Below are 57,671 nucleotides of genomic sequence, written 5' to 3'. Positions count from 1 at the left end.
ATTGCACAAAGTTAGAATCTAAATTCCAAAGTTGGGCATATTTTAAGATTATTTCTTTTAAAGCAAATGCATTATCTTCAATTAATTCACAAGGAATAATTCTCAATCCTTTATCTTTTGCTCCATTGAAATGTTTGAATCGTTCGTGTAATAAGACCGCTACTTTCGCAGGAAAGTTCTTATGCGGACCAGCGTAATTATTCTCAGATTCGTCGTAAGCAATTCCTGTTTCTGTTGTATTGGAAAAGATAAATTCCAATTCTTCTTCTTTTGCCAACGCCAGGAATTCATCGTAATCTGTATAAGGATTAATTGATTTTTGAATCGCCGAGATCACCTGTTTTGTGTCAATGATCTCTCCTTTTTTAATTCCTCTTGAGAAAAGCGTGTATACATTATCCTGCTCTTCCAATTTGTGAACCGAACCGCCCGGAGTCGGCTGTACGTTTACGATTCCTGCATTAAATCCTGCTTCTTTATTTAATTTATCAATCACATAATCTGTGAATCCTCTCATGAAATTTCCGCCACCAAACTGTACAATTTTAATGGGAAGTTTTTCCTGAGAATCAATTAATTCACGATTTAATTTCTGTTTTGTCTGATTTTCCATCTTTTTAACTCGATGATTTTATTTTTTTTAGCGCAAAGGGCGCAAAGATTTTTTGCAATTATTGCTGTTGATTTTTAAGTTCAGTTTTAATTTTTCCTATTTTTAAACCATTAAGATTTATTAAGTGATTAAGATTGGTTAAGAGAAATAAATTTCTTGAGCTGTCTTGTTAATTTGCTTGTAAATCTTAAGCATTCTTAACAACTTAACCTTAATGCTTCAAATTATTTACTTATCACTTTATATTTTGGAACCAGTGCTTTCATTACGGTCCATGCAATTAAATAGGCCACTGCACAGATTGAAAAAATGATCATATAACCTTTATCAATCCCGTCTGAAATTAGGGCTCCTGATTTTTCTAATTGTTCAAAAAAACCTTCCGGCAAACGTTGGTTGATATATTGCGGATATTTTTCCAATAAAGGAATTCCGTCAACGGTCGTCCATGCTTTATGAGCATGATCAAACAATACACCAGAAGATTTATTGATTAAAAATGATCCGATTCCCCCTGCCATTCCGCCAATTCCTGTGATGGTTGCAATCGCTTTTTTAGGAAACATATCGCCAACCGTCGAGAAAATATTTGCCGACCAGGCCTGGTGTGCTGCTCCTGCAATTCCGATAATCAATACCGGAATCCAATAGGTAACCGATCCTAAAGGCTGTGCTAAAAGTGCCAGTAAAGGGAAAAATGCAAAAATCAACATGGCTTTCATTCTTCCTGTATAGGCGTTCATTCCTTTTTTTTCAACGAAATATTTTGGAAGCCATCCGCCGATAATCGACAATAAAGTAATCATATAAAGGACGAATAATGGTAATGCACTTTGCGTGGAATCCATTTTGTAAACTGAGCTTAAATAAGCCGGTGTCCAGAATAAAAAGAACCACCAAATCCCGTCTGTCATGAATTTTCCGAACGCAAAAGCCCAGGTTTGTCTGTAGCTGAAACATTCTCTGAAAGTAAATTTCTTCTCCGGAATACTTGCATCTTCATTGGGCAGATCATCCTGATCCTGTTGAATATACGTTAATTCATGTTCGTTAACTTTATGATGCTCATGAGGTTTTTTATAGTAGAAAACCCAAAGTCCCATCCATACAAATCCCAATGCTCCGATGATAATAAATGCCCATTCCCAGCCCATTGATTTTGCAATAAAAGGAATGGTAATCGGTGCTGCCAAAGCTCCAACCGTGGCTCCTGCATTAAAAATACTTGTTGCTAAAGCCCGGTCTTTTTTTGGGAAATATTCTGCCGTCGTTTTAATCGCTGCCGGGAAATTTCCTGCTTCACCGACCGCCAAAACGAAACGCGCGAAAATAAATAATGTGACACTCGTACTGATGATTGAGCCAACATTATCAACCCGACTGATGATTTCTTTAGATTCTACAAAACCTACCAGCCAGTTTCCCGTTAAAACACCTGCAGTTGCAATTCCGCAAAAAGCATGTAATACCGCACCAACAGACCAAATGGCGATCGCCCAAAGAAAACCTTTTTTAGTATCCATCCAATCCACAAATTTCCCTGCGAAAAGCATACTTACCGCATAAAAAATAGAAAATAATGCCGTGATATTTCCGTAATCGTTATTGTTCCAGTGAAATTCGGGGGCGATGAAATCTTTCCAAGTCAATGACAACACCTGACGATCCATATAATTGATGGTCGTGGCAATGAACAGCAAAAAGCATATCGTCCATCTGAATGTACTCGGTTTAAGAGGCTTAACTGAGCTCATATTAATTTTTTAGAATTAGTTATTTTTTGTTGAATATTTTAAATAATGATGCTTGTTTTTAACGCAAAGAACACAAAGATTTTGGTTTTAAAACCTGATATATATTTTAAGTTCGCAAAGGCTGAACTACGTTCGTAAACCTTCAGTTTATACTCAGCTAAGATCACAAAGTGTTTCCAGCTTTTTTAATCATTATTATTATTTTAAAGACTGAATAATTTCCAATACTTTTTTAGTTTCATTTTCTATTGTTGTATAGTCTTTAGCAAGCATTAATTCTTTACTTACCAATTTGCTTCCCATTCCCACGGCAGAAACACCGGCTTTAAACCAACTCGCAATACTTTCTTTTGTCGTATCAACACCACCAGTCGGCATAAATTTCAGGTTCGGAAAAACATCTTTGACCGCACTCATAAATCCGGTTCCTAAAACGTTCCCGGGAAATAATTTAATGAAAGTTACTCCTGCGCTTTCGGCTTCGATAATTTCTGTCGGAGTCATACAACCCGGACTGTACAACAAATCTTTTGGAATTAAAAACTCTGCAACTTCTGCCACAAAACCGGGACTGATAAAGAAATCTGCACCTGCTTTATCATATTCTTCAGCTTGCTGTACATTCTTTATTGTTCCTATTCCCAACAGCATTTCCGGCATTTCTGCGTTACGGATTTCTACCATTTTTGTAAAATTATTCAACGCTGCTTCGCCTCGGCTTGTGTATTCTACAGCGCGGATTCCGGCTTTGTAAAGTGATCTCAGTATTTCTAAAGTTACCGTTTCATCAGCATTATAGTACAGAGGTAAAACTCCCTGATTGATGATGGTATTTGTAACTAATTGAATTTTTGTCATTTTAGTTAATTATTTGTTTAAAAATAACCTTTGATGGAATTAAATCCATCCTTTAGTATGCTGTACCTTCAAGACTTTTATCTTCATTTTTAACGCAAAGGGCGCAAAGGTTTTCTTTTTAAAACTTGCTGCATATTTTAAGTTCACAAAGGCGTTTGACTACGCCGAATCTTCGATTTCACTCAAGCCAAGTCCACAATGTTCCAGTTTAGCTATAAGCAAGTTGCTAAAAGCCATCTATCTTTTTATTCTTCCTCCTGAATTTCCGTTCATTACTTCCAGAATATCTTCTGCACTACAGTAATTGATGTCACCTACAATGGTATGTTTTATGGCACAGGCTGCATTGGCAAATTTCAATGCTTTTTCGTCATCGAAATTAATTAAGCCATAAATCAAACCTGCTGCAAAAGCATCACCCGTTCCGATTCTGTCGACTACAGGATTTACTTCCAAAAGCCCGGTTTCAAAATAATGGTCTTCAATCAAAGCTCTTCCCTGCGTTTGCTGAGAACTTGCCGTAACGCCGATTCTTATTTTGTCGAAAATCTTATGAATAGAAGGAATCTGCTGCTTTAATTCTTTGCAGGCTTCGATGAAACCTTCTTTATCTGATGAAAACTGAGCTTCCAGAATTTCATTAATTTCATTTACTCCACCGATGAAAATTGTTGAATATGAAACCAGTTCCTTTAAAACTTCGTTCCCGTTTTTACCGTATTTCCAAAGGTTTGAGCGGTAAGCAGGATCGGTTGTAATTTCGATTCCCATTTCACGGGCTGTTTGTAATCCTTCTTTTAAACTTTTATAAGCCGGTTCTGAAATTCCCGGACTGATTCCTGTCCAATGGAAATATTTGCAGCCTTCAAGAGCTTTCTTCCAATCGATTTGTTCAGATTTGATATTAGCGAAGGAGCCGTTCAGTCTGTTATAAGCAATTCTGCTTGCGCGAACGGACGAACCAACTTCTAAAAAATATAAGCCTAAAGGATGTTCATTTTTGTTGATGAAAGTCGTATCGATCCCGAAACTTTTGATAAAAGAAACCGCAGATTCACCCACAAAATCATCAGAAACACTGCTGATATGTTTCACGTCACAACCCAGTGTTGCCAATGAAGAAGCTACATTAAGCTCTGTTCCGCCGAAAAAAAATTCCATTTCGTGGCTTTGCTTCATGGTTCTGTTCCCAGGTGGCGACAATCGCATGATGACTTCTCCGAATGTGACTATTTTGTTACTCATTGTTTTAATTAATGATCATTTAAGTTTTAAAAGATCTGCTTTTATTTAACGCAAAGTGCGCAAAGTTTTTTTTACTACTAACTGTTTTTAAGTTCGCAAAGGCGTTTGAATTACAGATATTATTTTTTTAACCATTAAGATTTATTTAAGGAGTTTAGAAAAGTTAAGGTTGGCTTTGCCTTAAGATATTTAAATCAATTTGATTTTTCTTAATTCAACTTAATCTTTTAAATTTCCTTAATGGTTTAAAATTTTATTTTTATCTATCGCAGATCTAGCAAATTTTGCAGATGATTATGTTAAAAAGATCCGTGTAATCAGCTAAGTCTGCTTGAGTTTTATTTAATTTGAAATTTAAAAATCAAAATAATTTTTAGCATTATGGTAACAAATATTTGAAATTGTATCCCCAATCAACTCAATATCATCAGGTAATTCACCATTTTTCATTTCTTCACCGAAAAGATTACACAATACTCTTCTGAAATATTCGTGTCTCGGATAAGAAAGGAAACTTCTGGAATCCGTTAACATTCCGACGAAACAGCTGATTAATCCCATGTTTGAAAGAGCATTCATCTGCTTGATCATTCCGTCTTTTTGGTCAAGGAACCACCATCCTGAACCGAACTGTACTTTTCCTTTGATGCTGCCATCATTGAAATTCCCGATCATTGTCGCGAAAATCTCATTATCGGCAGGATTTAAGTTATATAAAATGGTTTTTGTTAACTTATCTTTTCCGTCCAGTGTATTTAAGAATTTGGACAGAGTTTCAGCCTGAACAAAGTCACCGATAGAATCCCAACCCGTGTCCGGACCAAGAATTCTGTGCATTCTTTCGTTATTATTTCTCAACGCTCCCAGGTGGAACTGCTGAACCCAGCCAAATTTGTGATAGGTTTCGCCCAAGAATAATAAAACGGCTGTTTTGAATTGGTTAACCTGCTTTTCAGCAATCACTTTCCCTGAAATTTTATCATTGAAAATAGCATTAACCTCCGCTTCTGTAGCATCTTCAAAGGAAATATTGTTCAATCCGTGATCACAGAGTCTGCATCCGTTTTCGTGGAAATATTCAATTCTTTTCAATAAAGCATCACACAATGTCTGGTAAGAATTAATTTCAATTCCGGCCGATTCGCCCAGTTTTGAAATATAATCTGCAAAGTTGTGATTTTCAATTAAAATTGCTTTATCAGGACGGAAAGCGGTGCTTACTTTAATGCTGAAATCACTTTTTGCCAAATCCTGATGATAATTCAAAATATCTGTAGGATCTTCTGTTGTGCACAGAGATTCTACATTCATCATTTTCAATAAACCTCTTGTCGATTTTTCAGGCGTCTGAAGCTGAGCGGTGATGTTTTCGTAAATTTCTGATGCGTTGCTTTCATTTAACAATTCATCGATTCCGAAATATCTTTTTAATTCCAAATGTGTCCAGTGATACAAAGGATTTCTCAATGTATAAGGGACGGTTTTTGCCCAAGCTTCAAATTTTTCTTTGTCTGAAGAATCTCCCGTGATGAATTTTTCGTTCACGCCCATTGTACGCATCGCTCTCCATTTGTAATGATCGCCTGCAATCCAAACCTTTGAGATATTTTCGAAAACGGTGTCTTCAGCAATATCTTTGGGAATCAAATGATTATGATAATCAATAATGGGTTGTTTTTCCGCGTATCTGAAGTATAATTCTTCAGCGTATTTATTTTGTAGTAAAAAATTATCTGTAATAAAAGGTTTCATTCTAATCTAATTCTGTTGTTATTCATTAGCAGGTTTTCCGATAGTCGCTAAAATTCCCCCGTCAACGTAAATAATCTGTCCGTTGATAAATCTGCTTGCATCCGAAGCCAGGAAAATAGCTGTTCCGGCAAGATCTTCGGGATTTCCCCATCTTCCTTCCGGAGTTCTGCTGATGATAAAATCGTTGAAAGGATGTCCATCCACTCGAATCGGTTCTGTTTGAGAAGTTGCAAAATATCCTGGACCGATTCCGTTCACCTGAATATTATGTTTTGCCCATTCTGTTGCCAGATTTTTGGTAAGCATTTTCAGACCGCCTTTTGCAGAAGCATACGCTACTACATTGTCACGCCCCAGCTCACTCATCATTGAGCAGATATTGATGATCTTTCCGGATCTTCTTTTGATCATATGTTTGCCGATTAATTTCGACATGATAAAAGGTCCTGTAAGATCTACATCGATTACTTTTCTAAAGTCTTCAACTTCCATTTCAATCGCCGGAACACGTTTGATGATTCCTGCGTTGTTGACAAGGATGTCTATTTTTCCATGAGTGGCTTCCATTAAAGCTACTTTCTGAGCGGCTTCCAGTTCGTCCGTCACGTCAAAAAGATAACCGGTTGCTTTGTATCCTTTTCCGTGGTAATAGCTTAAAGCCTCTTCTAATTTTGACGGTGTCGTGCTTGTAATCGCCAGTTCAGCACCTGCGGCGGCAAGGCCTTCTGCCATTGCCATTCCTAATCCGTGAGTACCGCCTGTAACAACGGCTACTTTACCGGATAAATCAAATAAATTCATTAGAAAAATTACTTTAGTTCGTTAGTTTTGATTCCGTCCATATCTCCGTAATCCATATTTTCTCCGGCCATACCCCAGATAAAAGTATAATTGGAAGTCCCGACTCCTGAGTGAATTGACCATTCCGGAGACAGCACGGCTTCACGGTTTTGTATAAAAATATGACGTGTTTCCTGAGGCTGCCCTAAAAAATGGCTGATCGTCTGCCCTTCTTCCAGATCAAAATAGAAATAAGCTTCCATTCTTCTGGTGTGGGTATGCGAAGGCATGGTATTCCAAACACTTCCGGGATGAAGTTCCGTCATTCCCATTTGTAATTGACACGTTTCAAGCACAGAATTGACAATCAGTTTGTTGATCGTACGCTTGTTGGCATATTTTTCTTCTCCTAATTCTACGATTTCGGCTTCGTTTTTCGTAATCTTTTTTGTCGGATACGTGTGATGTGCCGGAGCTGAATTGATGTAAAAATAAGGCTGTGCGTCACCCAATTTTTCAAAAATTACTTCTTTTGCTCCTTTACCGATATATAAAGCCTCTTTGTTGGCAAGCTCATATACTTCACCATCTACCGTTACCTTCCCTGCACCGCCGACGTTGATGATTCCCAATTCTCTCCTGTCAAGGAAATTCTCGGCTTTCAAATCGTCTGTAGGTTCCAGTTTTAAAGCTTTTGCTGAAGGCATAATACCCCCTACAATAAGCCTGTCGTACATAGAATAGACTAATTTTATCTTATCTTCATTAAATAAATCATTGATTAGAAACTCCCTCCTAAGATCTTCAGTGGTATACTTTTTTGCATCTTCAGGATGATGGGCGTAACGAAATTCTGACTGTGTCATACTGCTTGATTTTTATACTTTTTCTTTTGCGGTTTTATCAAAACCTGTTAAACATTGCGTAATCGATTGCATAAAATTACACTAAAATTTGTAGAAATACTTGTCGTTAAATATATAATTATTCTTTAATTAGTTAACAAAAAATTAATTTAAATTAATAAATAACTGATTTACAGACAAATATTTTTTAAAATAATGTATAAAAGATGAAATTATTTAAAGGAATATGAAGATAGCTTTAACCAAAATCAATGCTTAAATCACGGTTGAATATAAAATCATGCCAAATAAAATCAAAGAAATAAAGATACTGATTTGATAATAATATATTAAAACTGCTATATATATTGTACATAATAAGAATAATTAGTATCAAGTATAAAATTTTATTAAAATTTGAACTCTAAAAAGATGACAAAAGTCAGGAAAATTGTAAAAAGATTAATCCTCAGTATCATTTTTGGGAAATTTTCAAGAGCAAAAACGGATAAATTTTAAGCAAATTTTAAGTTTTAAATTAATAAATAATAAAGGAAACTGATTTTTCTATAAAACTATTTGTGGTAGTATTTAAATTAACAAATTATTAATTTACAGTATCTTATATAAATAACTGCACCAAGCATTTTACAACTTCCACCATCCTAAGAACATCAAATTAATGAAAAAATAATATTTTTTTCTTTGCGTATTGAAAAATAATATTAGTTTAGAAGCCAAGAATATTTATTCTGAAAATTTACGCAATCGATTGCACTCTAAAGTGCGTAAACTTTTCAGAAAAATAGGTACCACTAAAAAATCAGTAGAATACTTACAAATCCACAAAACAAAAACGATTGAAAAAAACTTTCAACCAAAAAATTAAAATTATAAGGATACAAAAATGGATAAAAGAGTACAATCAATAAAGTGGTTATATCTTTCCTTCTTTTTACTACCTGTCCTGGCCATGGCTCAAGAAAAGGAGACGCAAAAGGATAAAGGAACCAATATCGAAGAGGTGGTATTGGTAGGTTATACTAAGGTTTCTAAAAAGGATGTTACCAATGCTGTTTCTTCTGTAAAAGCAGAAGCCATAAAAGATATGCCTTCCAATAATGCCGCAGAAGCAATCCAGGGAAGGATGGCCGGAGTTCAGGTTTCGTTAAGTGAAGGCTCCCCCGGAGCGGACGTAGATATTGTCATCAGAGGAGGTAACTCAATTACCGGGAGTAATGCCCCTCTTTATATCGTAGACGGTGTTCAGATGGATAATGCACTATCCATTTTATCACCCAAGGAGATCGAATCTATTGAAGTTTTAAAGGATGCTTCATCTACCAGTATCTACGGTGCCAGAGGAGCTAATGGTGTAGTTCTTATTTCTACAAAAGGAGGCCGTAAAAAGGCTAAAACATCCATTAATTATAATGGATTTTTAGGAGTAAGATCAATACAGAATACAATTGATGTTTTAGATCCGTATCAATATGTGCTGTATCAGTACGAGCTATATAACAAAGGTGGTATACAGACAGATATTGATGCTTTTAAAACAAGATATGGAACTTACAAAGATTTAGGGAAATATAGAGATATCAAGAAAAGAGACTGGCAGGATGAAGTGTTCGGCAGAGAAGCATTCAACTTTACCCACAATCTTTCTCTTACGGGAGGAACTGAGAAATCATCTTTCTCATTATCTTTAAATAATGTACAGGAAGACGGAATTATGATTGGTTCCGGATTTAAAAGAAATATGGCTAATTTCAAATATGACTATGATATTTCAAAAAAATTAAGCCTTACTTTAAATGCCAGATACAGCAGACAAACCATTTTTGGGGCCGGGACATCCTCTACAGGCTCACAGGGAACCAACCGGTTAAGAAATGCCGTAAGGTATCAGCCATTTGAAGGAGGTTCAACAGTGAATGTTGATGAGTTTGATCCTCTATTTGCAGATCAGACCAACCTTGTAAATCCTGTTTTACTGGCCAATAGTGAAGTTAAGGAAAACGGCAGAAATGACCTGATGCTTAACGGAACTTTAGAATATAAAATTAATAAAGATTTCACGTTCAGAAGTGTTATAGGATATGTACAGCGAGATGAATTTGTCAATCAGTTTTCGGGTACGGTAACCAGCCTTGCAAGGCAGAATAATGATCAGCCCGTGGTATTCCTGAGCAAAACACAGACAAGAAGAATTACCAATACCAATACATTAAATTTCAGAAAGACATTCGGAAGGCATAAATTAGACTTATTGGCCGGACAGGAAATCGTAAAAACTGATGGAGAAACATTAGCTATGAATATCAAATGGTTTCCAAAATCAATAAGCGCAGAGGAAGCATTTGCCAATATTCAGTCGGCATCACCACCCAACGGGCTGATGCAGGACGCTCCAAAAGCTGGAAGAGTTCCGGACAGATTAGCATCTTTCTTTGGAAGAGCCAACTATATTTTCAATAACAAATACATCCTTACCGCTTCCATGAGAGCAGATGGATCCAGTGTATTCGGTCCGGGAAACAGATGGGGATATTTTCCTGCAGCTTCTGCAGCATGGAAAATTACTGAAGAAAATTTCTTAAAAGACAGCAAAACCGTCAGTGAATTAAAACTTCGTGTAGGATACGGTTTATCCGGAAACAACAGGATTGGATCTTTTTTATATGATACATTCTTCATTACATCATCAGATTACGGATATGCCTTCGGAACCAACGTAACCCCAGGAGCTACGACAGGTAACATCATGGCTAATAAAAACGTGAAATGGGAAACTGCAACTTCCAAAAATGCAGGTTTGGACTTCGGGTTATTTAATGGAAGAATATATGGTACTCTTGATGTTTATCAGACGGATACGAAAGATCTTTTGCTTTTGGCAAAAATTCCCCAGACTACAGGTTCTGAATATCAATATCAAAACTCCGGAAGCACTACCAATAAAGGTATTGAATTCTCTGTAGGGGGTACTGTCATTAATAAAGAAAACTTCACATGGAAAATTGACGCCAATATTTCGTCCAATAAAAATACAATCAAAAGCTTGGGAAATAACGCTTCTGCAAGTGCTAATTTTTACTACTATCCTTCCGGTTGGCAGAATAACCTGAATGATTTCTTGGTACAGGTTGGCAAGCCGGTAGGTACCTATTGGGGATATGTAACGGCAGGTAGATATGAAATAAGTGAATTCGATTACAATTCTACAACACAAGTATATACATTAAAAGCAGGTGTTCCCAATGCTTCTGCTGCGGCAAACGGAGCTAAACCTATACAGCCGGGAGATCTTAAGCTTCAGGACCTTAACAATGATGGCATTATTGATAATCAGGATATGACAGATCTGGGTAATGCCCAACCTAAATTCTATGGCGGATTCAACCAGACTTTCCGTTACAAAAACTGGGATATGAGCTTAATGTTTAATTTCTCTGTAGGAAATAAAGTTTATAATGCCAATAAAATAGAATATTCTACGCAATATCTTTACAAAGACAATAATATGCTGGCAGAAGTTGCCGACAGATGGAGATGGTTCGATGATGCGGGTATAAAAGTGAATGATCCCACTGCATTGGCTGCACTGAATGCCAATACAACCATGTGGACTCCTCCTGCAGGCGCCTACTTCCTGCACTCTTATGCAATTGAAGACGGATCTTTCCTAAGACTAAACAACGTAACTCTCGGGTATTCCCTTGGAAAAGATTTCACTAAGCAGCTGGGTCTTTCGAATTTCAGATTGTATTTTACAATGAACAATGTATTTACCATCACCGGATATTCCGGGTACGATCCTGAAGCAAACACGAGAAGAAATCCGTTAACACCTGGTGTTGATTATGCAGCTTATCCACGTAGCAGATTTATATTATCGGGAGTTGATATCACTTTTTAAACCTAATATTATGAATAAAAATAAATTTTTAACAATTCTATTTTCCGTTGCAGGATTACTGTCCGCAGCTTCATGTGAAGATTATCTGGAAGTAGAAAGTTTATCCAATACCGCAGAAAAACAGCAATTTGATTCTGTTTCAGATACATTCTCAGCATTAGTTGGTGTGTACAACAGTACGATGGGTGATAACACCTATGGCCAGAGAATGAACCTTATTTTAGCGCAATCCGGTGATGATTTAAGAACTTCAGGTGATTATAATGCCAATGACAGAAGAGGGGTAAGCTGCTTCGGGGCTATTCCCACAAATACTGAGCTTTTAAGACCTTTTTTAGATACATATGCCGGTATTGAAAGAGCTAATCTAGTTATTAAAAATATTCCGCTTTCTCCTGTATATCAAACAGGTTCAGAGGCTGATAAAAAATTAATGGACAGATATCTGGGTGAAGCTTTAACGTTAAGAGCTCACTTTTATCATGACCTTATAAAAAACTGGGGAGATGTACCATTTCATGAAGTTCCATCTGCTGATCTTCCTAATCTGTATCTGGCAAAAACAGACAGGGATATAATTTATGATAAAATTCTTGATGATCTATTAAAAGCAGAAAATTTTGTTCCCTGGAAATCAGAAGGAAATACCACCTCGCAAAGAATTTCAAAAGCAGCCGTAAAAGGTTTGAGAGCAAGAATAGCTTTGGCAAGAGCAGGATATTCGTTGAGAAGAAACCCACAACAAATGATGCAGGGGTCCAATCCGCAAAAATATTATCAGATTGCATATGATGAGTGTAAAGATATCATCAACTCCGGGCAGCACCAGCTTAACCCAAGTTATGAAGGAATGTTCAGATCTTTGCATACCAACAGTCAGGATGCGACAAATGAGATAATATATGCTATAGGAGCATTCGGAGGAAACTCAAGAACAGACAGTAAAATTGGTTACTACAACGGTGTACGACACGATGATACAGATTGGAAATCTTCAGGAGGAATCAATGCAATCCCCGTTTATTTCTATGAATTTACAAAATATGATGTAAGAAGAGACGTTAATATCGCCATCTTCAGAGTAAATACTACAAAACAGCAGGAGCTTCAGACAGCAATCAACTGGAATGACGGTAAGTTCAGAAAGTCGTGGACGTCTATTACTGGTACCTCTCAAAATTTGGGGATTGACTGGCCGTTATTAAGATATTCTGATATTTTATTAATGTTTGCAGAAGCAGATAACGAACTTCACAGCGGGCCGTCACAAGATGCAATCAGTGCTGTTTTAGCTGTCAGACAGAGAGCTTATGCCGGTAATTTGGGTCAGGTGGGAACAATCCCAACGACTAAAAACGAATTCTTCAATTTTATTGTTAAAGAAAGACAGTTGGAATTTGGTGGAGAAGGACTTAGAAAATATGACCTGATCCGTTGGAATTTGTTAGAAACTAAGATTAACGAAACGAGACAGAAACTTACACAGTTTATGACCGGTACAGGAGCTTATGCCCATGTTCCTGAGTATATTTTCTATAAAAAAGTAGCTTACACGCCTACAAAAACAGCCCAGCAGAATGTATTGGATATCGACTTTTATACAGCCAATGGGGTTACAAAGGATGATGTTTTCTATAGCCCTAATCAAAGTGTGGCAACACCTTCCGGATACACAAAAGTAAACTGGAGGCTGGCCATGACACAGCCGTATATCAGTGGCGATCCTGTGAAAAGCTATGCCTATTATTTTCAGCCAAACAGAAAAGAATTGCTTCCAATAGCATTAGATGTGATTAATTCCAATTACAATCTTACACAAGATTACGGATATTAGATAAAAGTTTCAAATTCATATCAAAGAAATACAGGCTTCCTCCCACAAAGAGAAGTCTGTATTTTAACTCAAAATTTATTTAATGAAAACTTCTACTTTTATTAAAAATTTTAAAATATTTTCAATTTTTTCGATTGTATTGTTAAGTCTTCTTTCTTTTAAAACCAAAGATAAAATAATCGTGGTTTCAAAAGACGGAAAAGGCAGCTTTACCACAGTACAACAGGCCATCGATGCCGTTGAAAATGGTTCTGTAACAAGAACAAAAATTTTGATTAAAGCCGGAGTTTACAAAGAAAAAATCACCGTTCCCGAAACAAAAGGAGCCATTTTTATAGAAGGAGAAAATCCTGAAAATACAATCATTACTTACGATGATTTTGCATCAAAAAAGAACCCGGAAGGAAAAGATATCGGCACAACAGGTTCTTCAACGATTTTTATTTATTCAAATGACTTTACAGCAAAAAATATTACGTTTGAAAACAGTTCAGGAAAAGTAGGACAAGCCGTTGCCGTGTTAACTTCAGGCGACAGAATTGTCTTTGAAAACTGCAGATTCTTAGGAAATCAGGATACTTTATATTTAAAAGGTGTTCAGGATTTACAGGATAAGACAAAACCTTCAAGAAATTACTTTAAAAACTGCTATATCGAAGGTACAACCGATTATATTTTCGGAGCCGGAACCGCTGTTTTTGAAAACTGCACGGTCTATTCTAAAGAAAGCGCAAGCTACATCACAGCCGCCTCTACCCCACAGGAAAGCGAATTTGGCTTTGTCTTTATCAATTCAAAAATCATTGGAAATGCGAAAGAAAATTCAGTCTATTTAGGAAGACCCTGGAGGCCTTTTGCAAAGACAGTGTACATCGATTGCGAAATGAATTCAAATATAAAACCCGAAGGATGGCACAATTGGAGCAAACCGGATGCTGAAAAGACAACTTTTTATGGGGAATTTAATTCAAAAGGAACAGGCGCTAATACTGTAAAAAGAGTGTCATGGTCGCATCAATTAAATAAAGAAGAAAGTAAAAAGTATACCACACAAAATATCCTTAAAGGAAGCGACAACTGGAATCTGAAAAAGAGTTTAAAATAATTTAAATCAAAACAGCAAAAACGCTAAAGAATTTTCAATCATGAAGAAACACTTCACAAAAATAATGACGATAGGAATTTTATGCGGAAGTTTGACTTTTGTTGAAGCTCAAAACGGTTTAAGTTTTCCCGGTGCTGAAGGCTTCGGAAGATTTACAACAGGCGGTCGTGGCGGAAAGGTTTATTTCGTGACAAAATTAGGCGATGACGGTTCCGAAGGTACTTTAAGATATGCTTTAAATCAGAAAGGACCGAGATATATTATTTTTAAAACCGGTGGAACGATTTACTTAGAATCACCGTTAAGGATAAAAGAAGGCAACGTCACCATTGCCGGACAAACCGCTCCCGGAGACGGAATAACGGTTGCCAATTACGAAACTTTTGTTGCAGCAGACAACGTAATCATCCGCTACATGAGGTTCAGAATGGGGGATCAGAAAAAATATCAGGGCGATGCTTTGGGCGCAAGATTTATCAAAAATCTGATGGTCGATCATTGTTCGATGAGCTGGTCTACGGACGAAACGGTTTCCATTTATGCGAACGAAAATACCACGCTTCAATGGTGTATAATTGCAGAAAGTCTGAGAAATTCAGCCCATCAGAAAGGAGCTCACGGATATGGCGGAATCGCGGGCGGAAAATTTGCCTCTTTTCATCATAATATCTACGTACACCACGACAGCAGAAATCCGAGATTGGGAGAATATGCAGGAAGTAAATTTGCATTGACCGACCTTACGGATTTCAGAAATAATATCATCTATAACTGGGGGCATAATAATGTTTACGGAGGCGAAGCAATGAACGTAAATATCGTTAATAATTACTACAAGCCCGGCCCCGCAACCACTACAAAACAACGGATTGTTGCCATCGATAAAAATGAAAAACCAGAAGCTGAAGTGTACAACATCTGGGGGAAATATTACATCAACGGAAATGTCATGGAAGGAAATCCGGAAGTTACAAAAGACAACTGGACCGAGGGTGTTTTCAATCAAATGAAATCTTCTTATCATTTGACGGATAAAGATAAAAACTCTATAAAAATCAATCAGCCCCATGATATTCAGAGCAATGTCAAAACCCATTCTGCGAAAGAAGCATATGAGAAAATTTTACAGATCGGGGGAGCAAGTTTAGTGAGAGATACTATTGATCTCCATGTATTGAAAGATGTCAAAAACGGAAGTTTTACCTATAAAGGAACAAAAGGAAGTACCAACGGAATCATTGATTCACAAAATGATGTTGGTGGATTTCCAGATTTAAAAACAGGCAAACCTCTACCCGATTCAGATAGCGACGGAATGCCCGATGAATGGGAAATTAAGCATCAATTAAATCCAAAAATTGGCAATGCCAACGGAAGAGATTTAGATGAAAACTACGACAATATTGAAGTTTATTTTAATGATCTTGTTACCATAATAACTGAAAAACAAAACTAATAACCATGAAATTCTCGATTACATTCAATGAAAAATCAAATAGCAAAATTTAGATAAGAACTGGATATTTTATATAAAATCAACTTTAAAGTTAAAAAAATGAATTTCATTAATCAAAACATAAAATTATTGGCATTTGCAGCTTTAGGTTCAGGAATGTTTTTGGCCTGCGCGCAAACAAAACCTGCAACCACTTCAAAATCAGCAACAGAAACTTCAAAATCCGGAAAAATTGTTCCTGCCAATCTGAAATGGTCTGAAAGAATGATGCTTTCCGAAATGCACCGTTTCCCGGAATCCTGGATGCTTGATTTCAGCAAAAGTCCCAAATGGACTTATCCATCAGCGATTGTATTGGATGCCGCTGAACAACTGTACGCAAAAACCGGTAAAAAAGAATACTACGATTACATCAGCGACTTCGGAGAAAAACTAATCAAAGAAAACGGTACAATCCTTACTTACGACATGGAGAAGTACAATATCGACCTTCTGAATAGTGGCAATGTTCTTCTCTATCTTTACGAAAAAGAGAAAAAAGAAAAATACCTGAAAGCTCTTCAAACTCTTCGTTTACAAATTGACGGGCAGCCAAGAACTAAAGAAGGGTCTTTCTGGCATAAAAAAATATATCCGTACCAGGTGTGGCTGGATGGCCTCTACATGGGAATGCCGTTCTACACGCATTACACCAAAGATTTTGTAAAAGGTGCAGAAGCTACAAAAGCGTATGATGATATTGTATTTCAGTTTGATTCGGTTCAAAAAAATCTTTTAGACAAAAAAACGGGCTTGTTGTATCATGCCTGGGATGAAAGCAAAGAACAGGCCTGGGCAAATAAAGAAACCGGACTTTCCCCGAATTTCTGGGGAAGGGCGATGGGTTGGTATGGAATGGCTATGGTGGATGTTTTGGATTATTTACCTAAAGATCATCCGGGAAGGGCAAGAATAATTTCTTACATAAAATCTTACACCGATGCCATCATCAAAGTTCAGGACAAGAAAAGCGGACTTTGGTACCAGGTATTGGACAAGCCATTAGAAAAAGGGAATTACGAAGAAGCAACTGCTTCAGCAATGTTTGTTTACACAATGATAAAGTCTGTAAACAAAGGATATTTACCAACATCTTATAAAACTGCTGCTAAAAAAGGATACGACGGAATCATTAAAAATCTAATTACCGTTGATGAAAACGGAGTTGTAAACTTAAATAAATGCTGTGCCGTTGCAGGTTTAGGCGGAAAACCTTACAGAGACGGTTCGTATGAATATTATGTGAATGAAGAAATTCGTTCCAACGACGCCAAAGGAACAGGACCTTTCATTTTGGCAAGTTTAGAATTTGAAAAATAAAGGATAAAATACTCACCTTTTGCTAAGTAGAACGCCTTTGCGAACTTAAAATCAACAGCATTATTTGCAAAAAAATCTTTGCGCTCTTTGCGTTAAAAATTTACTAAAACGAAATAAATGAATCTGATTTAATGAAGACAAAAAATATTTTAAATATACTTTCACTCACAGTTTTTTCTATTGCATCAAATTATTTGAATGCACAGGAAAAGAATTATGTTTCCGAAGTATGGACAGCCGATCAGGGAAAAAATTACAGAAATCCTATTTTGCATGCAGATTATTCTGATCCGGATGCCATTCGTGTCGGTGAAGATTATTATATGACCGCTTCAAGTTTCAATGAGGCTCCGGGATTACCTATTCTCCATTCAAAAGATATGGTTAATTGGAAATTAGTAAATTATGCATTCCCGGATGTTCTTCCACACGAACATTTTTCAACTCCCAAAAGAGGCGACGGAGTCTGGGCGCCGAGTATCCGATTCCACAAAGGTGAGTTTTATATTTATTGGGGCGATCCCGATTTCGGAATTTATATGGTGAAAACTAAAGATCCGCTGGGAACCTGGGAAAAGCCTGTTTTGGTGATGGAAGGAAAAGGCTTAATTGATTCATGCCCGTTTTGGGATGATGGCGGAAATGCATATTTAGTTCACGGTTGGGCAGGAAGCCGCGCAGGAGTGAAAAGTTTGCTTTCAGTGAATAAAATGAATCCGGAAGGCACCAAAGTTTTGGATAAAGGCGTTCACATTTTTGACGGCCACGATGCACATCCAACCGTTGAGGGCCCAAAATTTTATAAAAGAAACGGCTATTACTACATTTTTGCTCCTGCAGGCGGAGTGGCAACAGGATGGCAATTGGTGTTGAGATCAAAAAATATTTACGGGCCTTACGAAGAGAAAGTAGTACTTGAGCAAGGTGCTACAAAAATCAACGGACCACACCAGGGAGCTTGGGTTGACACGCCTTCCGGTGAAGATTGGTTTTACCATTTCCAGGATGTTGATGCCTATGGAAGAATCGTTCATCTTCAGCCAATGAAATGGGAAAAAGACTGGCCAATCATCGGAATCGATCTTAATAAAAACGGAATCGGTGAACCGGTTCTAAGCTATAAAAAGCCAAATGTCGGACAATCCTACCCTATTATAACTCCACCTGAAACGGATGAATTTGATGGCGAAAAATTAGGAATACAATGGCAATGGAGCGCGAACGAGAATATCGTTTGGTCTTCAAAACTGCCAGGGCAGAAATTTTTAAGATTATTCTCGATGAAAGCTCCTGAAGGGGAAAAAAATCTGTGGAACATTCCTAATTTATTAACTCAAAAATTCCCTGCTCCGAATTTTACAGCTTCCACAAAAATCAAATTAATTCCCGAAGATGCCAAAGAAGGAAAAACAGCAGGACTTTTGGTGATGGGATTAGATCATGAATCCATCGTAATTACCAACAAACCGGACGGATTTTATTTACAGTTAAGAAGAGCCGAAAAAGCTGATAAAGGGGGTGAAGAAAAGGTTTTATTTGATACAAAATTAAAAGGCAACGAAGCTTATTTAAAAGTAAATGTGAACGAACCGAATGGTTTATGCCAATTCAGCTACAGTGAAAACGGGGAAAATTTCATCAAGGTTGGCGATGTATTTCAGGCAAAACCCGGGAAATGGATCGGTGCTAAAGTCGGCTTATACAGCATAAGCACAGCAAAAGCATCCCGTGGCGGATATGCAGATTTTGATTGGTTTAGAATTACTAAAAATTAAATTTTAAAGTTCTTGCAGATTGAGCAAATTACGCAGATGATTATGGATAATGTTTCACTTTAATAAAGAAAAAATCAGCGCTATCTGCCTAATCTGCGAGAGTATAAATAAATATCAGATTTGAAATAAATCCATGAACAAAAAAGTCTTTACCATAGTTTCATTTTTATTCGTTGTTTTGCTGTTGTCTGCATGTCAATCTCAGAACAATGCTCAAAAGGCAACGGCAAAACACAATAAAAAAGTCACGCATATCTATCTTATCGGTGACTCTACAATGGCAGATTACACAGGAAATTATGAGCCCGGAAAAGATTATATGAAAGTCCGTTATCCCATTACAGGTTGGGGACAGGTTTTTCAGCCGTTTTTTGTAAAAGACAGTTTGGCTTCTTTAAAACCTGCAATTACAACAGATTCTGTTGCCATTATCGACAGAGCACATGGCGGAAGAAGTACGCGAACTTTTTTTCAGGAAGGAAGATGGAGATATGTATATGAACATTTACGGCCAAATGATTATGTTTTCATGCAGTTTGGTCATAATGACGGCTCTGAGAAACATACAGAACGATATGTAAATATTGAAGGATATAAAGAATTTTTACGATTATTTGTAACGCAGACAAGACAAAAAGGTGGAAATCCAATTATTCTGACACCTGTTGCCAGAAATTACCCATGGAAAGACGGAAAACTAGAAAATATTCACGGAGAATATTGGCAGGCTCCGATTGATATTGCCAAAGAAATGAATGTTCCGTATATCGATTTAAATAAATTGTCAATGGATTATTTCACGAAAAAAGGACAGGATTTTACTACCAATCACTATTTCATGAATCTTCCTGAAAATATGTATGAAGCCTATCCGAAAGGTCAAAAAGATAACACTCATTTCCAGCCGGAAGGAGCGAAAGTCGTAGCATCCATTGTTTATCAGGAATTTAAAAAATTAATTAAAACTCAACAAAAATAAAATGAAGAAGTCACTTAAAGTTATTGGTTTAGTAGCAGCTATGATGTTTTCAGGCCACATACACGCTCAAAATCTGGATATTTATAAAAATATTGAGTTTAAAATGCCTCAGGTTGCAGAAACTTCTTTTCCTGCAAATACAGTTTCTATCAAACAGTTTGGCGGAGTTGCAGGTGGAAATGTAAAAAATACAGAAGCTTTCAAAAAAGCAATCGAAGACCTCAGCAAAAAAGGCGGCGGAAAATTGGTTGTTCCCCGCGGAATGTGGTTAACAGGGCCAATCGAGTTGAAAAGCAACATCAATCTTCACGTAGAAGAGGGTGCATTTATCATATTCAGCAAAGACAAAAACGATTATCCTTTGGTTGATGTAAGTTTTGAAGGATTAAATACAATCCGTTGTCAATCACCTATTTCCGCAAGAAATGCAACCAATATTGCGATCACGGGAAAAGGGGTAATCGACGGAAGCGGTGATGCCTGGAGAGCCATTAAAAAAGGAAAAGTATCTGAAACTGAATGGAAAGAGATTCTAAAATCCGGTGGGATTTTGTCTTCAGACAGTAAAACCTGGTATCCTTCGGAAAGCTATAAAAAAGGATTTGAAAGCAGTTCGAATTTCAACGTTCCTGATAAAATTTCTAGGGAAGAGCTAAAATCGGTTAAAGATTTTCTTCGTCCCGTAATGGTAAGTTTGGTGGGTTGTGACAAGGTTTTGTTAGACGGTCCGACTTTTCAGAATTCTCCCGCCTGGAATCTTCACCCGTTGATGTGTTCTAATGTCATTTTAAGAAATCTTACCGTTAGAAATCCTTGGTTTTCTCAAAACGGTGACGGTGTAGATTTAGAATCCTGTAAAAATGTTTTGATCTACGATAACACGTTTGACGTTGGTGACGACGCGATCTGCATTAAATCAGGAAAAAATGAAGATGGAAGAAAGAGAAATATGCCGACAGAAAATGTGATCATTAAAAACAATGTTGTTTATCATGGTCACGGAGGTTTCGTCGTAGGAAGTGAAATGTCCGGTGGAGCGAGAAATATTCACGTTTCCGACTGTACTTTTATCGGAACAGACATTGGTTTACGTTTCAAAACTACCCGTGGAAGAGGTGGAATCGTAGAAAATATTTACATCAAAAACATCGATATGATTAATATTCCAACTCAGGTAATTGGCTTTAATATGTTCTATGAAGGCGCTTCACCGGTTTTGGAAGACGGACAGAAAAAAGAAGGTAATAAAGCACCGGAAAAGGCGTATCGCGTAACAGAGGAAACCCCGATTTTCAGAAATATTTTCTTTAAAAACATCAATGCTGTTAATTCTTACGAAGCGATCACTTTGTTCGGTTTAGCAGAAATGAACCTTAAAAATATTGTGATTGAAGACTCTCAGTTTGATACGAAAAAGGCTTTAACAATCGTAGATGCAGACGGAATTCAATTAAAAAATGTTACATTGAAATATTCTGAAGGAACCGGAGCAACGGTTTACAACAGCAAAAACATCAACCTTTCAACGGTAAAATTTGAATCTAAAAACAAACCGTTTGTTAAGGTTTTAGGAAATAAATCGGGACCCATATTGTTACCTAAGGAAGTGGCAGATGATAAAGATGCATTTTCTCTTGCAACGGAAGTAGCGAAAAATTCAGTTAAATAATGTATCAATTGTTTAAACCATTAAGATAAATTAAGTGGTTAAGAATATTAAGTTGCCTTGCTTTAAAGATAAAAATCGGAATGATTTTATTAATTAAGCTTACATACTTAAATAATCTTAATGGTTCAAAATTTAAAAACTTGACAGCATGATTTTTAACAAAAAGCATACTTATATTTCTATTTTTTTAATGGGAGGAACAATAGCATTCGGCCAGATTCAACGGCCGAATGCAACTCCTTACACCAACGAAGCAACTTACGAGAAATTAAAGAAAAAACACACTTTTATTACTCCGATTAATCAGCCGGTTCCGCAAAATATCAAAATTGATAAAGATGTAGAATATGCAAACATCAACGGGATTTCTCTGAAAGCAGACGTCTATTATCCTCTTGACAAATCCAAAAAGCACCCCGGAATAGCAATGGTTCATGGCGGTGGCTGGATTTCAGGAAGCAAGGAAAATGAAAAATTCATGGCCATGGAATTGGCTTCAAAAGGTTATGTCGCCATCGCAATTGGTTATCGGTTGGCTGATGTTGCAAAATATCCTGCCGGAGTTGAAGATATTGAAGAAGCTATTAATTGGTTAAAGAAAAACAGAAAAAAATATTCTTTAGATCAAAATAAAATGGTGGTTTTAGGAGAATCTGCGGGTGCTCAGATCGCCACTTTGGTTGGCGTAAAGTCAAAGAATAAAATAAAGGCAATCATCAATATTGACGGAATTGTTTCGTTTATTCATCCCGAAGCTGAAGAAAGTACTTACGCTTCCTATTGGTTGGATGGTGACAGAAATGTCAATTTAAAAAACTGGACAGAAGCTTCCCCTTTGGAATATGTGGATAAAAATACGCCTCCTACCCTTTTCATTAACAGTTCTCAGCCCCGTTTCCATGCAGGTCGGGACGATATGATGAAGAAATTGAAGAGCTATAATATTCCGGCTGAGTTTCATGAAATTAAGGATTCTCCGCATTCATTTTGGAGTGCAGAACCCTGGTTTACAGAAACATTGAATTATACTATTGATTTTTTAAATAAAGTTTTGAAGTAATTTAATTATGATTTAACGCAAATTTAATTTAATGCAATGAATATTTTAAGGAGCAAGAAAGCGACAAGTCGCTGATGAAGCTTATGGCTAAAACGACCGCTTAATTAAAATCAATTTATTGATTTCATCTTAGCTCACTAAAAATAAATATAAAGAAAAACAAAACTTTGCGTTAAAAAATAATAAATCAGTTTATGAAAAAAATATTCTTAATTCTATTTATTTCGATTGCTAATTTTCTCTTAGCAGAAAATGATCCGTACGTTAGAATTACCGTTGCCAAAGACGGAAGTGGAGATTTTACATCGATTCAAAAAGCGATTAATTCTATAAGAGATTTAGGACCTGCGGAAGCTTTGGTTTTTATTAAAGCCGGAACCTATAACGAGAAAATCACAATCCCTTCTTCAAAACATAAAATCACATTAGAAGGCGAAAATAAAGACAATACAATTATCACCAACAATGATTTTTCAGGAAAAACTGATCCGTTTAATGAAAAAATGACAACATTCAATTCTTACACTTTACTGGTAATGGGTGATGATATAAAAATTAGCAATATAACCATTCAAAATAGTTCGTGCAACGAAGGACAGGCAGTTTCTCTTCATGTGGAGGGTGACCGTTTTGTGATTAAAAATTCGAATATTCTGGGTTGTCAGGACACGATTTATTCCGCAACAAATCATAGCAGACAATATTTTGAAAATTGTTATATTGAAGGAACAACCGATTTTATTTTCGGTCAGGCAACCGTTGTTTTTAAGAATTGTACGATTAAAAGTTTAGCCGATTCTTACATCACCGCAGCCGCAACGGAAGCCGACACACAATACGGTTTTGTCTTTTTCGACTGTACATTAATCGCCAAAGAAGGCGTCACAAAAGTTTATCTGGGAAGACCTTGGAGACCATATGCAAAAACAGTTTTCATCAATACAGAAATGGGAAAACACATTCTTCCGGAAGGCTGGAATCCGTGGAAAGGCGATAAAATGTTTCCTGATAAAGAAAAAACCGCTTATTATGCAGAATTCGGAAGTAAAGGTGAAGGCGGAAATACTTCAAAACGTGTAAGCTGGTCGCATCAATTGACGAAAAAAGATTTGAAAAATTATACTTTACAAAAGATATTTGATGATTGGAATCCTAATAAATAAAATACTGAGCGGAGTCGAAGCATCTTAAAAGATTAATATCAATAAAACTTAATTTTAAAATGAAAAAAATTCTTTTAGTAACATCCTTTTTTTTATCAATATTTACATTCGCACAAAAACCAACATTATTCTTAATGGGCGATTCTACCATGGCCAATAAGGACAATCCCGGTAAAAATCCTGAATACGGTTGGGGACAGGTTTTACCACAATTTTTAACAACAGGAATTGAAGTTCAGAATCATGCGATGAACGGAAGAAGCTCAAAAAGTTTCAGAACAGAAGGGAGATGGGATAAAGTGGAGAAACAGCTTAAAAAGGGAGATTTTGTGGTTATTCAATTTGGTCATAATGATCAGAAAATCAAGGATTCTACAAAATTCACCAATCCTTATACTCAATACAGAGCCAATTTGGAAAGATACGTCAATGAAACCAGAGCAAAAGGCGCTACTCCTATTCTGATGACTTCTATTGTGAGAAGAAATTTCACTGAAAACGGTGTTTTGGTTGATACACATAAAGAATATCCTTTAGTGGTAAGAATGGTTGCTAATGATCTGAAGGTTCCGTTTGTTGATATGCAATTGCTAACAGAACAGATGGAAATTTCTTACGGTCCGGAAAATTCTAAAAAACTCCACCTTCATTTTACAGAGGGTGAAAACCCATATTATCCAAAAGGAAAAGCGGATGATACACATTTATCGAAATTAGGCGCAGAAACCGTTGCAAAACTGGCTTTGAAAGATTTGAAGAGCTTGAAAATTGGATTGGAGAAGTATGTTAAATAATAATTCCCCGCAGATTACACGGATTTTCACAGATTTAAGATCTACGCAATCTGTGAAATCTGCGGGAGAAAAAAACACTTTTTTTCTCTGATAAAGAAAGAATTCCATTTATTAAATGAAATAAAAGAACAGAAAATATGAAATTTAAAAAAGAACCATTCTTCGACGGTAATTCCGAGTGGGAAGATTTAGGAGGCGGAGTTTCCCGACAGTTTGTTGGGTACAATTCTCAGGTGATGATGGTGATCGTGAAGTTTGAAAAAGATGCCATCGGAGCTTTACATCAGCATTTTCATTCGCAAATCACTTATGTTGCTTCAGGGCAATTTGAAGTAAGTGTTGATGGAGAAGTGAAAACTTTACAGAAAGGTGACGGTTTTTTTGCGCAGCCCAATATTTTTCATGGGGTAAAATGTTTGGAAGAAGGACAACTGATTGATGCTTTTACGCCGTTTAGAGAGGATTTTCTTAAAGATTAATTTTTACTATTAAACTTACTCTTCAAACCTAACAGGTTTTAAAAACCTGTTAGGTTTAGCAAGATAAAATACATTACAGCAATTAAAGAAATTAACAAGTCATGAAGAAATCTCTTTTCATCTTAATAATTTTCCTTTTCGCTCAGTTATCCGCACAGGAAAAAATTAATATTTGGCCAAAAAACCAAATGCCAAATTCTAAAGGATTATCATTAAAAAATGAAGAAAAAGACGGCAGAATTGTACAGATAAAAGAAACCGAGCTTTTCGCGTTTTTACCTCCCAAAGAAGATAGAAAACAGATGACTGTCATCATCATTCCCGGTGGCGGATACTACAAACTCACCTATGATCTGAATGGTTTCCAAATTGCAAAATGGTTTAATACACTGGGAATTTCTGCTTTCGTTTTGAATTACAGGTTACCGATTTCTCCCGATGTCAGGCAAAGAGAACTTGCTCCGCTGCAGGATATTCAGGCGGCTATAAAATATCTTAGAAAAAATGCTGAACACTATGGTATTTCGCCAGATCAGGTTGGAGTTATAGGAACTTCTGCAGGTGGACATTTGGCGGCAATGGCAAGCAATATTTCTACAGATTATACAGAATTAAAAGGCGATTGGGAGAATATTCCTACTATTCCGAATTTTGCGATTCTACTTTCTCCTGTTATCGACTTAGGCGAATTTGCACATTTGGGAAGTCGCAACAGTTTGCTTGGTGAAAATGCCTCTCCGGAAAAAATCAGTGAATATTCTATGCAAAATCGCGTGACAGAAAAAACGCTGCCTACCCTGTTGATTCATGCACAAAATGATAAAACAGTTCCTGTGATGAACAGCATCCTGTATTATCAGGCAATGATAAAAAATAAAGTGAAAGGCGCGTTGTTCATTTTTCCTGAAGGTGAACATAAAATCGGAATAATGAATAAAACTGAACTGACTGATAACTGGAAAAAATTATGTTCAGACTGGCTTAAAACGATAGGTAATTGGTAATGAGTAATTAATTCACCTAACAAAATAAAAAATGCTAAAAATCATTCAACATAAAATATCTTTGCTGGCTTTTGGAACTTTTATTTCTATTTCTGTTCAGGCACAGCAGAATTTAAAGTTAACCTATAGCAAACCTGCAGAAAACTGGAACGAAGCACTTCCCATCGGAAACGGAAAATTGGGAGCAATGGTTTTTGGTGGTGTTTCACAGGAACATCTTCAGCTTAATGAAGAGACGATCTGGGCAGGAGAACCCGGAAATAACGTTCCGAAAAACACGTTTGACAGTATTCAAAAAATAAGGAAACTATTGAATGAGGGTCAATTTGAAAAAGCACAAAATCTATCCAACAAAACCTATCCGAGAAGTGCTCCAAAAGATCTGAATTACGGAATGCCTTATCAGACGATGGGCGATTTGTTTCTGGATTTCAAAGGTCATGAAAAATTTCAACATTACAACCGGACTTTAGATATTGAAAAAGCTTTAAGCACAGTTTCTTATGAAGTGAATGGCGTGACTTTTAAGCGTGAAATTTTCACTTCTTTTGCTGATAATGTGGTTGTGATCAAATTATCTTCCAGTAAAGAAGGAGGCTTGAATTTCTCAATTAACGCTTCTACTCCACATTTGAAAAAATCAATTTTCACAGAAAAAAATCAACTAATAATTAACGGAACGAGCGGTTCAGCTGACAATAAAACTGGCAGGATTAATTTAAAAACGGTGGCTTTTCCTGTTTTAAAAGGTGGAAAATTGACGTCAACTGAAAACCAATTGCATGTTTCCGGAGCAGATGAAGTGGTCATTTATGTTTCAATCGCTACGAATTTTAAAAAATACAATGATCTTTCAGGAAATCCGGATCAGCGAGTTTCAGGATACTTAAAATCAGCTTTAAGCAAAAAATATGATGCTGAATTAAAAGCTCACATTCAAAAATATCAGAAATATTTTAATCGGGTAAGCCTAAATTTAGGAACAACAGATCAGGCAAAAAAAACAACGGATGTCAGAATTAAAGAATTTGCCCATTCAAAAGATCCTGATCTGGTGGCTTTATATTTCCAGTTTGGCCGCTATCTTTTGATTTCATCTTCACAACCGGGAACTCAGCCCGCCAATCTACAGGGAATCTGGAATTATCAACTCAATCCCGCTTGGGACAGCAAATACACGGTTAATATCAATACAGAAATGAATTATTGGCCTGCTGAAAATACGAATTTAAGTGAAATGCACGAACCGTTGTTTGACATGATTCAGGATTTGTCGGTGACCGGACAGGAATCTGCCAAAGAAATGTATCACGCCAGAGGCTGGAATATGCATCACAACACCGATTTGTGGAGAATCACAGGCATTGTGGACGGTGGTTTCTATGGAATGTGGCCAATGGGTGGAGCCTGGCTCACACAGCATCTTTGGAATCACTATTTATACACCGGAGACAAAGAATTCTTAAAAAAATATTATCCTGCTTTAAAAGGTTCCGCTTTGTTTTATCTGGATGTTTTGCAACAGGATCCTTCCAAAAAATATCTGGTCGTTTCGCCTTCCATGTCGCCGGAAAATACCTATGTGAAAAGTGTCGGAATTACTGCGGGAACAACAATGGATAATCAGTTGGTGTTTGATGTTTTTAATAATTTTATAAATGCTTCAAAAGTTCTTAATGAAGATAAGAATCTATTGGATGAAGTAAAAGTCGCCTTACATAAACTTCCGCCCATGCAGATCGGGCAACACGCCCAGTTGCAGGAATGGCTGAAAGATATGGACCGAACTGATGATAAACACAGGCATATCTCACATTTGTACGGCTTGTTTCCTTCAGGTCAGATTTCACCTTTCAGAAATCCAGATTTGACGGAAGCTGCCAAAAATTCAATGATTTATCGTGGCGATAAATCTACAGGTTGGTCGATGGGCTGGAAAGTGAACTGGTGGGCAAGATTATTGGATGGAAATAGAGCTTTTAAACTCATTTCAGACCAATTATCTCCTGTTTCTATGGACACAAAAGATCAGTCAGGAGGAACCTATCCGAATCTTCTGGATGCACATCCGCCGTTTCAGATCGATGGAAATTTTGGCTGTACTTCGGGAATTGCAGAGATGTTGATTCAAAGTTATGACGGCTATCTTTATATTTTGCCGGCACTGCCTGATGCTCTTCCAAACGGCTCTGTTAAAGGTTTAAAAGCAAGAGGTGGATTTGAAGTGGATATGGATTGGAAAAATTCTAAGCTGACGAAATTAGTTATAAAATCTACTTTAGGAGGAAATGCGAGAATTAGAATTGCGGCTTCGAGAACCTCAGCCACCGGTTTGTTGGTGACTTCGAGAGCCTCAGCAACCAAAGCTCAACTGAAACCTGCAACGGGAGAAAACCCGAATGAATACTATCAGGTCAATAGCATTAAAAATCCTCTCATTTCTAATCAAGCTGAATTGAAAGGCTTTCCAATTCCTGAAACTCAGGTTTTTGATTTTGACACCAAAAAAGGCGAAACCTATATATTTGAAGTGCAATAGTATTCAATACATAATCAAAAATATATTTCCCGCAATCTCAAATCTGCACAGGTCGTTTACTGTGAATTTTGAGATTGCGGGAATTTTGTTTCTAAAAACAACATAATTAATAATTTTAAATAAATAATAAAATGCAACCGATTTAACAAATTAAATTAACAATATTATAATTATATAAATAATAATATGTTAACATATAAAACATTTAAATATTAAATATATAATTTTATTATCTAATCAAATACCAACAAATTACTATGAAAACAAGATTTAAGATCGCCGTTCTGACGGCAGCTCTATGTTCGGCTTTTACCCTGATGGGCTGCGGACAGGAAGACATCAAAACAGATCTGACGGAAAACCCAAACGATCTTGCCCTGAAAAGCACTCTTATGACGAACGCAGTGGTTCCTTTGGCTGATTGTTTTGCTCCGGGATGGGCTTCTCAAAACGGCGGAACAACCGGTGGCGGAACCGCAGCTGAAACTACGGTTACCACCTACGCTCAATTAAAATCCGCTATCGAAAATACTGCCGTAAAAGTCATCAAAGTAACCGGAACAATCACGATTACTGCCCGTTTATCATTTCAGGATCAAACCGGAAAAACAATCTACGGAACGAGCGGAGCCAAATTGGTTTCAACGAATCAGACAAAAGACGGTTCGGGAATTATCAATATTAAAAGATGTAATAATATAGTCATCCGAAATCTGATTTTTGAAGGCCCTGGCGCGTATGATACAGACGGTTGGGATAACGCTATTTTAGACGACTGCCGAAATGTATGGATTGATCACTGTGAGTTTAGAGACGGTGTTGACGGAAATTTTGACATTAAAAACAAATCAGATTTCATCACGGTTTCTTACACGAAATTTCACTATTTAAAGCCTCCGACAGCAGGTGGTTCAGGTGGAACTGCTGATCACAGATTTTCAAACCTTATCGGTTCAAGTGACACTTCAACAGCAGATGCCGGAAAACTGAATGTCACATTCGTTCGCTGCTGGTGGGCACCGGGCTGCAGGGAGCGTATGCCTAGAGTGAGATTTGGAAAAATCCATATCGTTAACAGCTATTTCAACAGTTCTGTGAGCAATAAATGTATTGCTGCAGGCGTTCAGGCAAATATCCGTGTAGACGGAAACGTGTTTGAAAATGTAAAAGAGCCCATCAATTTAATGACCGGATATACGGCCGTAACCGTTACTTCAAACAATACGTTTACGAATGTTACCGGAAATACGGCAGGAAGCGGAACAGCTTTTACTCCACCTTATGCAATTCCAACGTTGTCTTTATCTTCCGTAAAATCCGATGTGACGGCAAAAGCTGGAGCAACTTTAAGCGGAAATATCTGCAACTCTTTATAGGAATTTAAATACTAATTGCTGAAAACAAGAAAGACTGAGGAATTCTCAGTCTTTTTTTATTGTGAGGAAACGTAGATTGCAGGAATGGTGGTTTCAAGAACCTCAACCACCAAAGAAACGAGGGTCTTTTTTATCAAAGATTTTTAAAATACTGTTGAAAAAACCTATAATGTTTGATGCTGGCTTCGAGTTCCTCAGCCACCATCCAATTTACAACAATTTACAGTGTAACTTTATTTTTCTCAGCCCACTTTGGAAACTCTTTATTGATCAGTTTATCCGCAAAATCACCAAACCAGCTGTAGCCGTTTCTTCTTTCCTCAGAAACTTCGTTATAATCATATTTTACACTTCCATCGCGGTCGCCGAAAAGAGGTTTATTTGTATTTATATCATAAAATCTTGCCCAGATCACTGAATTTTTGTCTTCAGCCAATGTGCGGACTGCTTTTCCATTTACTTTTGAAACATTGTAACTGTAGCCTTCGATTTTATTCTGTTTAAACCAGTTGACAGCAGATTTTATTGACTTTTCAATTTCGGGAGTAAGAGGTTGCTGCATCAAAAATCTTACGATTCCCACGGATTCTGCGGTGGCCAGAGAAATAGGCTCGAAAGCCCTTGCCTTGTCGGGTTGAAGGGTGACTTCATTGTATTGGTCGCCCCAAATTGCTGGAATTCCTTTTTGTAAAACCTGGGTTTTTAAGATACAGTCGATTCCTTTTTGAACAGCTATTTTTGATTTTTCTTTTAATTTTAAATCAACTGCATCAAAATCATTTTTTCCTTCCGCCACATTATATAAAACCGTTAAAGCGTTGATCATTGCATGATCATTGTAAGTGATTTGCTTTCTGTAAATCGCCGAATTGGGATAATACTGGGGGAAACCACCGTTTTTGTACTGCATTGAAAGAAGGTATTGAATTCCCTTTTCGGCAGACTTTAAATATTCCTGATTTTTTGTCGTTTTGTAAGATTTTATTAAGGTATTAATTTCTTTTGAAGTCGCATTGTTATCAATCGTTGCATGATCGTCCCCGGTTGCCTTTATTTTTCTTAATAAATTTTTATCAATGGGCGTGTTATAATTCACTACTGATTTATCACTGAGCTGTTTGCCCCAACCGCCAACTGGAAGTTGGTATACCAGCATTTTTTCGGCCAAAGTATCTTTGACCTGAGCAGAAAAAACAACTGTTGTTAGGGAAAAGACAAATATGGAAATTTTTAATTTCATTATTTAATTTTAATAATTAACGGGTTGGCAATAATCTGAGATTGTTTTTGCAATACAGTTTCCCAGTCTTTTTGTGTTTGAATCTGTCCGCTTTTCTGCCATGCAAATCCGGCATAATAAGTGAGCTTATTTTGAGGTTTTGTCACAATTAACAGGTTGCTCTGATCCGGGACCTCGGATTTAAAGGCTAGAGATTTTTCAACAATTTCAGGATCTACCACTACTCCTTCCCCTACAAAAGCGTCGTCAATGTTTTCCCAGTGGAGATAATATCCGTTTTTGTCGTTCAGTTTTGTTTCGCCCTCGTTTTTATGGAGAGTTATCCCGATTGTGTAGTTTGGAACTGGCTTTTCAGTCTGAAAATTCGACTCAAATTTTGAAAAATTGGAACCCAGATCAAGTGAAATACGTTTTGTTTCTTTCACCCCAAAGTCACTCCATGGATTGTAGGTTAACTCAAAAACTGTTCTTAGAGGACCTTCCGCAATGGTTTTGGAGCTAACAAAATTTTGTGACACCTGAAGTTTTTCATTTACCCAAATCCCAATTCCACCCGTTCCGCGACTATCGCCAACGTGGTAAGGGTCGTAGCCCTCACCTCTTGTGTCTTTGTGGTAGTACAAAGGATCGGTCAGGTATCCTTTATACCATTTATTGATCACGGGTTTGTCGGTTCTTTTCAACCAGATATCAATTCCGCTGGAAAGTGTGCTCCCTTTTACTCTTTCCAGGGCTTCTTTCTGACCTTTCGGGCCATAAACACGAAATGCTATTTTATCATTTTCCCAGGCATAGTCGTCTGCTCTTTCGGGAACCAATCTTGAATAAGTTGAAATTTTGGTTTCGGGAAGCGGAGTTTTTGCATCCGCCATAATGATATAGTTATTTATTTTTTGGGCTTCAATATGGGCCTGAAAAAGCAGTTCATCGCTTTTCCCGTCTCCGTTATAATCGATCCATTGAACAGGCAGAAGAGTATTATTGCCGTCTTTTATTCTGAGATCAGTTTCCTTATTTACACTTAAAAAGGTGGTTAACTGAGAAATGGGTATCGAAACAACTTCATTTCTTGAAAAATTCAATGTGTTTTTTACCTGAATAGAATTTTGTGCCTTCAGAAAAGAGCCTGCGCAAACGATTGCACAAATGAATCCGAAAATTAAAAATTTTGTTCTTAGCATAATTATTCAATTGAGTTGTAAAAATCAAAAATAATGATAACTTTCTTATGAACGTAAAAAAAATAATAATTTTAAATCTAAAAGTTAGAAAAATATTTGAAATAACCTGAGTTCGGGATAAGAAATACCTGAAAAACAATTGTTTTTTATCGCAAAGAAAAACAAAGTAGATTCTCTGGCATGTTAATAAGGAAAACAAGGGCATTCATTCAGCAAAGTAAGACCAATAAATACTCCTGTATTGCTTACCAATAAGTGAAACAGCTTTTGTTTATCTTAAAGAAATTAAATGAATGCTTTTTAAAGCTTTGTTTATCTTTGCGTTTAGTCTAATCTTTATCCCGAGTTTAGGGTAAAATAATGTTAAAAAAAGAAGTCTTTCAAATGGTTTGAAAGACTTCTTTTTAAATATGAATGAAATTAAAACTGATAATAAGTTTTATTGAACAATAATTTTAAAATTACTATTCAGATTTTCTCCTGAAACATTGAGGATATAATTTCCTGCGGCATTTTTCCCTGCAATATTTAATTTAAATAATCCGCTTTCATCAGCATTAATTTTTTCTCTGAGAACAATTTTTCCTGTCAGATCAAGTATTGTTGCCGTCAGGCTGGATTTTTTATAATCAGGAAGCTTAATGGAAATCTGGTCTTTTACAGGATTTGGATATACCGTTCCCACATTTTTGCTGATACTAAATTCATCATTGCTCAATACTGCCTGATTGTACAAAGCATATACTTCCGCTGGAGACAAAGCATAATTGTACATTTTAAGCTCGTCGAATGCGCCTTTATAGGGAGCCGGAGCATTAGTGGCTGATAAAAATTCAAGCTCACCAATATTCCCAATAATAAGATCACTTGCTTCCCCGATTCCTGTAACGGCCGTTTCGTCTCCTTCATTGCTTAAAGTACCGTTGGTGTAGATTCGCATTTTATGCACAGCAATATCTCTCTGAATCACAACATGTACCCAGTTATTGGTGAAATAATTGGCAACAGGTGATGTGATTTCTTTTTTCGTAACGTCATCATCTATAGCATATCGCAGCTGACCTCCTTTGATCTCAACATTAAAGCGTTTACCGGTAGCTCCTGTTGCCGTATTTTTAGTGAAAGATCCTTTACACAATACATAAAGACTTGTGGCTGAAGAGGATGGTATCATGCCTGTTGGCGCTTTCATCCAAAAAGAAACGGTAAAAGAATGATTATCAAACGAGATCTGGTTCTGATGAGGAATACTTGCTATATACATTGTATTCGGTGCAGTTGCCAGATCAAGGGCATTGTTTTCTTTTCCGGGTACTCTTACACTGGCGTTATCATAAGCTGTATCCAATATTCCATGATTGGCAAAAGACGTTATATCTGTAATTTGCTGACCTGATAAAGGAGCTTCTGCAAACGGCCAGCTTCCGACAAGAGCCGGTGTCAATGCACGAAAACTCCATACATCTCCTGCGGTAATACCAAGAGCGTTAGAGGCATCAATTCTCCAGTAATAATTGGTTGCAGGATTTAAATTAGAGAGCTGATACGATGGTGTAGCAGAATAAGGAACGGTGGCAATATTGCTTAAATTTAGAGGATCTGTTCCAAAATGAACGGTATATGTTGTTGTGTTTGAACTGCCATTCCATTTTAAGAGCAGGTTTCCACCGTTCAAGCCAACGTTATTATTGCCGGTTGCCGGAATTGGGTTAATTGCTTTTGTGGGAGCTGATGGAATTGGCGGTGTGGTTACTGACGTATTTGATGTATAAACTGAAGATTCTGAAGCATTTGTAGCTTTAATTCTATAATAATACTGAGTATTAGGCGTTAAACCAACTTCATTATAACTTACTGCATTCGCCCCCAATGTTGCCACAACTGTAAAATTGGTCCCATCGGCAGAACGCTCTACAACATAATTAGTTTCATTCGTAGCATTATCGCTCCAATTAACGGTTAAAGAACTTGAAGGTGAAGTTCCTGTCGTTGTGGCTGCGTTGGTGAAATTCACATTTGTTGGCGGAATAATGAAATCCGGAGGAGTTGTATTGGGTAAACTGTTAATATAAACCTCAATATTCAGATACGGGGCATGTGTTGGGCTTACTGCCAAAGCATCGAAGATATTTGGATTCAGTCCATTGGCTGTTTCCCATGCATCCGGCATTCCGTCATTGTCCGTATCCAAAGGAGCCGGAGCACCATAAACGTGCCCTGCCCCACCATTGGTAAATCCAAATTGAGTTGTTAAATCCGTTTGTACATAAACATAAGTAGCTGTTGTGCCTTTCGACATTAAATCTGAAATCATTAAACCATCTACCTGATCACGTCTCGGATAAGATGCTCCTACACTTGTCACAATTTTATCATATGCTTCCTGAGCGCTTAGCGCAGGATTTTTCATCGGATAATCATACGGGCTGGCCATTATTGCTGCCGGATCTCCTACAGGGTATCCCGTTAAGTTTTGAGGGACTGCTGCTCCATCCAATACTCCATTTTTATTGTTGTCAAAATAATTCCCCGAACCGTATAAATTGAAATTGGCATTTCCTACGCTGAAAGGTGTGGCAACCGTACTGCTTGTATTTGGGCCTCCGATAAAATAATTGTTGATGATATTGGCAAAAGAACTTCCCGCCGAATCTCCTCCCATGATGTATGCCTCCCCGGATTGGGTGTGATTGTAGGTGTTTCCATAATTACCCCAATTGTAAACTACATTATTGACAAACTCGTTGATTCCTTTTATTTTATTATTACGGGTTTTATTACAGATATATAAATTTCCGATTAAACTGATCTTACCGCCAGGCGGAGGTTGCATTAATCCTCCTGCAGAATGATTATGACGGTGCATTCCCTGTCCTATAATAGAATTCTGAATCGTTATATTATCAGGACTCGTACCGTTATTATCCCAGTTAACTGAAAATACTTCGTCTGTACCCCATGTAAAAGTCATATGATCCAAGATGATATTTGCTCCATTGGCGATTCCTGATGCATCCTGATTTTGGGATGTTCCGCCATAACGGATGCGAAGATATCGGGCAATCGTATTATTGGCTCCAGTAAATGATACTCTCGGCCCTAAAAATAAGATCCCTTCTCCGGGAGCAGTTTGCCCGGCAATTGTGGTATTAGCTGCCACAGCGACAACCGACTGTAAATTAACAATACCTCCCACTTTAAATATAACAAACCTGCCTGGCTGGCTCACGGCATCACGGAAGGAACCCGGACCGCTGTCATTTAAATTGGTAACCAGATAAATCTGAGGGTTTGCAGCACCTCTTGCTCCTGTAGTATATCTGCCAAAACCGGTAGCTTCCGGAAATGCTAATGTCTGAGCACTGAAATCAATAGTGGATAATGCTAATCCACAAAACAGTAAAGATTTAAGAGTGGGCTTAAATGGTAAAGATTTATTTCTCATAAATATTAATTTTGTGTTAACTAATCTATTCACAAAACCAATAATGAGTATCCTGCTCCGTCCTGTCGGACTCTATATCAATTAATTACAAGAAAATCCAGTTTAAAAAATTGGAATCACAGTATTACCTGCGGCAGACCTACAAAGGGTAAACCTACCACAGCGTGTGTAGAATTACACCTTACCTTATTCATTTTCCATGCCCAAATGTATAAAACCAGAATATTGTAAACGAACCCGTTATTTTTACAAGAAAATAACTAAATTAGTTTCTGTTTCATTTGAGATTATGAGCTTAAAAATAAAATAATGTTATTATGAGAGCTAATATTATATTAATAATTTTAATGTGCAGCTTGCTGGGCTGTAAATCTCCTGAAGCCGGTAAATTCAGGGAAGAAATTGTTAAAAATGAGCGCATCGCGTTTAATATTGTTTTGAGCAAAGACAGCTATGACGAACAAAAACTGGAAAGTCTGATAAAAAATGATTTTAAAGGCGCTCTGGTGGCAGTGGATAAACAGTCAAAACAATTTGACAGCCTAATTCAACATATTAAAGGCCTGCCGGCAGAAAATATTGCAGAGGGACCCCAACTGAAAGAAGCAGCTATTAATTACTATACAGCCCTAAAAGATCTTCACTATTTTGACAGGAAGGAAATCGAACAACAAGAAGTTATTTTTCTCGGTAAGGACAAGTATTCCAGCACTTCCAGTAACAGACTCATTGAGCTTGCTCGTCAAAAAAAGCGGCTATATGAAAAGGTTTATCAGCAGGAAGACTTGCTAAAAAAGGCATTTACAAAATTTGATTTAGCCAACCGCTAAAAGGCTAAGTTTCTATTTCGCATTAGAGTATTCAGACTGATCTTCCTTTAAATTTTTAACAACTATTTAATACTAGCGACACCTTCCCCTCAAAAACTTATATCTCTTCTGCCTTGTTGTAATCGTGAATCCCTTTTCGATGCCTAAGTGAGGTAACACAGCTGATCCAGATGGTAGACAGTAAAAGAGATAAACAGGTAATACCTAATCCTGCCTTATAAAGGTTGAATCCGACCATTCCTGTTTTGTAAGCGATCGATAGTGCCAGAATTCCAAATTCCCCTGTCTGGGAAAGCAGGGCGCCTCCATAAAAGCTGTTTTCCCACTTGAAGTTCAGGATACGGAAGAATATAGATGACATTATACTATTGCTTAGCAATACCACTAAACTACCGATGACAATGAGTTTATAATTGGATAAAAGATAATTAATGTCCAGCCGTAAGCCTATGGATACAAAAAAGAGTGAAATGAAGAAGACTTTGAACGGAAGCAGCGAATGTTCGAACCAGTGGAATGCCCGCATTTTTCCGACGAGAACCCCTGCAATGAAACTGCCCAGTGCTGCACTCAGCCCAACAGTCTCTGCAACAAGACCAAAGCCAAGACAGATGAAAAGCCCCGAAAAGACCTGGAGGTCATGGTCGTTTTCAAGGAATGTGCTTGAAAATCTGATTTTCCTCAGATTCCTGATTTTTCTGAATATCAAAAAAATTGCAATACATATGATTAACGGAAGCACAAAGTTTAAAATGCTGAACTTTTCACCGTTCCAGAATTTCAGAACTGTCAGGACAGGAGCCAGAAGAAGATCCTGCAATAGTAGAATATTGAGTATAATAATTCCGAATGCGGTATGGAGTGTTCCGTGCCGCCTCATAAATTCCACCACAACTGCCGTGCTGTTGAACATAAAAAGGATGGCGATGAGCAGAACACTTTTAAAATCAAGTCCAAGTATCTCTCCTAGGAAATAGGCAAACAGAAAACTCAAAATTATTTTGATGCTCTGTGCCAGTACAGGCTTGATGATAAGGCTCTTTTTATTTGGAATATTGATTTCCATTCCGATAAAGAACATCAGCAATAATATTCCTATCTCACCAATCACCTCTATTTCTTCTGGCTCATCAAAAAGCCTGAGGGCATAAGGCCCCAATAATACACCTGCAATAATATACGCAATAAGATAGGGCTGATTAAACTTTTTCAGCAAAAACATCAGTCCTAAAATTGTCATACACAAAACACTTACTGTCCAAAGCATATCGCTATAACTGTTAGATTCAAGTATTACAAAACCTTATTATTAAAACTGGACTCCCCATTTTTCACCTGTAATATCAGGCTGCCGGGTCTGGAAAAAAAACAAAAAAAATACCAATTGAAATGCTGTGAAATTTTTTCCGAATTACTGTCAAAATTACAAGTTTAATGTACATAAAACACTATTTTTACGTTCTTAAAAATTAATCATCAACATGGAATTCAATCCCAACAACCCTGTTATACAGCTATGTATGCAAGGTATGCATATGGAAGAAAGTGCCAACCTGGAAGAAGCCGGCAAATTATTTCTTCAGGCCTGGAAAAAGGCAACAAACGACTTTGAAAAGTTCATTGCCGCCTGGTACGTTGCCAGGTACCAAGTAAAGGTTCCTGATCAATTAAGCTGGTATGAAACTGCATTGGAATTTGCCTTAAAAGCTGATAATGAATCGGTGAAAGGAGCTTTTGTTGCTCTTTATTCAAGCATGGCTAAATGCTATGAAAATCTTGGCGACATTGATCATGCAAAAAAATATCATCAATTGGCATTAATATCTGTAAACCAGCCTTCAGATAATGGTCCCTTTTACCATGGGACACGAGCGGATCTAAACCTAGGCGATCTGTTGACAGGCGGACGTACTTCCAATTATCAGTCGGAGCTCGTGATGAATCATATTTACTTTACAGCACTGGTTAACGGTGCAGGGCTGGCTGCAGCTTTAGCCAGAGGCGATGGTGCAGAACGCATTTACATCGTTGAACCCAGCGGCAGTTTTGAGGATGACCCCAATGTCACCAATAAAAAGTTTCCCGGCAACCCGACTCGTTCTTATCGCACCACGGAACCGTTGAAAATCATTGGGGAAGTAACAGACTGGCAAAAACAAACGCCTGAGCAATTACAACAATGGCGGGAAAAATTAGCCAATAATAAAGGGGAAATCATTAATTAAATGATTGGGAAGAGATCCTGTCAATATTTATGATAATCTGTTTAAAGTCCGGGTACAAAGTTTTATTAAATGTTATGAATTTTCTTCGGTAGCCTTTCGGCACCACCGACGATTCTTCCCTGAAGTCCATTAATATTACATTTTTTAAAAAAATTAGCCTCGAAGATTCAAATCGAAATTAAGTAAAGAATGGCGGAGGAATCCAATAATAATCAGTGAAGATCAATGTTTCCAAGTAATTAAAGTATGATTCCAGGATTAGTAAGCGCTGATTTTTGAAAAAAGTCAAAGCCTTCCTCTAAGGGAAAGCTTTTTAAGATTGGAATCAGTAAAAATATTGAAAGGCTGCATTTTAAATTATGCAGAACAGCATAACCCGGTTCTTGAATCACATATTCCAATAAACGGAGACCCGTCAACAGTACTGGTGCATACACATCTTACTTCACATCCTGTAAAAGGTAAAATAGTGTTGGCTGCTCCTCTTACATTCTTTAAATCTTGTCTTGAAATCTTTTTTAAATTTTTCATGATATTATATGGTTTAGTTATTTGTTCCTTTGCCATACAAAAATGAATTCCTTTCTATTCAAAACAAAGCTCCGATTCATAAGTGTTGATGTTTTTTTAATAAGTGTAATTTTTATAAGCTCATAATTAAGTGTTGTAAAAGATAATTCTCCTTTTTCTCTTGTATTTCAGAATGAAGAAATATTGTACTAATTCAATTAAGTTGGACCATAAAATCAAACTGTCAGCAGAAATTCTGCTGACAGTTTTTTTGAAAGTAAAAAATGTAAAATTAATATCCTTCGTTCTGAACCAGATATCCGGGAACACTTGATGCTCCGTCAATTGTCGATTGCGGAATCGGGAAGAGTCTTTTTCGTACATCAGCATTTGTTTTAGATGTATAGGTATCTTCATAATGACCAAACCGGATCATATCTGTTCTTCTGGAATATTCCCAGTAAAACTCAAAACCTCTTTCTCTGTATAAAAGATCCAGATTCATTGTTGTCAGTGCAGGAGGAGTAACGTTTGGCCTGGCTGTTCTAGATGCTCTAACGAGATTAACATCCGATAAAGCTGCTCCTGCATTTCCTTTTCTTAACTGGGCTTCTGCTCTCATTAGATAAATATCCGCTAAGCGTAAAAGAACAATGTCTGCATTTCCCCTGTTTCTTCCTGTATCTGAAGTTCTGCTGAACTGGTATTTTGAAACTCGATATCCATCGGTGTAATCTTTATTGTTTGGATTTTCTAAATCGATATCCAGCGTGTGATTTACGTAGCTTACAAATCCATTTCTCTGCTCTATGATAGGATAAATTTTATATTGTCCGTTCAGGGTTTGGAAAGGTTGTCCATTTGATGCGTTTCGCAATCCCCATTGAACTCCTCTCTGAATTCCTCTGTTAATTTCATAAGTAGCACCATTCACAAGGAAATAATGATTCGCATCATTTGCAGGAGTCACTCCGGTTAGATTCTGTAAATTTGTCGGAACAGTAAAGTTCTCTTTATAAAATCTGGCATCTGCCTGAGCCGGATCAGTGCTTCCGTAAGCCTGAACCCATGTCTTATAAAAATCAGAAGTTATCGCAGGCCCATCTGTTCCGTTGGCTTTAGGGAATGCAGCTAAAGGATATTGACTTCCTGACAAAGACCAATAACCTAATCTGTTGTGTGATGTGTTAAGGTCTTGACGTTGGTCAATCGCAAAAATTAATTCTTTGTTTGAATGGTTATTGTCGTCAAATATGGCAAAATATTCTGCGGATAAACTAAATAATCCGCTATTGATAACTTTGTTAGTATATTCAATTACCTTATCCATATCTCCCGCTGCAAAAGAAGGCGTTCCGTAAGGGTTTCTGTAAACCGCTGCATTAAGGTAAAGCTGTGCTAAAAATCCGTTTACCGCTGCTTGGGAAACTCTTCCAGGGCCTTTTGTGTTGTCAAGGTCATTGACAACAGCTAAAAATTCACTTTCAATATAAGAAACAGCTTCCTGTTTTCTTAAAATTTCAGAGTTTTGTCCGGTGTTATCTTTTTTGAATGCAATTCCCCAATAATCAAGTATTAACATATTGTAATAAGCTCTCAAAGCACGCATTTCGGCAACAGCTTTAGCTGCATTGGGATTTGTTGCAGCAATGGGTTGTAGCTTTTCGATGGCTGTTACAGTTCTTGAAAGCATTAATCTCATTGCATCCCAGGTTTGTTGTACAACGACGTTTGTAGTGGTAGTGGTGTGTTGGTGAAGTTCGATGTATTTTCCGCCATCATACCAGTCGTTTCCACTTCCTCTTGGAGGAAGAATGGCCTGGTCTGAACTGATCAGCTGAAGCCCATAATTTTTGGTATGGGTAAATGCATCTGAAAGCGGACCGTAAGCCGGAGCGATGAAAGATTCAACAGGGGTTGTTGTTTGTGCATCAAGTGATTCATCGATAACCAATTCTTCAAGATCTGTACATCCTACAAGTGCCAAAACACTTAAACTAAAAATAGAGGTTAAAAATTTATTTTTCATTTTTTTCTTTTAAATAATTAATTAAAATGCTACGTTTACACCAAATACAAAGCTTCTGGCTTTAGGATAAGTAACGTAATCAATTCCGAAAGACTGAATCCCACCCTGAGATAAACCGGTATTGATTTCAGGATCGAAACCTGAATATTTTGTAATCACGAATAAATTTTGAGCTGTTACTGAGAATCTGATGTTTCTGATATGCTCACCAATTCCCAGGATTTTCGGATTGAGATTATAACCTAAAGTCGCATTATTCAATCTGAAAAAATCTCCTTTTTCAAGGTATCTTGTTGAAATTACATTCGTATTGTTTACACTTTCATTAGGAAATTGCGTGGCGGCATCTGTTGTATTATGAGACAATCCCAGTCTACCTCTCGAAAATAACGTAGAAGCAGTATTGTTATAAATCATATTGCCTGCAACTCCGTTGAAATTTAATCCTAAATCGAAGTTTTTGTAAGCTGCTTTCAGATAAAGATTATAAGTGAAATCTGGTAATGCACTTCCTGCAGCAACTCTGTCGTTGTCTGTGATAATTCCATCTCCGTTTACGTCTCTGAAGATATTGGTGCCGTTTTCGCTTAATCCTACAAATTCCCTTACATAGAAAGTTCCGATTGGTTCATTATTAATGTATCCATTAATAACTGCATTGGTTGTTCCCGGTCCCTGGGCCTCTCCTGTGGAAATTACTTTGTATGGAGAATTTTTTACTTCATTTTTAATAAGAGAAGCATTTCCTCCAATGCTGTATGTAAATGCTTTATTCGGATTGCTGTTGTAGTTTAATGAAATTTCCCAGCCAGTATTGTTGATCTGCATATTGGGGATATTCTTCCACATTGTTGGAGCTGGTTCTATAGGATCCACAGTATTTATTACCGAAATAATGTTATCAGAAATTTTTCTAAAGAAATCGACAGTACCCGTTAATCTATTATTTAAAATTCCAAAATCTAATCCAATATTGGTTTGTGTCGTTACCTCCCATTGTAGATCCGGGTTGTCAGCTCTTACCAGATATACTCCTATAGGATAATTTCCACTGTCATTTAAAGGATAAGTGGCTTGTGCAGTTCCGCTGGCATCGGCCTGGTAGCTTTTTTTTGTTACCTTACCCGGGATTTCTTGATTTCCCGTTTTACCCCAGCTTGCTCTTAATTTTAGATTGTTGATTGGCTCTACATCCGAAAGAAATGTTTCCTTGCTGATGTTCCATCCTGCTGCGACTGACGGAAATATTCCGTATTTATTATTCGCTCCGAACTTAGAAGATCCATCAGCTCTTAAAGTTGCCGTTAAAAGATATTTATCCTGAAAATCATAATTCACCCTTCCAAACCAAGACTGTAATTCATTTTTATTAGCAATAACAGACGTTGTTTGATTCGTTGCCCCTGCGGCAGGAATCTGATATTGCGGCTCGATTCCGTTGATTGGAAAGTTCTGATAATACCATCCTCTCGATGTTAACATTAACTTTTGATAAGAATGTCCTGCCATTACATTAAAATCGTGACTGTTGATTTTAAATTTATACGTTAACGTATTTTCTAAAAGGGTATTGTTATTTGAATAATTGCTTAGATTTAAAGTTCCGATCTCCAGAGGAATAGCATGCGGAATATTCTGGATAACTCTTTCCGCTGTAGAATAATCAACCCCTAGATTCAGCTTATAAGTCAATCCTTTAATAATTTCTACAGAAGGAGAAATGTTGGCTAAAATTCTGTTATTTGTTGTAAAATCCTTGTAAATCTCGCGACGAATTAATGGGTTAAAAGCCCCATTATTAAAGACGGTAGTTGGTGCCCCATCTGTATATGAAGGATACGTCGGATTCCATGTAAGCATATTGGAAACGACATCTGTTGAATTCGGTCTGTTATTTTCGGTTCTTGTCCCGTTTAGATTGAAATGTATATTTACTCTTCCGTTAAACGCTTTTTGTGAAACATTGATACGACCGGAGTATCTTTTTAGATTACTGTTGTGAAGAATTCCTTCCTGATCTTCATATCCTAAAGCAGCATAATAATTTGAAGTATCTGTGGCTCCTGCTGCTGAAAAATTTACATTTTTAGAAACAGCTGTCCTTGTCAATTCATCCTGCCAATCGGTATTTCCTCCCATATCATCCAATTTTCCTCCGGCCGCAGTTACCTGTCTTCTGAATTCGTCTGCCCCGAAAACATTCATTTTGTTGGCAAGATTGGAAATCGTAAGATTAGAAGAAAGATTCATCTGGGTTCTACCCTTTTTACCTTTTTTAGTAGTGATGATAATCACTCCATTTGCTCCTCTTGCTCCATAGATTGCAGCTGCGGAAGCATCTTTCAAAATATCCAGTGATTCAATATCATCGGGATTAATGAAGTTCATCGGGTTATTAGCTGTTCCGGTGTTGCTGTTATCGATTACAAACCCGTCGATAACGTAAAGTGGGGTCGTTCCTGAACGTAAACTTCCCACTCCTCTGATGATAATATTTTGGTTAGCTCCCGGTTCACCACTTACATTCGCAACATTTACTCCGGCAACTTTTCCCTGCAACAATTGACCGACATTAGCAACCATTCCTTTATTAAAATCTTCGCTTTTTACAGAACCTACAGCTCCGGTTACATCTGATTTTTTTTGGCTTCCGTATCCTATCATCACCACTTCTTCAATCTCAGAAATTTTACTTTTAAGTGTTACAGGATAATTCGTACGGTTGTCTACAGTTATTCTCTGTGTATGATTATCTAAAGAAAACTCTAAAATATTTCCTTTTTCTGCATTGATGATAAAATTACCTAAGGAGTCTGTGATTGCTGTAGTCTGATTTTGAATATTGACCACTCTCACATGGTGCACCGGGTTACTCTTTTCATCCTGTACAGTTCCGGAAATCTGTTGTTGCGCATATGTAAAACTAACACAACTCATCAGAACTGTCGGTACCAAGTAAATACGTTTCATTCTTTTTTTATGCAAAATTAGCTTCCCAAAAGACCAAAATATATTAATCAGCCTTTAACAAATGAACATTAAAAAGTTAAGATAATATGTAATTTATTATCGAAAATTAAATTTACATAAACTTTTATAACAGCCTCGTTTTTAAGGATCTAAAAACCAAAATAATAGCCGTTAACATTGTACTGTCAGATTTAACTCTATTTTTTCAAATATACTTTGTATGTAATTTTGTACACTGATTTTACATTAATTATAATTATAAAAAATTCAGTCATTATGAAATTTACATACACAATTAATAAAGCAAAAAAAACACTGCTATTATTTTTTCTTTTTTCTACATTATTAATTGAAGCGCAAACACAAAAACCTTTAAATATCATTTTTATGATTGGTGATGGAATGGGCGTTTCACAGGTTACATCTGCATTCTATTTTGGAAGTTCAGAACCTAATTTTCAAAAATTTGAAATTGTAGGTCTGTCTGAAACATCTTCAACCAGCGATTGGGTTACAGATTCCGCTGCCGGAGCTACCGCTTTATCAACAGGTGAAAAAACGTACAAACGTGCGATTGGCGTAAATAAAGATTCGATAGCACTTCCAACGATATTGGAACAGCTGCAGAAAAAAAATTATCAGACAGGATTAGTAAGTCTTACCAGCATTACTCATGCAACACCTGCTTCTTACTACGCTCATGTAAAAGACAGAGATCTCCACGAAGATATTGCGCTTGACCTTGTAAAAGCAAATGTCAATTTTTTAGCAGGCGGCGGTTTAAAATTTTTCAATAAAAGAAAAGATGGAAAAAATCTTTTAAATGAATTTAAAAAGCTCAATTATAATATAGACACTCTGAAACTTTCAAAACCCATTCAAAATAAAAACAATTTTTATCTTTTGGCCCAGGACGAACTCCCGAATAAAATTCAGGGAAGAGGAGATTTTCTCCCTGAAGCTACACAAACCGCTTTAGATTACTTATCTAAAAACAAAAAACCTTTCTTTTTAATGGTGGAAGGTTCATTTATCGATTGGGGTGGTCATGCAAAAGATGGTGAAATGATGGTAAAAGAAGTGTTAGACTTCGATAAAACTATCGGTGTGGTGATGGAGTTCATCAAAGACAACCCGAATACATTGTTAGTAGTCACAGCAGATCACGAAACAGGTGGTGCAAGCATCGGAAAATTCATGGAAAAAGATTCAACAGGAAAAGAGAAGAACATCAAAGACAAAGTGCAGGTGAATTTTATTGACAATCAACACACTGCAGCTTTAGTTCCTGTTTTTGCAATGGGAAAAAACCAGGAGCTTTTCTCTGGCGTATACCCTAATAACACAATCTATCACAAGCTTGCTGAAGCTTTGAAAAAAAACGGAACCACTATTAAATAATTTGAATTTTACTGAAATCTTATGTGCTTACATTTAAAAAAAATAACAGGTTTTGTAACTCTTTTTTTTGCTGCAACTGTTTTCGGTCAAACTACAAAAGTACACTCTCATAATGATTATGAACAGAATATCCCATTTTGGTATGCTTTAGGTTCTGATGCAAATTCTATTGAAGTGGATGTTTTTCTTGAAAACAACGAACTTTTTGTAGCCCACCACAAAAAAGACATTACCAATGAACGAACATTTGAAAGTTTATATCTGAATCCTATTGATAAGGCATTAAGAATGAATATGATCAAACAGGAATCTCTACAGATTTTGATTGATATTAAAACAGATGCTAAAACCACTTTAAACCAGATTGTCAAATCGATTCAGAAATATCCGACCATTACAGCTCAAAAAAAAGTATATTTTGTTATTTCAGGGAATCAGCCAAAACCGGAAGAATATACTTCTTATCCCGAATTTATTTTATTTGATTATCAAAAACTGGATAATTTAACAGCAGATCAATGGAATAAAGTTGCTTTGCTTAGCTTAAGCTTTCCGCAATATTCTCAATGGAACGGTAAAGGAGGCTTAACGGAAGAAGATGTACCGAAAGTAACCGCAGTCATCAAAAAAGCAAAATCATTTGGAAAACCATTCAGGTTCTGGGCGATTCCCGACGGGAAAACTTCCTGGGAATTTTTCGCAAACAACGGTGTTGATTTTATTAATACCGATCATCCGAAAGAATGTGTGGAATATGTAAGTTCTTTGGAGAAAAGAACTTTTAGGAATAATCTGTTTTCAGAAGTTTATCAGCCTACATTTTCCTATCTGAACAAAAATATTCCTGTGAAAAATGTTATTTTATTGATCGGTGACGGAAATGGTCTTTCACAAATTTCTTCATCCGTTTTAGCCAATAAAGGACAGTTAACCTTAACGCAGTTGAAAAATATAGGTTTAATTAAGACTAATTCGACTGATAATTTTACCACAGATTCTGCAGCAGGAGCAACTGCTTTTGCAACAGGAAAAAAAACAAAAAACAGATTTATCGGAGTAGATTCTGAGGGGCAAAAAACGGCAAACCTCACTGAAATTCTATCAGAAAAAGGGTTCAGCACCGGAATTATTACGACTGACGAAATTGTGGGAGCAACACCTTCTGCGTTTTATGCTCATCAAAAAGACCGTAGTATGGAAAAGGAAATTGCCGAAGATTTGCCAAAATCAAAACTTAACTTTTTTGCAGCGGGCGGAAAATCTAAAGTTTCCGGCCTGTATGATTTTAAATTAGCAGAAAGTCCAAAAGAGGTTACAGAAAGTAAATCTAACCGTTTGGTGTACTATCTTTCAGACAACGGTGTTCCACAAGTTTTGAAAGGTCGCGGGAATCTTTTGGCTGAAACAGTAGAAAGTGGGCTGCAATTTTTAAAAAGCAAGAAAAAACCATTCTTCATCATGATTGAGGGGGCACAAATTGACAGCGGTGGTCACAGCAATAGTGTAGGGACCATCGTTACTGAAGGTATTGATTTTGACAGGGCAATTACAAAAGCAGTACAGTTTGCAGATCAGAACCCCGGAACTTTGGTAATAGTTACTGCAGATCACGAGACGGGAGGTTTTAGTATTCCTCATGGCGATCTGAAAACAAGCACTATTGAAGGTGATTTCACGACAGATGATCACTCAGCTACATTAATTCCTGTATTTTCCTATGGTTCAGGTTCAGAGATTTTCACGGGAGTATACGAAAACAATGAGATTTTCCATAAAATATTGAACGTTTTGAAAGTAAATTAGTTTTATAATTATTTTTTCTAAAAATACGTACAGCTTTGAAAAAACATTTTCTATTCATCTACTGGTCGCTTTACTGCTTTCGCCAAGCGTATTTGCACAACAGAAAGCCATCCAAATAGCTTTTTTGGCAGATGTTCATTTTCAGGATCTTTACGAGTTCGTAATTTCTGATAATGGGTCTACACTTAACCAGAAACTTCATTTAGCTATCTTGCTCCTTATAATATCAAAAGTAATATGGAGTATAAATATTCTGTGCCAAAAAAGATAGCAATTCCAGGTTATGAATTACGTTGTTTTAGACACTAATATTTATATTCATTTTATAGATTTCGATCAAATTGACTGGCAAAATATAATTAATGATAAACAGGATTTTACAATTTTAATCCCACCTGTTATTATCGATGAGCTCGACGGTCACAAATATAATAAAAATCCTAAAATATCAAAGAGAGTTAAAAGGATTCTTCCTAAAATTGAAGATTTATTATGTGAGCAAAATGCCTTAGTAAAGATTCAATTGATTTCTAAAAGACCAGCAGAATATATTTTTAGAGAAAATGGTCTTAATAGATTAGAACAAGACGACTGCATTCTAGCAAGCATCATAGAATTTAAAGAAAACACTACTGATGATAAAGTATTTTATATCACATATGATACAGGTCCAAGATTAAAAGCAAAAACACTTTCAATAGATTCTCTCAAAATTGAGGACAAATATTTGTTACCAATTGAGCCTGATGAAGCTGAAAAGAAAAATAAGGAATTGGAAAAAGAGTTAACAAAATTTAAAAATTTGTCACCAAAAATCATATTTAGTTTTTTAGATAATGAAAAATTTCTCAAGCCAAAAGAGAAAAATAATTTTAAAAGTAAAGAAGAGTACATTAGTGATTGTGTTGAGCAGATTAGAAATGAATATAAATATCTACAAAAAGCTTCTAATGTAAATAGTCAAGAAAATGTAATTAAGTTTTTAGGTTATTTGGCCTTAAGTGATGAGCAAATTGATTCTTATAACGTAGACTTGGATAAATTCTATAAAAGTTATGAAGAATACTTTTCTTCGATTTATAATAGGCTAACTTTCCAGAATGATTGCATTGAGATAAACTTTAAAATACAAAATTCTGGCACGATCCCAGGCAATGATATTGACATTGACCTCCATTTTCCTGATGGGTTTGAAATACTTACAGAAGATCAATTACCGTCTATCTTAAAAAAGCCTACATCTCCATATAAGCCAAAAAATAGATTTGATATTAAGCGTACTGGATTTAATCTTTCCATCTTTAATCAGACTGTTAAGACACCTGTAATTAAAACCGATTTGACTAGTCCAAATATAAAAAAAACAAATAGTTATAATGTCACTTTTCATTTACAATCGCTAAAGCATAATCAGGACTTCATCTTTGAAACATTATATTTAAGTTATGCTGATAGAAGCAAAGCGAAAAATTTCAATATTGAATACAAGATAATGATTGCAAATTATCCTGATATTGTAAGTGGAAAACTTAATGTAATTACTCAATAAGTACTTTCGGAGCTATAGTTATTTCACACGGAAAAGAATTTAGTAAGCAATTTGTGCTAAATTGTTTATATAATAAAAGAACAATAATCAATCACAAAATAATGACAAACAAACTTGATAAAAAAGAAATTGGTATCTCCATCGTAAAAGGAGCTTTTTCTAATATTCCTTTTGCAGGACAATTGTTAACAGAAGTTTTGTTTGAATATCTCGGGAGAATTAAGCAAAACCGATTAAACATGTTTACAGAAATGTTATCACAGTATTTTTCAGAAAACTCAGGCATAGTACTTGAAAATATGCGAAGTGAAGATTTTAGTGATCTTTTAGAATTAGTATTGAGAAAAGTAGTTGATACAAAGTCTGAAGAAAAATTACGCCGTTTTAAAGATATTTTAGTTAATTCAATTGTCACCAATATTGATTATAATAATTCTGAGAGATATTTGGATTTAGTAAGTAGTTTAACAGAAACAGATATTCAAATCCTTAAAAGACATGAATTGTTTGATTCAAGTTTTGAAGACAGATTTGATTACAAAAAAATCAATCAAAAACTACTTGGAGATCTTGAAAAAAATATGCAGGAAGAAATAAAATTACGAGATGAAGGATACGCAAATAATTGGCAAAGAGCTGTATCTCAATTCAATGCTGTAAAAGCTTCCATTAGAACATTTGAAGAACAGAATAAAAGTGTAGAGATTTTTAGAAATGCAGAATTTTATGGTGTAGAAAATAGTGAATTTTTATATAGCAAACAAAAACTTTTCTCATTGGGTTTGCTAATAGATTCAGGTGCAGGAAAATATGATTACAAGCCTTTTCACATGATGTCAATTACTGAATTTGCAAAGAAATTTTTAGAATTCATCAAGAAATAATTTGACTCTCGTAATAATTATATAGTTGTTTTCTTAAAGCATCTAGTTTTTCTTTTTCAGTTTAATGACCTAATTAAATATGAATTTATAAGTTTAAATAAAATAATGGTAAAACATAGATTAGTTTGGATTATGGCTATGATCCTCGTGGTATCAATAATATTAGTTATTGGAATTTATAAGTGGAATTTCTATTATAATAATATTTCTGGGAATCCAGAAAATTGGGGACAATTTGGAGATTTCTTTGGAGGAGTATTAAACCCTATAATCTCAGGATTAAATTTAATTTTAATAATTTATCTGACCTTGAAAATTGCAGATATTGATGAGAAAAGAAGTACAAATCAACAAAAAGAAAGTGTTAGACCTTTAGGTATATTTCACTTTAATCTTTCAGTGGATTCTTTACATATAGAATTACATAATGTTGGTGTGGGACCATTAATTATTACTGAGTTTTTTATTGAACACAATAACAGTAAAGTTTTTGATTTTCAAGAAATTATTAATAGCGTAACTGTACCCTATAGACCCCAATATTCAACTACTAAAAAAGTAAATGAAGGTTTAATTGTACGAAAAGATGATTATGTGGTAATATTAAAGATTTCGGTAATTGATAATTTTCCTGATATGAAGCCTGAAAGAAAACTTGAGGGATTTAACTTGATTAAAAGTGAAATCGAAAAATGTAAAATTTTTTATAGCTATACAGATTTGTATGGAAATTTTATCAAAGAAGAATTACAAGATCTAAAAAGTTTGAAAATAGATTTGTCATAACAATAATTTGAAATTATAATGTCCGCATGCGTCTAATCATTTTTTAAAGTTTTATTTCGCCAACAATAACCTGTATAATGAACTATTAATAAATGAACAAAGACACTTAGTCTAAAACTTAAATCCCAAGCCATCTATATCTTCCAATTGCGTGTGCATGTAAAAATAATTATTAGAACCACCTCGCTATAAAAAATTATGTCAAACATGATAATTCTATTTTATTACCACTTTTGCGTTGGATTAATCTATGCAGGCTATCTATACTGTTAGCAGCAAATAAATAATTGAATATTTTGGATAATCCGTAATATGGGACTTTGAAAGATATCATTATGGGTATGCCAAAATAAATTAGAGGCATTTTTACTAAAATTCTAAGATGAAATTACTAATTAGACCGCAAGACCTAAAAAAGGAATTTAAAAGGTTAATAAAGAAATACAACACTTTTCATTGGGCGGCTGCATGGGCAAGCGCTGGAAATGAGGTTTTTGAGGAGTTGCTCGACAATAGATATAAAATTGAGAAGATAACGGTGGGGATACACTTTTATCAAACTCATCCTAATTTTATTAAAGAGTTTATTGAAGATGAAACCGTTCATTTTTTAGAACAACCTGAAGGAACATTTCATCCAAAAATATATCTGTTTTCAAATGATGGCAATGATTGGGAGCTTATTATCGGTAGTGCAAATTTTACGGCAAGTGCTTTTTCGAAAAATACTGAAGTCTGCGTTTTAATGAATACGAAAGATAACAATGCCGAAGAAGTTTACAAAACCGCTTTGCAAGTTATTGATACGTCTTTTGAACAAGGAAAGACATTTGATCAAGTGGACTGGGAAAACTATAATAAAGTATGGAATATTCAGCAGCCGAAAATTCAAAGTTTATCCGGTCAGTATGGAAGACCGAAAGATAAACCTAAACCGATTCATCAAATTGAATCGCAAACAAGATCTTGGGATGAATTCATTGATAAAGTGTCTGACGAAGGAACTAATGTAATAAAAATAAGGCTGAGAGTAATTAAAATAGCCCAAGAACTATTCGCAAAAAAAGCTCAATTTAAAGATCTTACAGAAGACGAAAGAAAATTTATTGCAGGTATTCCTAACAGACTTGGTGATTATATAAAAGGTGCTGAGAATTGGCCATACTTTGGCAGTATGAAGGGAGCTGGTAAATTTAAAAACAAGATTAAGGATAATAACGAATTTATCTCTCAAGCTTTAGATGAAATCCCTCTTAATGGAACAATTACAAAAACAAACTATGACCGTTTTCTGGAATATTTTCAATTGGCATTGCCGGGAGATTATTTAGCAACGAGTACTAGATTGCTTGCCATGAAAAGACCAGATGTTTTTATTTGTTACGACAGCAAGAACAATAATGCTCTCTGTAGAGATTTTGGGATCACCAGAAATGGTATGAACCATGAGAGATATTGGAATGAGATCATTTTAAGAATTAGTGATAGTGATTGGTACCAAAAACCCACTCCCAAAAATGAAATGGAACGAAAAATCAGTTTGGCGCGCAGTGCATTTCTTGATAGTCTCTACTACAATGAATAAAACTATTTTTTATAAATTAAATTATTAAACATAAAAAAAACTAATGACCAATATTGAGAGAGAGAAGTCAATAAATATTTAAACATTGCAGTTTATATTAAAATGATGTCTTCATTTCTGCCCGAAATAAATTTTGCCGGATTTAGTAAAATTGTAGAAGATACTTATGAATTTTTTAAGACATCTGATGAAAACGCTATATATGAAAGACTTCCATACATAAAAGAGAAATTGGATAAGATGGCTGGTCCCCTTTTGTCAACATTTCCCCCTAAAAAAAGTATAGATGAGATTGCACTTGATTGGGATAAGTTTTTTAAGATTGATTCGGAAATTTATTCTTACGGATTAGAATATGGTTGGTTGGAAGATAGAATGGATGTTGAGAAACTTTTATTATACAATCATGTTCCTTATCATTTTAGAATAGGCCTCTATGCTCATAAAGGTAATTTTGGAATCGAGGAAGAATTTTTGATAAAAGACTCTTTTAACATTCTTGTAAAGGCTCAAAAATCATTTGATCAATTAAAAAAGTATGGAAATTTCAAGCAAAAGATGTTGTAAAAGGAAGGAAAAAAAGACTTTGACCAAGAGACCGTTCAAAAAATAAACGATCTCAAATATGAAATATCTGCCAACTCAAGGCTTTCTGTCATTTCATTTTATGCGTTTGTGGAATGTTTTGTAAACAGTTTGGGATACAGCCACGCTAAAAGAAGTGAAGGAGCTCTAACTGAAAATGACTTTGAAATATTGAATGGTAAAAAGAATGGAAGGTTTTTACAGCTTAAATCCAAGATCGAACGTTATCAGTCTTTAATCAGAGATGATGGTAAAACCATCATCGTAACTTCTGATGATAATCAGATCAAAGAACCTTTTATATCATTTTTCAATATTTACGAGAATCTTAGAAACTCAGCGGTACACTTCTCTCCAAACAAAGAACAAATTTGGTTGAAACCTGCTGACTGGATTGAAAAAGCAGAACATTTTTCAAAATTATCACTGCAAGTTGCTCAGGAAATTTGGAAGTCATGTTATCCTAAACTAGCATCTCCCGATTATATCAGAAGACTAGATTATAACATTTTTATGGATAAAGCAATGTGCTATATTCAGAGTCTTGAACAAATCGCTGATGAATTGAAAAATGGTTGATAATGCGTTAATCTCATTTATCATAAGTTTTTCCGTAGAAATACTGAATTCACTATGCTTGTACATTTATATATTTGATATTACTAATATTTAAAATAATTTCTTAACAGATGGAGGAAAAAATCGATAAAATCATTTCAGTAATTGGCGAATACAGAGCTGAAGATATTGGAAGAGGTTACCGCACAAGAATTGATGCTGATCATTTCAAGAAATGGTTAACACAGTTTGAGGAATCAGACAGAGAGTTTTTGGTTGATGAATTATTACATTTGATTCCGAAATCTTATCTTACCAAAGAGTACACTTTGGAAATGATTTCAACAGAATTTGACATCATTAGTAAACACCTTGGATATAATGATATTGATCAATTTTTTGATGAAACAGAATTTCTAGATTGTCAGCCTTCAGGTAAAAGTCAGAAAGTTTTTCTGGGTTTTATTGATGAACTTCTCAAAGAGAAATACGGAAGGTCACTTAAAGACTGTGGCACTGAAAATATTAAGCAATGGTACTACGCCGATGATGTACTGGCCTCAGGAGGAACATTTAAAAGTGATATCCTTTCAAAAATAGATGAATACGGCATAGAAGAGTTTGTAGAAAGTGATATCAAAATAATTGGATCATTTGTAATTTTACATAATTGGGCTTCTAAAAATGTTAGTTATTCAATTGGAAAAAAGCTAGGAGCAGACCTTCAAAATAGATTCAAATTTTATCGTGTTTCGGAGATAGAGAACAATCCAAGAATTAACTTTTATAATCCCAACCCGAAGTTTAACCACATATATCCACTTCGCTCAGATGTTGGTGAAGAAGTGCTACAATTCGTAGAGGATCATCTTAATAACGATTACGAATATCATAATGAAGATTTTGCATTCAGAGATGTAAGCTATCCCAAAAAGGAAGATTTCTTTTTATCCGGTGAAAATAGAATACGGTACGAGCAAATATTGCTGGAAAAAGGTTTTGAAATAATGAAATCAATAGATCATATTAATGCCAATGGCCTTCGTCCGTTAGGAATGACAAATCCCAGTAATAAGACCCTTGGAACAGGCACCCACTTTTTTACCTGGAGAAATGTCTCCAATACCTGCCCGCTCGTATTTTGGTGGGGCTCAAATGATTGGTTTCCCCTGTTTCCATCCATAAGAAATAGTAGTGCTGCTTCTGACTTCGACTAGTGATTTTATCATTGTAGTTTTAATCAAGCTATTAGTGTAATCAGAAGTTTTAAAGAATCAAATAAATTTTAAACTGCTGTCGTGACAGGTTTTTTATTTATTTTTGAATAACAGAAAATTCATTTATGGAAGAGCTCGCTGATCGAATTTATGAAGTTGTAAAAGACTATCGAAATCACGATGATATTAAAATCACTCCGAAAAAAATTTTGGAATGGTCGGAGCAGTTTAATGATGACAGTAAGCTTATATTGACTGAGCTTGACAATTTTATTTCAGAAGTTTACATATCACGGCAAAAAGCAAAAAAATATGTTAAGGGTCATGTCGGAAAGTATATAAAATTATTTGGTTACTCCAATGTGACACAGTTTTTGATGGACACTGAATTTTTAGACCTTCAGCAGTCGCATAAAAGCCAGCCTGCTATATTACAATTACTTGATGAAGTACTCGATGAAAATTTTTCTGTTTCTTATAAAGATTATCTTACCTTCCCCAAGAAACACTATATTTATTTTGATGACATCTTAGCCTCTGGAAGTACTATTGGAAGACATATTACAGAATTCTTGGCACAGACTGATGACAATGATAAAAAATTTGCTGAGAAAATTTTATTAAATGAAATCACATTGTCAATAAGTGTATTCTGCCTCCACCAATGGGGCTTTTCTTTTCAGGATTTTAGAATCATTAAGACCTTCGGAGAAAAAATTAGTAAAAAGATAAACTGGTATTCTAATTACCAGATAGAAAACCACGCAAAATTTGCTGACCAAAAGTTTAATGTTGCCAAACCTGTCAAGGGCAATAATATTAAAATCAACAGCTATCTTGAGAGCCTTGAAGCAACGAAATATGAGGATTATGCATACAGGAATAAAACTGATCCAGCTCAGGAAACCTTTTTCACAAATGCCAATAGTAGGATTAAATTTGAAGATGTCATTACTGAGAAGGGAATCGATATAATCAATAAAATCAGCGGAAATATAAAACCCAATCTGCGACCATTGGGACTTATTAATCCCACCTATAAAATTTTTGGTTTAGGAACTCATTTTTTCACTTGGCGGAATATTCCCAATAATTGCCCGTTAGTATATTGGTGGGAAGTTCCCGGTCATGACTGGATACCTTTATTTCCTGCAACCAATAGGGGATAATTAAAAAATGTTTAAATTAGCACTATGAATCCAAGCATTAGAGAATATAATACAAAAGAAATTGTAACTTTTGCTAAAACTGAGAATAAGTTTGGAGGCCTTTCCAATATGGCTCCGGGATATTATCTGTTTATTAACGAAGTCAATATTCAAAGTTCCGAAATTCTTTATCAGGCATGTAGATTTCCATTATTTCCATTAATTCAGAAGGAAATCATTGAAACTAAAAATCCTATGGATGCAAAAGCAGTAAGCAGAAAATACCAGCAGTACAGCAGACAGGACTGGGACAGCGTAAAGTTTAAAGTAATGAAATGGTGTCTTGAGGTCAAGCTCATCCAAAACTTTGATACATTCTCAGAATTATTATTGAGTACAGGAGAAAAAACTATCGTGGAGTTTTCAAAGAAAGATAATATTTGGGGAGCTTCACCGGTAGCTCCTAATATTTTAAAAGGCAAAAATGCTTTAGGTAGACTTCTTATGCAGCTAAGAGAGAAAGTCAAATTAAACTTGATCACAAAAGACAGTATAATTCTTGAACCGGAGATCAAAGCATTTCTGCTTTATAACAACCCTATCAAAGAAATTCATAATGAAGGTTATTTTATTGATGACCTTGATGATATCTATGCGCATTGATCATTCTCTTAGATCACCTGATCATCTTCTCGGGAAAAGCTAAATATAGTGACCATAATTATGATAAAAAAATGCAAGAACTATTATCAATAAAATAACCAATTATTTTTTTTTATACGTTTTAGGAGCTTTACAAACTATTCCAGTAGAATTTCCACCGAAGACTCCCTACTATCTTTATACAGAAACCATGAGATGTTGATGATTTGGAGATAATCATTTTTGGTTCCAGCTGTTTATATTCTTTTTCAGATAAAAGTTCTACTGTTGAAATGTATTCTCCGGTACGGCATTGAACTTTTTGCCGTTTTTTAGCTTTTATATTTTCAATCAGCGGGGGGGTGTTGTTAATGAGTGAAGTTATCTGCTGTAAGTTGAGCTGTACGCCGCAAACATTTCTGAACTGCATCCAGTTACATTTGTAGTCTGGACATTTCACGATTTTATCTTTGATCATGAAGTTTTTTTGCTGGCATTTTGGACATTGAAGTTCAGCGATATTTTCCTAGGGAATATGTAGTGATAAAAGTTCGTTGGTTATTTCTGTTGTATAGTTTTGGATATCATTGATAAATTGGAGTTGCTAACTTTGTTAGGACACGATTCTTATACTCTTTAACTTTAAGAGTATGAAAAAGATCAGAAAAAATTACAGTCTAGAGTTTAAGATCCAAGCAGTATCTTTAAGTGAGCAGCGAGGC

At 35.9% G+C, this 57,671-nt stretch carries 43 protein-coding genes (1 of these 43 running past the window's edge); 28 read left to right on the top strand and 15 right to left on the bottom strand.

The window, feature by feature from the left end:
* The 7 genes from J4Q03_RS14295 to kduI form a co-directional block, all read right to left on the bottom strand.
* Positions 1-613 carry the 5' end (the start) of a tagaturonate reductase gene (locus J4Q03_RS14295; protein ID WP_426048812.1) on the bottom strand. Its footprint begins 851 nt before the window's first position, so the window shows 613 of its 1,464 coding nt (coding positions 1-613); the start codon lies at positions 611-613; its stop codon lies off the left edge, out of view.
* 224 nt (positions 614-837) lie between these two features.
* Positions 838-2,367: an MFS transporter gene (locus J4Q03_RS14290; RefSeq protein WP_426048811.1), complete on the bottom strand. Its 1,530-nt coding sequence runs from the start codon at positions 2,365-2,367 to the stop codon at positions 838-840.
* 198 nt (positions 2,368-2,565) lie between these two features.
* Positions 2,566-3,225, bottom strand: a complete 660-nt coding sequence (locus J4Q03_RS14285) for a bifunctional 4-hydroxy-2-oxoglutarate aldolase/2-dehydro-3-deoxy-phosphogluconate aldolase (protein ID WP_426048810.1) — start codon at positions 3,223-3,225, stop codon at positions 2,566-2,568.
* A 237-nt stretch (positions 3,226-3,462) separates the two neighbouring features.
* Positions 3,463-4,470, bottom strand: coding sequence for a sugar kinase (locus J4Q03_RS14280; protein ID WP_426048809.1), 1,008 nt, complete (start codon positions 4,468-4,470; stop codon positions 3,463-3,465).
* Positions 4,471-4,824: 354 nt separating this feature from the next.
* Positions 4,825-6,222 carry a glucuronate isomerase gene (gene uxaC, locus J4Q03_RS14275; protein WP_426048808.1) on the bottom strand — a complete coding sequence of 466 codons (1,398 nt, stop codon included), beginning with the start codon at positions 6,220-6,222 and terminating at the stop codon, positions 4,825-4,827.
* Between the two features lie 18 nt (positions 6,223-6,240).
* Positions 6,241-7,023 (bottom strand): gluconate 5-dehydrogenase, encoded by a 783-nt coding sequence (locus J4Q03_RS14270; RefSeq protein ID WP_426048807.1) that lies wholly within the window; start codon positions 7,021-7,023, stop codon positions 6,241-6,243.
* Between the two features lie 8 nt (positions 7,024-7,031).
* A complete protein-coding gene (kduI, locus tag J4Q03_RS14265; RefSeq protein WP_426048806.1) occupies positions 7,032-7,868 on the bottom strand; it encodes a 5-dehydro-4-deoxy-D-glucuronate isomerase in 837 nt (278 codons plus the stop codon).
* Between the two features lie 886 nt (positions 7,869-8,754).
* Here kduI and J4Q03_RS14260 point away from each other — a divergent pair.
* The 15 genes from J4Q03_RS14260 to J4Q03_RS14190 all read left to right on the top strand — a co-directional run bounded on the left by J4Q03_RS14260 (position 8,755) and on the right by J4Q03_RS14190 (position 30,361).
* Positions 8,755-11,769 (top strand): SusC/RagA family TonB-linked outer membrane protein, encoded by a 3,015-nt coding sequence (locus J4Q03_RS14260; protein ID WP_426048805.1) that lies wholly within the window; start codon positions 8,755-8,757, stop codon positions 11,767-11,769.
* A 10-nt stretch (positions 11,770-11,779) separates the two neighbouring features.
* Complete coding sequence (locus J4Q03_RS14255; RefSeq protein ID WP_426048804.1) at positions 11,780-13,603, top strand: RagB/SusD family nutrient uptake outer membrane protein; 1,824 nt, start codon at positions 11,780-11,782, stop codon at positions 13,601-13,603.
* An 82-nt stretch (positions 13,604-13,685) separates the two neighbouring features.
* Positions 13,686-14,708, top strand: a complete 1,023-nt coding sequence (locus tag J4Q03_RS14250) for a pectinesterase family protein (protein WP_426048803.1) — start codon at positions 13,686-13,688, stop codon at positions 14,706-14,708.
* 40 nt (positions 14,709-14,748) lie between these two features.
* Positions 14,749-16,164, top strand: a complete 1,416-nt coding sequence (locus tag J4Q03_RS14245) for a pectate lyase family protein (RefSeq protein ID WP_426048802.1) — start codon at positions 14,749-14,751, stop codon at positions 16,162-16,164.
* 99 nt (positions 16,165-16,263) lie between these two features.
* Positions 16,264-17,523: a glycoside hydrolase family 88/105 protein gene (locus J4Q03_RS14240; protein ID WP_426048801.1), complete on the top strand. Its 1,260-nt coding sequence runs from the start codon at positions 16,264-16,266 to the stop codon at positions 17,521-17,523.
* A 131-nt stretch (positions 17,524-17,654) separates the two neighbouring features.
* Positions 17,655-19,298, top strand: a complete 1,644-nt coding sequence (locus J4Q03_RS14235; RefSeq protein WP_426048800.1) for a glycoside hydrolase family 43 protein — start codon at positions 17,655-17,657, stop codon at positions 19,296-19,298.
* A gap of 133 nt (positions 19,299-19,431) precedes the next feature.
* Positions 19,432-20,277, top strand: coding sequence for a rhamnogalacturonan acetylesterase (locus tag J4Q03_RS14230; RefSeq protein ID WP_426048799.1), 846 nt, complete (start codon positions 19,432-19,434; stop codon positions 20,275-20,277).
* 1 nt (position 20,278) lies between these two features.
* The gene (locus tag J4Q03_RS14225; RefSeq protein ID WP_426048798.1) at positions 20,279-21,946 is read left to right on the top strand and encodes a glycoside hydrolase family 28 protein; all 1,668 of its coding nucleotides are present in this window, start codon (positions 20,279-20,281) and stop codon (positions 21,944-21,946) included.
* Between the two features lie 148 nt (positions 21,947-22,094).
* On the top strand, positions 22,095-23,006 hold the full coding sequence (locus tag J4Q03_RS14220) for an alpha/beta hydrolase (RefSeq protein ID WP_426048797.1): 912 nt from the start codon (positions 22,095-22,097) through the stop codon (positions 23,004-23,006).
* A gap of 194 nt (positions 23,007-23,200) precedes the next feature.
* Positions 23,201-24,169, top strand: a complete 969-nt coding sequence (locus tag J4Q03_RS14215; protein WP_426048796.1) for a pectinesterase family protein — start codon at positions 23,201-23,203, stop codon at positions 24,167-24,169.
* A gap of 59 nt (positions 24,170-24,228) precedes the next feature.
* The gene (locus tag J4Q03_RS14210; protein WP_426048795.1) at positions 24,229-24,963 is read left to right on the top strand and encodes a rhamnogalacturonan acetylesterase; all 735 of its coding nucleotides are present in this window, start codon (positions 24,229-24,231) and stop codon (positions 24,961-24,963) included.
* 137 nt (positions 24,964-25,100) lie between these two features.
* Positions 25,101-25,442: a cupin domain-containing protein gene (locus tag J4Q03_RS14205; protein WP_426048794.1), complete on the top strand. Its 342-nt coding sequence runs from the start codon at positions 25,101-25,103 to the stop codon at positions 25,440-25,442.
* A 188-nt stretch (positions 25,443-25,630) separates the two neighbouring features.
* Positions 25,631-26,446, top strand: a complete 816-nt coding sequence (locus tag J4Q03_RS14200; RefSeq protein ID WP_426048793.1) for an alpha/beta hydrolase — start codon at positions 25,631-25,633, stop codon at positions 26,444-26,446.
* A 31-nt stretch (positions 26,447-26,477) separates the two neighbouring features.
* Positions 26,478-28,985: a glycoside hydrolase family 95 protein gene (locus J4Q03_RS14195; RefSeq protein WP_426048792.1), complete on the top strand. Its 2,508-nt coding sequence runs from the start codon at positions 26,478-26,480 to the stop codon at positions 28,983-28,985.
* A gap of 257 nt (positions 28,986-29,242) precedes the next feature.
* The gene (locus J4Q03_RS14190; protein WP_426048791.1) at positions 29,243-30,361 is read left to right on the top strand and encodes a pectate lyase-like adhesive domain-containing protein; all 1,119 of its coding nucleotides are present in this window, start codon (positions 29,243-29,245) and stop codon (positions 30,359-30,361) included.
* A 220-nt stretch (positions 30,362-30,581) separates the two neighbouring features.
* On the opposite strand, the gene pelA is transcribed toward J4Q03_RS14190, so the two are convergent.
* From pelA to J4Q03_RS14175, 3 genes are all read right to left on the bottom strand, one after another.
* Complete coding sequence (pelA, locus tag J4Q03_RS14185) at positions 30,582-31,601, bottom strand: pectate lyase (RefSeq protein WP_426048790.1); 1,020 nt, start codon at positions 31,599-31,601, stop codon at positions 30,582-30,584.
* Positions 31,601-32,782: a DUF4861 domain-containing protein gene (locus J4Q03_RS14180; RefSeq protein ID WP_426048789.1), complete on the bottom strand. Its 1,182-nt coding sequence runs from the start codon at positions 32,780-32,782 to the stop codon at positions 31,601-31,603. Before J4Q03_RS14180 ends, pelA begins: the two co-directional genes overlap by 1 nt.
* A gap of 439 nt (positions 32,783-33,221) precedes the next feature.
* A complete protein-coding gene (locus J4Q03_RS14175; protein WP_426048788.1) occupies positions 33,222-36,227 on the bottom strand; it encodes a LamG-like jellyroll fold domain-containing protein in 3,006 nt (1,001 codons plus the stop codon).
* A gap of 317 nt (positions 36,228-36,544) precedes the next feature.
* Between J4Q03_RS14175 and J4Q03_RS14170 the strand changes: the two genes are divergently transcribed.
* Positions 36,545-37,057 carry a hypothetical protein gene (locus J4Q03_RS14170; protein WP_426048787.1) on the top strand — a complete coding sequence of 171 codons (513 nt, stop codon included), beginning with the start codon at positions 36,545-36,547 and terminating at the stop codon, positions 37,055-37,057.
* 97 nt (positions 37,058-37,154) lie between these two features.
* Here the strand turns inward: J4Q03_RS14170 and J4Q03_RS14165 are convergent, their stop codons facing one another.
* Positions 37,155-38,297, bottom strand: coding sequence for a cation:proton antiporter (locus J4Q03_RS14165; protein WP_426048786.1), 1,143 nt, complete (start codon positions 38,295-38,297; stop codon positions 37,155-37,157).
* A gap of 571 nt (positions 38,298-38,868) precedes the next feature.
* Between J4Q03_RS14165 and arr the strand changes: the two genes are divergently transcribed.
* Complete coding sequence (gene arr, locus J4Q03_RS14160; RefSeq protein ID WP_426048868.1) at positions 38,869-39,282, top strand: NAD(+)--rifampin ADP-ribosyltransferase; 414 nt, start codon at positions 38,869-38,871, stop codon at positions 39,280-39,282.
* A gap of 357 nt (positions 39,283-39,639) precedes the next feature.
* On the opposite strand, the gene J4Q03_RS14155 is transcribed toward arr, so the two are convergent.
* From J4Q03_RS14155 to J4Q03_RS14145, 3 genes are all read right to left on the bottom strand, one after another.
* A complete protein-coding gene (locus tag J4Q03_RS14155) occupies positions 39,640-39,849 on the bottom strand; it encodes a bacteriocin-like protein (protein ID WP_426048785.1) in 210 nt (69 codons plus the stop codon).
* Positions 39,850-40,084: 235 nt separating this feature from the next.
* Positions 40,085-41,821, bottom strand: a complete 1,737-nt coding sequence (locus tag J4Q03_RS14150) for a RagB/SusD family nutrient uptake outer membrane protein (RefSeq protein ID WP_426048784.1) — start codon at positions 41,819-41,821, stop codon at positions 40,085-40,087.
* A gap of 21 nt (positions 41,822-41,842) precedes the next feature.
* Positions 41,843-44,791 (bottom strand): SusC/RagA family TonB-linked outer membrane protein, encoded by a 2,949-nt coding sequence (locus J4Q03_RS14145; RefSeq protein ID WP_426048783.1) that lies wholly within the window; start codon positions 44,789-44,791, stop codon positions 41,843-41,845.
* A gap of 276 nt (positions 44,792-45,067) precedes the next feature.
* Here J4Q03_RS14145 and J4Q03_RS14140 point away from each other — a divergent pair, with 276 nt between their 5' ends.
* From J4Q03_RS14140 to J4Q03_RS14090, 11 genes are all read left to right on the top strand, one after another.
* Complete coding sequence (locus J4Q03_RS14140; RefSeq protein ID WP_426048782.1) at positions 45,068-46,192, top strand: alkaline phosphatase; 1,125 nt, start codon at positions 45,068-45,070, stop codon at positions 46,190-46,192.
* 21 nt (positions 46,193-46,213) lie between these two features.
* Positions 46,214-47,995, top strand: a complete 1,782-nt coding sequence (locus J4Q03_RS14135) for an alkaline phosphatase (protein WP_426048781.1) — start codon at positions 46,214-46,216, stop codon at positions 47,993-47,995.
* 283 nt (positions 47,996-48,278) lie between these two features.
* A complete protein-coding gene (locus tag J4Q03_RS14130; RefSeq protein ID WP_426048780.1) occupies positions 48,279-49,544 on the top strand; it encodes a PIN domain-containing protein in 1,266 nt (421 codons plus the stop codon).
* A gap of 101 nt (positions 49,545-49,645) precedes the next feature.
* The gene (locus J4Q03_RS14125; RefSeq protein WP_426048779.1) at positions 49,646-50,428 is read left to right on the top strand and encodes a hypothetical protein; all 783 of its coding nucleotides are present in this window, start codon (positions 49,646-49,648) and stop codon (positions 50,426-50,428) included.
* Positions 50,429-50,533: 105 nt separating this feature from the next.
* Complete coding sequence (locus J4Q03_RS14120; protein ID WP_426048778.1) at positions 50,534-51,214, top strand: hypothetical protein; 681 nt, start codon at positions 50,534-50,536, stop codon at positions 51,212-51,214.
* A 382-nt stretch (positions 51,215-51,596) separates the two neighbouring features.
* Positions 51,597-52,799, top strand: a complete 1,203-nt coding sequence (locus J4Q03_RS14115) for a restriction endonuclease PLD domain-containing protein (RefSeq protein ID WP_426048777.1) — start codon at positions 51,597-51,599, stop codon at positions 52,797-52,799.
* 105 nt (positions 52,800-52,904) lie between these two features.
* Positions 52,905-53,366 (top strand): hypothetical protein, encoded by a 462-nt coding sequence (locus J4Q03_RS14110; protein ID WP_426048776.1) that lies wholly within the window; start codon positions 52,905-52,907, stop codon positions 53,364-53,366.
* Between the two features lie 108 nt (positions 53,367-53,474).
* Positions 53,475-53,963 (top strand): hypothetical protein, encoded by a 489-nt coding sequence (locus J4Q03_RS14105; protein WP_426048775.1) that lies wholly within the window; start codon positions 53,475-53,477, stop codon positions 53,961-53,963.
* Between the two features lie 110 nt (positions 53,964-54,073).
* Positions 54,074-55,159, top strand: a complete 1,086-nt coding sequence (locus J4Q03_RS14100; RefSeq protein ID WP_426048774.1) for a phosphoribosyltransferase-like protein — start codon at positions 54,074-54,076, stop codon at positions 55,157-55,159.
* A 125-nt stretch (positions 55,160-55,284) separates the two neighbouring features.
* Positions 55,285-56,328, top strand: a complete 1,044-nt coding sequence (locus tag J4Q03_RS14095) for a phosphoribosyltransferase-like protein (protein WP_426048773.1) — start codon at positions 55,285-55,287, stop codon at positions 56,326-56,328.
* A 24-nt stretch (positions 56,329-56,352) separates the two neighbouring features.
* Complete coding sequence (locus J4Q03_RS14090; protein ID WP_426048772.1) at positions 56,353-56,970, top strand: NADAR family protein; 618 nt, start codon at positions 56,353-56,355, stop codon at positions 56,968-56,970.
* Between the two features lie 130 nt (positions 56,971-57,100).
* Here the strand turns inward: J4Q03_RS14090 and J4Q03_RS14085 are convergent, their stop codons facing one another.
* Complete coding sequence (locus tag J4Q03_RS14085) at positions 57,101-57,427, bottom strand: hypothetical protein (protein WP_426048771.1); 327 nt, start codon at positions 57,425-57,427, stop codon at positions 57,101-57,103.
* Positions 57,428-57,671 lie beyond the last annotated feature (244 nt).

Origin of the sequence: Chryseobacterium sp. NFX27, assembly GCF_049887855.1 — a bacterium.
GTDB lineage: Bacteria > Bacteroidota > Bacteroidia > Flavobacteriales > Weeksellaceae > Chryseobacterium.
Note: the sequence above shows the minus strand (reverse complement) of the source record. Positions and strands in the feature narration are given on the sequence as shown.

Excerpts from the sequence above, each read along its gene's own strand:
- J4Q03_RS14280 (WP_426048809.1), bottom strand. The coding sequence starts at position 4,470 with ATGAGTAACAAAATAGTCACATTCGGAGAAGTCATCATGCGATTGTCG.
- J4Q03_RS14125 (WP_426048779.1), top strand. The coding sequence starts at position 49,646 with ATGACAAACAAACTTGATAAAAAAGAAATTGGTATCTCCATCGTAAAA.
- J4Q03_RS14175 (WP_426048788.1), bottom strand. The coding sequence starts at position 36,227 with ATGAGAAATAAATCTTTACCATTTAAGCCCACTCTTAAATCTTTACTG.
- J4Q03_RS14180 (WP_426048789.1), bottom strand. The coding sequence starts at position 32,782 with ATGCTAAGAACAAAATTTTTAATTTTCGGATTCATTTGTGCAATCGTT.
- J4Q03_RS14195 (WP_426048792.1), top strand. The coding sequence starts at position 26,478 with ATGCTAAAAATCATTCAACATAAAATATCTTTGCTGGCTTTTGGAACT.
- J4Q03_RS14140 (WP_426048782.1), top strand. The coding sequence starts at position 45,068 with ATGAAATTTACATACACAATTAATAAAGCAAAAAAAACACTGCTATTA.
- J4Q03_RS14210 (WP_426048795.1), top strand. The coding sequence starts at position 24,229 with ATGAAAAAAATTCTTTTAGTAACATCCTTTTTTTTATCAATATTTACA.
- J4Q03_RS14150 (WP_426048784.1), bottom strand. The coding sequence starts at position 41,821 with ATGAAAAATAAATTTTTAACCTCTATTTTTAGTTTAAGTGTTTTGGCA.
- J4Q03_RS14165 (WP_426048786.1), bottom strand. The coding sequence starts at position 38,297 with ATGACAATTTTAGGACTGATGTTTTTGCTGAAAAAGTTTAATCAGCCC.
- J4Q03_RS14170 (WP_426048787.1), top strand. The coding sequence starts at position 36,545 with ATGAGAGCTAATATTATATTAATAATTTTAATGTGCAGCTTGCTGGGC.
- J4Q03_RS14215 (WP_426048796.1), top strand. The coding sequence starts at position 23,201 with ATGAAAAAAATATTCTTAATTCTATTTATTTCGATTGCTAATTTTCTC.
- J4Q03_RS14225 (WP_426048798.1), top strand. The coding sequence starts at position 20,279 with ATGAAGAAGTCACTTAAAGTTATTGGTTTAGTAGCAGCTATGATGTTT.
- J4Q03_RS14085 (WP_426048771.1), bottom strand. The coding sequence starts at position 57,427 with ATGATCAAAGATAAAATCGTGAAATGTCCAGACTACAAATGTAACTGG.
- J4Q03_RS14255 (WP_426048804.1), top strand. The coding sequence starts at position 11,780 with ATGAATAAAAATAAATTTTTAACAATTCTATTTTCCGTTGCAGGATTA.
- J4Q03_RS14285 (WP_426048810.1), bottom strand. The coding sequence starts at position 3,225 with ATGACAAAAATTCAATTAGTTACAAATACCATCATCAATCAGGGAGTT.
- J4Q03_RS14190 (WP_426048791.1), top strand. The coding sequence starts at position 29,243 with ATGAAAACAAGATTTAAGATCGCCGTTCTGACGGCAGCTCTATGTTCG.
- kduI (WP_426048806.1), bottom strand. The coding sequence starts at position 7,868 with ATGACACAGTCAGAATTTCGTTACGCCCATCATCCTGAAGATGCAAAA.
- J4Q03_RS14120 (WP_426048778.1), top strand. The coding sequence starts at position 50,534 with ATGGTAAAACATAGATTAGTTTGGATTATGGCTATGATCCTCGTGGTA.
- J4Q03_RS14090 (WP_426048772.1), top strand. The coding sequence starts at position 56,353 with ATGAATCCAAGCATTAGAGAATATAATACAAAAGAAATTGTAACTTTT.
- J4Q03_RS14130 (WP_426048780.1), top strand. The coding sequence starts at position 48,279 with ATGAATTACGTTGTTTTAGACACTAATATTTATATTCATTTTATAGAT.
- J4Q03_RS14135 (WP_426048781.1), top strand. The coding sequence starts at position 46,214 with ATGTGCTTACATTTAAAAAAAATAACAGGTTTTGTAACTCTTTTTTTT.
- J4Q03_RS14260 (WP_426048805.1), top strand. The coding sequence starts at position 8,755 with ATGGATAAAAGAGTACAATCAATAAAGTGGTTATATCTTTCCTTCTTT.
- uxaC (WP_426048808.1), bottom strand. The coding sequence starts at position 6,222 with ATGAAACCTTTTATTACAGATAATTTTTTACTACAAAATAAATACGCT.
- pelA (WP_426048790.1), bottom strand. The coding sequence starts at position 31,601 with ATGAAATTAAAAATTTCCATATTTGTCTTTTCCCTAACAACAGTTGTT.
- J4Q03_RS14155 (WP_426048785.1), bottom strand. The coding sequence starts at position 39,849 with ATGGCAAAGGAACAAATAACTAAACCATATAATATCATGAAAAATTTA.
- J4Q03_RS14240 (WP_426048801.1), top strand. The coding sequence starts at position 16,264 with ATGAATTTCATTAATCAAAACATAAAATTATTGGCATTTGCAGCTTTA.
- J4Q03_RS14095 (WP_426048773.1), top strand. The coding sequence starts at position 55,285 with ATGGAAGAGCTCGCTGATCGAATTTATGAAGTTGTAAAAGACTATCGA.
- J4Q03_RS14270 (WP_426048807.1), bottom strand. The coding sequence starts at position 7,023 with ATGAATTTATTTGATTTATCCGGTAAAGTAGCCGTTGTTACAGGCGGT.
- J4Q03_RS14100 (WP_426048774.1), top strand. The coding sequence starts at position 54,074 with ATGGAGGAAAAAATCGATAAAATCATTTCAGTAATTGGCGAATACAGA.
- J4Q03_RS14235 (WP_426048800.1), top strand. The coding sequence starts at position 17,655 with ATGAAGACAAAAAATATTTTAAATATACTTTCACTCACAGTTTTTTCT.
- J4Q03_RS14245 (WP_426048802.1), top strand. The coding sequence starts at position 14,749 with ATGAAGAAACACTTCACAAAAATAATGACGATAGGAATTTTATGCGGA.
- J4Q03_RS14110 (WP_426048776.1), top strand. The coding sequence starts at position 52,905 with ATGTCTTCATTTCTGCCCGAAATAAATTTTGCCGGATTTAGTAAAATT.
- J4Q03_RS14250 (WP_426048803.1), top strand. The coding sequence starts at position 13,686 with ATGAAAACTTCTACTTTTATTAAAAATTTTAAAATATTTTCAATTTTT.
- J4Q03_RS14220 (WP_426048797.1), top strand. The coding sequence starts at position 22,095 with ATGATTTTTAACAAAAAGCATACTTATATTTCTATTTTTTTAATGGGA.
- J4Q03_RS14290 (WP_426048811.1), bottom strand. The coding sequence starts at position 2,367 with ATGAGCTCAGTTAAGCCTCTTAAACCGAGTACATTCAGATGGACGATA.
- J4Q03_RS14230 (WP_426048799.1), top strand. The coding sequence starts at position 19,432 with ATGAACAAAAAAGTCTTTACCATAGTTTCATTTTTATTCGTTGTTTTG.
- J4Q03_RS14200 (WP_426048793.1), top strand. The coding sequence starts at position 25,631 with ATGCCAAATTCTAAAGGATTATCATTAAAAAATGAAGAAAAAGACGGC.
- J4Q03_RS14145 (WP_426048783.1), bottom strand. The coding sequence starts at position 44,791 with ATGAAACGTATTTACTTGGTACCGACAGTTCTGATGAGTTGTGTTAGT.
- J4Q03_RS14205 (WP_426048794.1), top strand. The coding sequence starts at position 25,101 with ATGAAATTTAAAAAAGAACCATTCTTCGACGGTAATTCCGAGTGGGAA.
- J4Q03_RS14115 (WP_426048777.1), top strand. The coding sequence starts at position 51,597 with ATGAAATTACTAATTAGACCGCAAGACCTAAAAAAGGAATTTAAAAGG.